This window comes from Mesorhizobium intechi (assembly GCF_002879535.1).
GTDB lineage: Bacteria > Pseudomonadota > Alphaproteobacteria > Rhizobiales > Rhizobiaceae > Mesorhizobium > Mesorhizobium intechi.
Genome location: NZ_PNOT02000060.1, coordinates 1 through 45,277, shown reverse-complemented (window position 1 = coordinate 45,277; position 45,277 = coordinate 1). Strand labels below are relative to the sequence as shown.

The 45,277-nt window shown below is 63.4% G+C and carries 49 protein-coding genes; 34 read left to right on the top strand and 15 right to left on the bottom strand.

The annotated features are described in order from the left end of the window. The 8 genes from C1D09_RS05620 to C1D09_RS05585 form a co-directional block, all read left to right on the top strand. Positions 1 to 686, top strand: a 686-nt coding sequence (locus C1D09_RS05620) for a DUF2778 domain-containing protein (RefSeq protein ID WP_143973371.1), incomplete at its 5' end; no start/stop codon positions are given. Positions 687 to 810: 124 nt separating this feature from the next. Beyond that, positions 811 to 3,975, top strand: coding sequence for an excinuclease ABC subunit UvrB (uvrB, locus tag C1D09_RS05615; RefSeq protein WP_143973370.1), 3,165 nt, complete (start codon positions 811 to 813; stop codon positions 3,973 to 3,975). 290 nt (positions 3,976 to 4,265) lie between these two features. Further along, positions 4,266 to 5,171, top strand: coding sequence for a DMT family transporter (locus C1D09_RS05610; protein WP_143973369.1), 906 nt, complete (start codon positions 4,266 to 4,268; stop codon positions 5,169 to 5,171). A gap of 241 nt (positions 5,172 to 5,412) precedes the next feature. After that, positions 5,413 to 6,939, top strand: coding sequence for an ABC-F family ATP-binding cassette domain-containing protein (locus C1D09_RS05605; RefSeq protein ID WP_143973368.1), 1,527 nt, complete (start codon positions 5,413 to 5,415; stop codon positions 6,937 to 6,939). Between the two features lie 135 nt (positions 6,940 to 7,074). Beyond that, positions 7,075 to 7,461, top strand: a complete 387-nt coding sequence (locus tag C1D09_RS05600) for a nuclear transport factor 2 family protein (protein ID WP_143973367.1) — start codon at positions 7,075 to 7,077, stop codon at positions 7,459 to 7,461. Between the two features lie 93 nt (positions 7,462 to 7,554). Next, positions 7,555 to 7,737 carry a hypothetical protein gene (locus C1D09_RS05595; protein ID WP_032920719.1) on the top strand — a complete coding sequence of 61 codons (183 nt, stop codon included), beginning with the start codon at positions 7,555 to 7,557 and terminating at the stop codon, positions 7,735 to 7,737. 162 nt (positions 7,738 to 7,899) lie between these two features. Beyond that, on the top strand, positions 7,900 to 8,322 hold the full coding sequence (locus C1D09_RS05590) for a VOC family protein (protein WP_143973366.1): 423 nt from the start codon (positions 7,900 to 7,902) through the stop codon (positions 8,320 to 8,322). A gap of 91 nt (positions 8,323 to 8,413) precedes the next feature. Further along, positions 8,414 to 8,767: a DUF1428 domain-containing protein gene (locus C1D09_RS05585; RefSeq protein WP_143973365.1), complete on the top strand. Its 354-nt coding sequence runs from the start codon at positions 8,414 to 8,416 to the stop codon at positions 8,765 to 8,767. A 159-nt stretch (positions 8,768 to 8,926) separates the two neighbouring features. Here C1D09_RS05585 and C1D09_RS05580 read toward each other — a convergent pair whose 3' ends face one another. Continuing rightward, a complete protein-coding gene (locus tag C1D09_RS05580; protein ID WP_143973364.1) occupies positions 8,927 to 10,561 on the bottom strand; it encodes a tetratricopeptide repeat-containing sulfotransferase family protein in 1,635 nt (544 codons plus the stop codon). 319 nt (positions 10,562 to 10,880) lie between these two features. Here C1D09_RS05580 and C1D09_RS05575 point away from each other — a divergent pair, with 319 nt between their 5' ends. Next, on the top strand, positions 10,881 to 11,498 hold the full coding sequence (locus C1D09_RS05575) for a flavodoxin family protein (RefSeq protein ID WP_143973363.1): 618 nt from the start codon (positions 10,881 to 10,883) through the stop codon (positions 11,496 to 11,498). A gap of 7 nt (positions 11,499 to 11,505) precedes the next feature. Here C1D09_RS05575 and C1D09_RS05570 read toward each other — a convergent pair whose 3' ends face one another. Continuing rightward, the gene (locus tag C1D09_RS05570; RefSeq protein WP_143973362.1) at positions 11,506 to 11,922 is read right to left on the bottom strand and encodes a Kazal-type serine protease inhibitor family protein; all 417 of its coding nucleotides are present in this window, start codon (positions 11,920 to 11,922) and stop codon (positions 11,506 to 11,508) included. 492 nt (positions 11,923 to 12,414) lie between these two features. Here C1D09_RS05570 and C1D09_RS05565 point away from each other — a divergent pair, with 492 nt between their 5' ends. The 3 genes from C1D09_RS05565 to C1D09_RS05555 all read left to right on the top strand — a co-directional run bounded on the left by C1D09_RS05565 (position 12,415) and on the right by C1D09_RS05555 (position 13,789). Further along, positions 12,415 to 12,627 (top strand): cold-shock protein, encoded by a 213-nt coding sequence (locus C1D09_RS05565; RefSeq protein WP_006202520.1) that lies wholly within the window; start codon positions 12,415 to 12,417, stop codon positions 12,625 to 12,627. A gap of 317 nt (positions 12,628 to 12,944) precedes the next feature. Continuing rightward, positions 12,945 to 13,157 (top strand): cold-shock protein, encoded by a 213-nt coding sequence (locus C1D09_RS05560; RefSeq protein ID WP_008877668.1) that lies wholly within the window; start codon positions 12,945 to 12,947, stop codon positions 13,155 to 13,157. Positions 13,158 to 13,345: 188 nt separating this feature from the next. Beyond that, positions 13,346 to 13,789, top strand: coding sequence for a BA14K family protein (locus C1D09_RS05555; protein WP_143973361.1), 444 nt, complete (start codon positions 13,346 to 13,348; stop codon positions 13,787 to 13,789). A gap of 89 nt (positions 13,790 to 13,878) precedes the next feature. On the opposite strand, the gene C1D09_RS05550 is transcribed toward C1D09_RS05555, so the two are convergent. The 3 genes from C1D09_RS05550 to C1D09_RS05540 all read right to left on the bottom strand — a co-directional run bounded on the left by C1D09_RS05550 (position 13,879) and on the right by C1D09_RS05540 (position 16,136). Next, positions 13,879 to 14,517, bottom strand: coding sequence for an MBL fold metallo-hydrolase (locus C1D09_RS05550; RefSeq protein WP_143973374.1), 639 nt, complete (start codon positions 14,515 to 14,517; stop codon positions 13,879 to 13,881). Between the two features lie 262 nt (positions 14,518 to 14,779). Then, positions 14,780 to 15,097 (bottom strand): hypothetical protein, encoded by a 318-nt coding sequence (locus tag C1D09_RS05545; RefSeq protein WP_143973360.1) that lies wholly within the window; start codon positions 15,095 to 15,097, stop codon positions 14,780 to 14,782. Between the two features lie 145 nt (positions 15,098 to 15,242). Further along, positions 15,243 to 16,136 carry a branched-chain amino acid aminotransferase gene (locus tag C1D09_RS05540; RefSeq protein ID WP_143973359.1) on the bottom strand — a complete coding sequence of 298 codons (894 nt, stop codon included), beginning with the start codon at positions 16,134 to 16,136 and terminating at the stop codon, positions 15,243 to 15,245. 261 nt (positions 16,137 to 16,397) lie between these two features. Here C1D09_RS05540 and C1D09_RS05535 point away from each other — a divergent pair, with 261 nt between their 5' ends. The 4 genes from C1D09_RS05535 (at position 16,398) to C1D09_RS05520 (ending at position 20,430) form a co-directional block, all read left to right on the top strand. After that, positions 16,398 to 16,931 (top strand): MarR family winged helix-turn-helix transcriptional regulator, encoded by a 534-nt coding sequence (locus C1D09_RS05535; protein ID WP_032933687.1) that lies wholly within the window; start codon positions 16,398 to 16,400, stop codon positions 16,929 to 16,931. Further along, positions 16,918 to 17,637 (top strand): response regulator, encoded by a 720-nt coding sequence (locus tag C1D09_RS05530; RefSeq protein WP_019860633.1) that lies wholly within the window; start codon positions 16,918 to 16,920, stop codon positions 17,635 to 17,637. Before C1D09_RS05535 ends, C1D09_RS05530 begins: the two co-directional genes overlap by 14 nt. Before the next feature lie 146 nt (positions 17,638 to 17,783). Next, positions 17,784 to 19,199: an ATP-binding protein gene (locus C1D09_RS05525; protein WP_143973358.1), complete on the top strand. Its 1,416-nt coding sequence runs from the start codon at positions 17,784 to 17,786 to the stop codon at positions 19,197 to 19,199. Positions 19,200 to 19,407: 208 nt separating this feature from the next. Beyond that, complete coding sequence (locus C1D09_RS05520) at positions 19,408 to 20,430, top strand: glycosyltransferase family 4 protein (RefSeq protein ID WP_143973357.1); 1,023 nt, start codon at positions 19,408 to 19,410, stop codon at positions 20,428 to 20,430. A gap of 147 nt (positions 20,431 to 20,577) precedes the next feature. Here the strand turns inward: C1D09_RS05520 and C1D09_RS05515 are convergent, their stop codons facing one another. The 3 genes from C1D09_RS05515 to C1D09_RS05505 all read right to left on the bottom strand — a co-directional run bounded on the left by C1D09_RS05515 (position 20,578) and on the right by C1D09_RS05505 (position 22,080). Beyond that, positions 20,578 to 20,937 (bottom strand): tRNA-binding protein, encoded by a 360-nt coding sequence (locus C1D09_RS05515; protein ID WP_143973356.1) that lies wholly within the window; start codon positions 20,935 to 20,937, stop codon positions 20,578 to 20,580. A 16-nt stretch (positions 20,938 to 20,953) separates the two neighbouring features. Further along, on the bottom strand, positions 20,954 to 21,454 hold the full coding sequence (locus tag C1D09_RS05510) for a type III secretion system chaperone family protein (RefSeq protein ID WP_135898323.1): 501 nt from the start codon (positions 21,452 to 21,454) through the stop codon (positions 20,954 to 20,956). Between the two features lie 323 nt (positions 21,455 to 21,777). Further along, positions 21,778 to 22,080: an accessory factor UbiK family protein gene (locus C1D09_RS05505; protein ID WP_143973355.1), complete on the bottom strand. Its 303-nt coding sequence runs from the start codon at positions 22,078 to 22,080 to the stop codon at positions 21,778 to 21,780. Positions 22,081 to 22,295: 215 nt separating this feature from the next. Between C1D09_RS05505 and C1D09_RS05500 the strand changes: the two genes are divergently transcribed. The 8 genes from C1D09_RS05500 (at position 22,296) to C1D09_RS05465 (ending at position 29,583) form a co-directional block, all read left to right on the top strand. Then, the gene (locus tag C1D09_RS05500; RefSeq protein WP_143973354.1) at positions 22,296 to 22,532 is read left to right on the top strand and encodes a BrnA antitoxin family protein; all 237 of its coding nucleotides are present in this window, start codon (positions 22,296 to 22,298) and stop codon (positions 22,530 to 22,532) included. Between the two features lie 135 nt (positions 22,533 to 22,667). Then, on the top strand, positions 22,668 to 23,528 hold the full coding sequence (gene lgt, locus C1D09_RS05495; RefSeq protein ID WP_143973353.1) for a prolipoprotein diacylglyceryl transferase: 861 nt from the start codon (positions 22,668 to 22,670) through the stop codon (positions 23,526 to 23,528). Further along, entirely contained in the window at positions 23,525 to 24,613 is a 1,089-nt protein-coding gene (locus C1D09_RS05490) for a class I SAM-dependent methyltransferase (RefSeq protein ID WP_143973352.1), read from the top strand. Before lgt ends, C1D09_RS05490 begins: the two co-directional genes overlap by 4 nt. 116 nt (positions 24,614 to 24,729) lie before the next feature. Further along, positions 24,730 to 25,524: a peptidoglycan editing factor PgeF gene (gene pgeF, locus C1D09_RS05485; RefSeq protein WP_143973351.1), complete on the top strand. Its 795-nt coding sequence runs from the start codon at positions 24,730 to 24,732 to the stop codon at positions 25,522 to 25,524. Continuing rightward, positions 25,524 to 26,675 (top strand): M24 family metallopeptidase, encoded by a 1,152-nt coding sequence (locus C1D09_RS05480; protein WP_143973350.1) that lies wholly within the window; start codon positions 25,524 to 25,526, stop codon positions 26,673 to 26,675. Before pgeF ends, C1D09_RS05480 begins: the two co-directional genes overlap by 1 nt. Positions 26,676 to 26,718: 43 nt before the next feature. Continuing rightward, the gene (locus tag C1D09_RS05475) at positions 26,719 to 27,357 is read left to right on the top strand and encodes a hypothetical protein (protein WP_143973349.1); all 639 of its coding nucleotides are present in this window, start codon (positions 26,719 to 26,721) and stop codon (positions 27,355 to 27,357) included. A 168-nt stretch (positions 27,358 to 27,525) separates the two neighbouring features. Further along, positions 27,526 to 28,461 carry a ribose-phosphate pyrophosphokinase gene (locus C1D09_RS05470; RefSeq protein WP_019860650.1) on the top strand — a complete coding sequence of 312 codons (936 nt, stop codon included), beginning with the start codon at positions 27,526 to 27,528 and terminating at the stop codon, positions 28,459 to 28,461. Positions 28,462 to 28,605: 144 nt separating this feature from the next. Then, positions 28,606 to 29,583, top strand: coding sequence for a Bug family tripartite tricarboxylate transporter substrate binding protein (locus C1D09_RS05465; protein ID WP_143973348.1), 978 nt, complete (start codon positions 28,606 to 28,608; stop codon positions 29,581 to 29,583). Between the two features lie 26 nt (positions 29,584 to 29,609). Here C1D09_RS05465 and C1D09_RS05460 read toward each other — a convergent pair whose 3' ends face one another. Then, a complete protein-coding gene (locus C1D09_RS05460; RefSeq protein ID WP_143973347.1) occupies positions 29,610 to 30,488 on the bottom strand; it encodes an AraC family transcriptional regulator in 879 nt (292 codons plus the stop codon). A gap of 151 nt (positions 30,489 to 30,639) precedes the next feature. Between C1D09_RS05460 and C1D09_RS05455 the strand changes: the two genes are divergently transcribed. Continuing rightward, positions 30,640 to 31,881, top strand: coding sequence for an MFS transporter (locus C1D09_RS05455; RefSeq protein WP_167514500.1), 1,242 nt, complete (start codon positions 30,640 to 30,642; stop codon positions 31,879 to 31,881). A gap of 71 nt (positions 31,882 to 31,952) precedes the next feature. Here the strand turns inward: C1D09_RS05455 and C1D09_RS05450 are convergent, their stop codons facing one another. After that, a complete protein-coding gene (locus tag C1D09_RS05450) occupies positions 31,953 to 32,810 on the bottom strand; it encodes an alpha/beta fold hydrolase (RefSeq protein ID WP_143973345.1) in 858 nt (285 codons plus the stop codon). Positions 32,811 to 32,955: 145 nt separating this feature from the next. On the opposite strand from C1D09_RS05450, the gene C1D09_RS05445 reads away from it, so the two are divergent. The 9 genes from C1D09_RS05445 (at position 32,956) to C1D09_RS05405 (ending at position 40,380) form a co-directional block, all read left to right on the top strand. Next, positions 32,956 to 33,402, top strand: a complete 447-nt coding sequence (locus tag C1D09_RS05445) for a MarR family winged helix-turn-helix transcriptional regulator (RefSeq protein ID WP_143973344.1) — start codon at positions 32,956 to 32,958, stop codon at positions 33,400 to 33,402. A gap of 179 nt (positions 33,403 to 33,581) precedes the next feature. Then, positions 33,582 to 34,547 carry a hypothetical protein gene (locus C1D09_RS05440; RefSeq protein ID WP_246135659.1) on the top strand — a complete coding sequence of 322 codons (966 nt, stop codon included), beginning with the start codon at positions 33,582 to 33,584 and terminating at the stop codon, positions 34,545 to 34,547. Between the two features lie 254 nt (positions 34,548 to 34,801). Further along, entirely contained in the window at positions 34,802 to 35,443 is a 642-nt protein-coding gene (locus tag C1D09_RS05435; RefSeq protein ID WP_143973343.1) for a 50S ribosomal protein L25/general stress protein Ctc, read from the top strand. Positions 35,444 to 35,466: 23 nt separating this feature from the next. Further along, positions 35,467 to 36,189: an aminoacyl-tRNA hydrolase gene (pth, locus tag C1D09_RS05430; RefSeq protein WP_143973342.1), complete on the top strand. Its 723-nt coding sequence runs from the start codon at positions 35,467 to 35,469 to the stop codon at positions 36,187 to 36,189. 96 nt (positions 36,190 to 36,285) lie between these two features. Further along, positions 36,286 to 37,389, top strand: a complete 1,104-nt coding sequence (gene ychF / locus C1D09_RS05425) for a redox-regulated ATPase YchF (protein ID WP_143973341.1) — start codon at positions 36,286 to 36,288, stop codon at positions 37,387 to 37,389. Between the two features lie 18 nt (positions 37,390 to 37,407). Then, positions 37,408 to 38,199, top strand: a complete 792-nt coding sequence (locus C1D09_RS05420; protein ID WP_143973340.1) for an APH(3')-II family aminoglycoside O-phosphotransferase — start codon at positions 37,408 to 37,410, stop codon at positions 38,197 to 38,199. A 151-nt stretch (positions 38,200 to 38,350) separates the two neighbouring features. After that, positions 38,351 to 39,325: a magnesium/cobalt transporter CorA gene (gene corA / locus C1D09_RS05415; protein WP_143973339.1), complete on the top strand. Its 975-nt coding sequence runs from the start codon at positions 38,351 to 38,353 to the stop codon at positions 39,323 to 39,325. 114 nt (positions 39,326 to 39,439) lie between these two features. After that, positions 39,440 to 39,910, top strand: a complete 471-nt coding sequence (locus C1D09_RS05410; RefSeq protein WP_143973338.1) for a MaoC family dehydratase — start codon at positions 39,440 to 39,442, stop codon at positions 39,908 to 39,910. Continuing rightward, on the top strand, positions 39,907 to 40,380 hold the full coding sequence (locus C1D09_RS05405) for a MaoC family dehydratase (protein WP_143973337.1): 474 nt from the start codon (positions 39,907 to 39,909) through the stop codon (positions 40,378 to 40,380). The genes C1D09_RS05410 and C1D09_RS05405 overlap by 4 nt, the downstream gene beginning before the upstream one ends. A 144-nt stretch (positions 40,381 to 40,524) precedes the next feature. Here C1D09_RS05405 and C1D09_RS05400 read toward each other — a convergent pair whose 3' ends face one another. The 5 genes from C1D09_RS05400 to petA all read right to left on the bottom strand — a co-directional run. After that, positions 40,525 to 41,070: an adenine phosphoribosyltransferase gene (locus tag C1D09_RS05400; protein ID WP_027047299.1), complete on the bottom strand. Its 546-nt coding sequence runs from the start codon at positions 41,068 to 41,070 to the stop codon at positions 40,525 to 40,527. A gap of 168 nt (positions 41,071 to 41,238) precedes the next feature. After that, complete coding sequence (locus C1D09_RS05395; protein ID WP_167514499.1) at positions 41,239 to 42,384, bottom strand: alpha-hydroxy acid oxidase; 1,146 nt, start codon at positions 42,382 to 42,384, stop codon at positions 41,239 to 41,241. A gap of 219 nt (positions 42,385 to 42,603) precedes the next feature. After that, the gene (locus tag C1D09_RS05390; RefSeq protein ID WP_143973336.1) at positions 42,604 to 43,461 is read right to left on the bottom strand and encodes a cytochrome c1; all 858 of its coding nucleotides are present in this window, start codon (positions 43,459 to 43,461) and stop codon (positions 42,604 to 42,606) included. Positions 43,462 to 43,488: 27 nt separating this feature from the next. Then, entirely contained in the window at positions 43,489 to 44,790 is a 1,302-nt protein-coding gene (locus C1D09_RS05385) for a cytochrome b (protein WP_143973335.1), read from the bottom strand. A 16-nt stretch (positions 44,791 to 44,806) separates the two neighbouring features. Next, on the bottom strand, positions 44,807 to 45,277 hold a 471-nt coding region (petA, locus tag C1D09_RS05380), incomplete at its 5' end, for a ubiquinol-cytochrome c reductase iron-sulfur subunit (protein WP_143973334.1).

Here is a 45,277-nt window from a genome sequence, read left to right as displayed (position 1 = left end):
GGCCGCAATATGACGTGCCGCGGCAGCCAAAGGCCGTGGTGGAACAGGATGAACCGGCGCCGCAACCCAGGATCGCGCAGCAGAAGCCGGCGCCGCAGGCAAAGCCGGTCCAACAGACCCAACCGGCAAGGCCTGCGCGGGCCGGGCGGTCTGGCGAGGGCGGCGATGTGCTGGCCTATGCAAAGCCGGACACGCCTTCGGGCGGCCTTGGCCAGGCGTTCAGGAACCTCTTCAACGGACCGAGCGGCGGGAGCGGAGCCGGCCACGGCGTCGCCGTCTATGACATCAGCGCCAAGACCGTCTACATGCCGGACGGCCAGCGGCTCGAGGCGCATTCCGGCCTCGGCGCCATGGTCGACCAGCCGCGCTATGTCCACGTGAAGGATCGTGGCCCGACGCCGCCCAACACTTACAACCTGTCGCTGCGTGAATCGCGCTTCCATGGGGTCGAGGCCATACGCCTGACGCCGACGAGCGGCGGCAACAAGTACAACCGCAACGGCCTGCTCGCCCACACCTACATGCTGCGCGGCGGCCGCGCAGAGTCCAATGGCTGCGTGGTCTTCAGGGACTATTCCCGCTTCCTCGCCGCCTTCAAGAAGGGCAAGGTCACACGCCTCGTCGTGGTGCCGCGCCTCAGCGGATCGCCGACCCAGGTCGCGACCGACAACGCCCGCGGCGCCTGACCGCGCCCGGGTGCCCCTCGGCACCTGCCGCTCCTGACAGCCTTCTGTCAGGAGTGGCATCGGGGCATGCGCCTCGCCGCATCGCGCTCTTTCCATTTTCGCCAAGACCTCCCATATTTGGGGCATGGCCAAATCCCCCGATAAAAGAACGCCGCCGACGGCGAATGACGATCGCGCCGCGCCGAAGCGGCGCAGCCCGCTGACCGATTTCCTCGACGCCTCCGAGCCGCTGCGCAAAGGCGGCTTCGCCGAGATGCCGCAGCCCGAACTGTCGGGCACGCCGCTGACCGGTTCGATCGCCGACTGGGCCGAGCAGATCGAGCAGGAGGCGGAGCGCGAAGGGCGCCAGACCGGCAAGGGGGACGGCGGCAAAGCGCCAAAACCATCCAGGAAGATTCCCGAGCGTTCGTCCGCGCCCGGGCGCACGGCGCGCGGCACCTCGATGGGCGGCGCGGCCACCGCCCGCGAACGCGCCGCGGTCGGCCTCAATCCGGTCGCCGGCCTCGACATCTCGCTGGAAGAAGCCGAGACGATGACGTCGAGCGGCGTGACCGCGACGGTCGCCGCGCTGTCGGCGCTGATCGAATCCGGCAATCCGCTGCACAAGGATGGCGTGTTGTGGACGCCGCACCGCCCTGCCCGGCCGGAAAAGTCGGAAGGTGGCATCGCCATCAAGATGGTGTCGGACTTCGAGCCGGCGGGCGACCAGCCCACCGCCATCAAGGACCTTGTCGAAGGCGTCGAGAACAATGACCGCACCCAGGTTCTGCTCGGCGTCACCGGCTCGGGAAAGACCTTTACGATGGCCAAGGTGATCGAGGAGACACAGCGCCCTGCCCTGATCCTGGCGCCGAACAAAACGCTGGCCGCGCAGCTCTATTCCGAGTTCAAGAAATTCTTCCCCGACAACGCTGTCGAGTATTTCGTCTCCTATTACGACTACTACCAGCCGGAAGCCTACGTTCCTCGCACAGACACCTTCATCGAGAAGGAATCCTCGATCAACGAACAGATCGACCGCATGCGCCACTCGGCCACGCGCTCGCTGCTCGAGCGCGACGACGTCATCATCGTCGCCTCGGTGTCCTGCATCTACGGTATCGGTTCGGTCGAGACTTATACGGCAATGACCTTCCAGATGCAGCTCGGCGACCGGCTCGACCAGCGCGCCCTGCTCGCCGACCTCGTCGCCCAGCAATACAAGCGGCAGGACATCAATTTCGTGCGCGGCTCGTTTCGCGTGCGCGGCGACACGATCGAAATCTTCCCGGCCCACCTTGAGGACCGCGCCTGGCGAATCTCGATGTTCGGCGACGAGATCGAGCAGATCACCGAATTCGATCCGCTGACCGGCCAGAAGACCGGTGAGCTGAAAAGCGTCAAGATCTACGCCAATTCCCACTATGTGACGCCGCGCCCGACGCTCAACCAGGCGATCAAGTCGATCAAGGAAGAGCTCAAGCAACGTCTGGTCGAACTGGAGCGTGCCGGCCGCCTGCTGGAGGCGCAGCGGCTGGAACAGCGCACCCGTTTCGACCTCGAAATGCTGGAAGCCACCGGCTCCTGCGCCGGCATCGAGAACTATTCGCGCTATCTCACCGGCCGCCAGCCGGGCGACCCGCCGCCGACCTTGTTCGAGTATATCCCGGACAATGCGCTGGTGTTCATCGATGAAAGCCACGTCACCGTGCCGCAGATCGGCGGTATGTATCGCGGCGACTTCCGGCGCAAGGCGACGCTGGCCGAGTATGGCTTCCGCCTGCCCTCCTGCATGGACAACCGGCCGCTGCGCTTCGAGGAATGGGACGCCATGCGTCCGCTCTCCGTCGCCGTTTCGGCGACGCCGGGCGGTTGGGAAATGGAACAGTCCGGCGGCGTCTTCGCCGAACAGGTCATCCGCCCGACCGGCCTGATCGACCCGCCGGTGGAGGTTCGCCCGGCGAAAAGCCAGGTCGACGACGTCGTCGGCGAGATCCGCGAGACCACGGCCGCCGGCTACCGCACGCTGGTCACGGTGCTGACCAAGCGCATGGCCGAGGATTTGACCGAATATCTGCACGAACAGGGCGTGCGTGTACGCTACATGCACTCCGATATCGATACGCTGGAGCGCATCGAGATCCTGCGCGATTTGCGCCTCGGCGCTTTCGACGTGCTGGTCGGCATCAACCTGCTGCGCGAAGGGCTGGATATTCCCGAATGCGGCTTCGTCGCCATTCTCGATGCCGACAAGGAAGGTTTCCTGCGCTCGGAAACCTCGCTCATCCAGACCATAGGCCGCGCCGCCCGTAACGTCGACGGCAAGGTCATCCTCTATGCCGACCAGGTTACCGGCTCGATGGAGCGGGCGATGGCCGAAACCAACCGTCGCCGCGAAAAGCAGATGGAGTGGAACGCCGCCAACGGCATCACGCCGGAATCGGTCAAGTCGCGGATCTCCGACATTCTGGACTCGGTCTACGAGAAGGATCACGTCCGCGCCGACATCTCGCAGTTCACTGACAGCGCCGGCGCCATGATGGGCAACAACCTCAAGGCGCATCTCGATGCGATGGAAAAACAGATGCGCGACGCCGCCGCCAATCTCGACTTCGAGAAGGCAGCCCGCATCCGCGACGAGATCAAGCGGCTGCGCGAAATGGAACTGTCGATCTCCGAAGACCCACTGGCCAAATACGCCGACATGGAAAGCCCGGTCTCGGGCCGCGAGAAAGGCAAGCACAACAAGGGCGTGGCCAAGCATCGCACGGCTGAGGAACAGGAGCGTTTCCGCAAGCTCGACGAAGCACGCGCCGCCGAAGAGGCCGCCAGGGCTGCCCGGCCCAACCTCTTCCGCAAGCCTAATCTCGACGAGATGGGCGCCGACGGTGCCGTGCCGGTGAAGAAGACGCTGTTCGCCAAGCCCTCGATCGACGACATGGGGCCTGGCACCGACATGCCGACGCCAGCGGGTGCGGTGTCACGCTCGCTGTTCAAGAAACAGTCGGCGTCCGAAGCGCATGGTTCCGACTTCGGTATTCCGGGCGAGCCGGTCAAGCCGCTGTTCAAGAAGAACTCGCTGGACGAGATGACCGTGCGGCGCACGGAAAAGCCGGTCGAAGGAAAAGTGCCGGCGAAGCCCCAGCCGATCTCCCCCCTCGTGGGGGAGACGTCCAGCAGGACGGGCGCCAAGGATCGCGACGACAAACCAATCATCCGCCAGCGCGCCGGCATCGGCTCCTACGAGGACCCAGGCGATGCGCGTCGGGAGAAGCGCCGGCCGGGTAAAACGGGACGGCCGGGGAAATAGCGGCCTCTTCCTTCTCCCCCTGTGGGAGAAGGTGGATCGGCGCGCCAGCGCCGAGACGGTTGAGGGGTGTTCCAGCAGAATGAGGCGTTGGTGTTCCCTGGATCACCCCTCATCCGACCTCGCTTCGCGAGGCCACCTTCTCCCACCGGGGGAGAAGGAAAAGCGCTCCATCGGCGCACCTTAAGTCGGAACGGCCTCTGGACGATGCGCTCGCGCTTGCCGCCAGGCGGTGGAGGCGGTACGCACGGCTGCAATCCTGCCTCTGCCAGCAAAGCTTCCCACCGCCCCCCATGAAACCCAAGGATATCGCCGCCTACGCCTTCCTGGCTGTCACCTGGGGCCTGTCGTTCCTCGTCCTGCTCAAGGTCGTACACGCCTTCGGCTGGGTCGGCGCGGTGACCTTGCGCTCGCTGATCGCCGGCATCACGCTCTTCCTGTTGGCCGTGGCGACGCGACGCCGGCTCGATTTCAGCGCCGGCTGGCGGCACTTCGCCGTGGTCGGCGCGACGACCGTCGCGGCGCAGCTGATCGGCCTGTCCTACGCCACCCCGCGGATCGGCACGGCCATGGCGGCCATGCTCGTCGCCGCGATCCCGCTGTTCTCGATGATCCTTGGCCAGTTATGGGGGCTCGAGCGCATCACCGTCCGCGGGCTGGCCGGCCTGCTGCTCGGTGCCGCGGGTATCGTGGTCCTGGTCGGCTTCCCTTCGGTGCCGATCACGCCGTCCTTCGCCTTGGGCTGCGCCGCCTCGCTGTTCAGTTCCTTCTCCGCCGCCTTCGGCAGCAACTACGCCAATCGCCATCTGCGCTCGGCCGGCTCGTTCGAACTCACCGGTGCCGCCTTCCTGTTCGGCGGACTGATGACACTGCCATTGCTCTTGGCCGTGCCGGTGCCGGCCATGCCGCGTCCCGTCGATTTCCTCTATCTCGTCCTTCTTGCCTGCGTCATGAGTGCGCTGACCTATGTCGTCTATTTCCGGCTGGTGGCCAGCATCGGCGCCACCAGGACGATCAGCGTCGAATTCGCCGTGACCACGATCGCGGTACTGGTTGGCACCGTCATGCTTGGCGAGTCGCTGACCGTCATCCAGGCTGTCGGCGCGGTGGCGATCATCGGCGGCTGCATACTGGTGCTGGATCCGTTCCCGCGCCGGGTAAAAGCGCCGGCCTTGCCATCCGCACCGCCTTTGGTGTAATCGCTTCGCACACTCGAACGTCTTGAAAGGGGGGCTGCGTGTTTATCGATCACCATCGTCAGCGTGGCCCGATTTCTGCCCTGCAAGCCAGCTTGCAGGGCTGACCAGGGACGGTCCGGGTTTTTCCCGCTTCGATTTTTTGGTCTGCCCTTCGTGGTGCCGCAACGCCGAGCCTGATGGCCGGCACGCGCACCGTCAAAGTGCATCCGGAGTTGTTTCCGGCAAGACCAGAGAAATCCAAATGGCCCTGATCAGCCTCAAATCCCTCGGCGTCACCATGAGTGCGCCGCTGTTTTCCAATCTCGACCTCACTGTCGGCGGCGGCGACCGGCTCGGCATCGTTGCCGCCAACGGTCGTGGCAAGTCGACCTTGCTCAAATGCCTTACCGGCGAGATGGAGCCGACATCCGGCGACATCACCCGCACGCGCGGCTTGCGCGTCGGCCATGTCGAGCAGTCGGTTCCCCCTGCCCTTCTCGGCCGCACCTTTCACCAAGTGGTGGCCGATGGCTTGCCGGCCGAGCAGGCCGACAGCGAGATGTGGCGCGTCGACGTTGTCCTCGACTCGCTCGATGTTCCTGAGGCGATGCGCGAGCGGGAAATGCAGGCGTTGAGCGGCGGCTGGCAAAGGCTGGCGCTGATCGCCCGCGTCTGGGTCACCGATCCCGATGTGCTTCTGCTCGATGAGCCGACCAACCATCTCGACCTTGCCCGCATCAGCCAACTGGAAAGCTGGCTGAACGCGCTGCCGCGCGAGATGCCGGTCGTCATCGCCAGCCATGACCGCGCCTTCCTCGACGCCACCACCAACCGCACGCTGTTCCTGCGCCCGGAACAATCGCCGGTGTTCGCGCTGCCCTACTCCCGCGCCAGACAGGCGCTCGACGAAGTCGACGCCTCGACGGCGCGCAAGTTCGAGCGCGACATGAAGGTCGCCCAGCAGTTGCGAAAGCAGGCCGCCAAGCTCAACAACATCGGTATCAATTCCGGCAGCGACCTTTTGACGGTGAAAACCAAGCAGCTCAGGGAACGGGCGGAGAAACTCGAAGAGGCGGCGGTATCGACGCACCGCGAAAAGTCGGCCGGAGCGATCCGGCTTGCCAATCGCGGCACCCACGCCAAGGTGCTGATCACGCTCGATGATGCCACGGTCGAAACGCCCGATGGTACGCTGCTGTTCAGGACCGGCAAGCGCCACATCTGCCAGGGCGACCGCATCGTACTGCTCGGCCGCAATGGCGTCGGCAAGTCGCGCTTCGTCAGCCTGATCCGCAACGCCATCGTCAAGCCCGACACAGTGCAGAACGTGAAGGTGACGCCGTCGACGGTGCTCGGCCATAGCGACCAGGCGCTGTCCGGCATCAGCGGCGACGACACGCCGCTGGCGATGGTCTCGCGCCGCTACGATGTCGGCGAACAACGCGCCCGCGCACTGCTTGCCGGCGCCGGCGTGGTCATCGAGATGCAGGAGAAAAGGATCGGCGTGCTGTCCGGCGGCCAGAAGGCACGGCTGATGATGCTGGCGCTGCGGCTCGCCAACCCCAATTTCTATCTGCTCGACGAGCCGACCAACCATCTCGACATCGATGGCCAGGAAGCGTTGGAGGAGGAATTGCTCAAGCACCAGGCAAGCTGCGTGCTCGCCTCGCACGACCGCTCCTTCATCCGCGCCACAGGCAACCGCTTCTGGCTGATCGAGAAGCGCAAGCTGACGGAAGTCGACGACCCGGAAGAGTTCTTCCGTACCGTGGCAGAAGGGTCGAATTGACGACAATACAGACACGCGGGCCGGCGCTTCCAAATAGTGCTGGCCCACAAGGAAATATTAGCCCGCAATAATACTTTTCCATCACCCGAAAAAGGTGCATCCTGACGGCTCGCGAACCGAGGGAGGAAAACGGTCATGCGCGGCGTGGACGTCGTCAAGAACCTTTATGATGCTTATTCAAAACGCGACATCGTAGGCGCGCTGGGCCACTGTTCCGACGATGTCGTCTTCCGCTGGGTCGCAGAGCCGCATGCACCTTTCATCGCGGCTGGCAACGGCAAACAGCAATTCCTTGACCGCCTCATCTCGCTGGACAAGGATTTCGAATACCGGAGCTTCGTCCCGATGGACTACACCGACGGTGGCGACAAGGTTGCGGTGCAGGTCGAAATCCATCTGACGCGCAGAACCACCGGCCAGGAGCTTGTTATGCATACCGCTGACTTCTGGACTATACGCGACGGCAAGATCATCGCTCTCGTGGAGTATTACGACACCGCGCTGGCCGCCTCGGTCCTCTGAAATAATTTCGGCGCTCTGTCGGATCGCCTGAACCTGCCGCGTCCTTGGGATGCCGACACGATGATGCCGGCTTCAACCCAGGGAGAGAACATCATGTCGGTCCTTTCATCGATCGGTCGCATCGCAACCCAATATGCGGCGGCACGTGCCCGCCATCGCAGTGAACGCATCCTGCTCTCGCTGCCAGCCGAATTGCGCAAGGACATCGGCTTCCCGGAACTTTTCGACGCGCAGAACAGCCGTCGTGCAACGACCTTCTCGGCCAAGGTCATATGACCGCGACCGGCCTGTTCATGCGATTGCCCCTCACACCCGCCGGCTGCCCGGTCTGTCCGGGCCCGGCTCGCAAAAAAATTCGCGCCGCCATGTAGGATTGCCGTCTCCTCGTGCGTCCTGTGGTTCGCAAGGCCAAGCCGAACGCAAAGAGGAGCATTAGACATGACTGACCAGACCCCCGTTCAGCCCAGGGCAGAAGTGCTCGGCGGATTGACCCCGTATCTGCAGGTGGACGGCGCCTTCAAGGCCGCTGATTTCTACAAGAAGGCCTTTGGCGCCAAGCAGGTCTTCGCCTATCCGGCGGATGAAAAAGGCCGCACGATGCACATCCACCTCCACATCAACGGCTCAACGCTGATGCTGGGCGACGCCTATCCCGAGCACGGCCATCCGCATAAGGACGCCCAGGGCTACACGCTGCAGCTCCATCTTGAGGACAGCGACATCGAGACCTGGTGGCAGCGCGCCGTCGATGCCGGCTGCGAAGTGGTCACGCCGCTGCAGGTGATGTTCTGGGGCGACCGCTGGGGCCAGTTGAACGATCCGTTCGGCGTCGCCTGGGCGATGAACGCGCCGGTGAAGTAGCGAGCAGGCGTCGCCCGTCAGGGCTGATTCGCTCCCGCGCCGGGTCGTATCCCCGCCGACCCGGCGCTCGGTTTTCAGCAAGGAGTTCACTATGTCCTATGTCGATGGTTTCGTGCTTGCCGTGCCAAAGGCCAAACTCGAGGAGTACAAGAAGCTGGCCAACCTCGCAGGCCCCATATGGATGGAACACGGCGCGCAGGCCTATGTCGAATGCATCGGCGACGACGTGCCCTATGGCGAACTGACCTCGTTTCCACGTGCGGTCCAGGCGACCGGCGACGAGATCGTCGTGTTCGCCTGGGCGGTCTATGAATCCAGGCAAAGCCGCGACACGGTGATGGCCAAGGTGATGGCCGACCCGCGTTTGACACCCGATTTGGGTCCCATGCCGTTCGATATGAAGCGCATGATCTTCGGCGGCTTCCAGCCCTTCATCGAACTTTGAGCAACTGGCGCAACGCGAGAGTTGCGGATCGTAGACGTTGGACATTGGCCGAGGCCTGTCCAACTTCGTCATCCCATGGCTGAGCAAGGAGCGAAGCTCCGTCGCGCAGACCCCTGGATGACGAAGCGGGGGGACGCCGGCTAATCTTTAGCCCGTTCGCTAATCCAGCCTATCCAATAGCGGCTTCAATCGATCCCCATAGCGTTTCCACAGGTCGACGGAGGCTTGATACATCGGCTGGCGAACCTGCGCGGCGGACGCCGTGCGCACCGGCCGGTCGGTCTCGTGGAACGACAGCACGGCATCGTCCCATGGCAGGCCGAGATACTCGATCAGCGCCCGGCTCTGGCCTTCCTGGTCGGCGACGAAATCCTCGTAGCGCACATCATGCACGACGCCGGGCAGCACCTTGTGCCAATGCGCCATGATGTCGGTATAGAGATTGTGGAAGTCGGCGAGTTCGCCGAGATCGTAGCCATAGCGGTGGCTGTCGCCGCGGAAATGCACCTTGTAGATCGACAGGCAGGTTGCAGCCGCATCGCGGGTGCAATGGATGATCTTGGCCTCCGGCATCATCATGTGGATGAAGCCGACAAGCAGGAAGTTGCCTGGCATCTTGTCGGTAACGTGGCTGATATGGGGATAGCGGGCATGCAGCATGTCGAGATAGGCCTGGCCCGCCTCCGCGAAATCCGCATCGTCCGCATCCGAGACGCCCCACGGAAAGCCACCCGGCATGGTCGCCGGGAACTGCTTGCCGACCGCGTTCTTCAGGATGCTGAGCTCGCCCGCGCCATAGACCTGCGGATGGCTGGCGATGATCTGCTCGACCAGCGTCGTGCCCGAACGCGGCATGCCGACGACGAAGATCGGCGCGTCATCGGTGATCGGGCTCGGTTTGTGCCTTGCGAAGAAGCCGGCATCGAACACCGTCTTCATCGCCGCGAATTCCTCGCGCGTCCTCACGGGGTCATAGCTGATCCCCTTGCGGCGAATGGCATTGCCTTCGGCAAAATAGTCGAAGGCCTTCTCATAGTCCTTCAAATCGTCATTGGCCTTGCCGAGGCCGAATGACAGCTGCATGCGCGCCAGGCTGTCCTGCGGCGCCTTGGCATGCTGCGCTTCCATGCCGGACAATTCGGCATCGCGCTCCTTCTGGCGCTTGACCTGCGACAACATCAGCCAGGCCTTGGCCATGCCCGGGTTGACCGCCAGCGCTTGCCGGAAAAGATCGGCCGCCTCGTCGAGCTTGCCCTTTTCCATCAGCCCGACTCCGAGCCCGTGCAGGAGGTCGGCATCCTTGGGACGGATGGTCAGCGACTCACGAAACACAGCCAGCGCCTCGTCCAGGCGAGCGGCTTCCTGCAGGGTTTCGGCAAGCCCGATGCGGGCGCGCACATGGAAAGGATTGCGCGCGACGGTGCCGCGGTAAATCTCTTCGGCCTCCTCGAACCGCCCGAGCTGCTTCAGCGACGAGCCGAGATTGTCGCGCGCGGCGAGCTGCTCCGGCCGCAGGTCCACCGCGCCACGAAAGAAGTCGATCGCCGCGGCGACGCGGCCGAGATCACGCATCACCGTCCCGAAATTGTTGAGGAAATCGGCATTCGTCGGCTGCAGGCTGACCGACTGCTCGATGAGGTCCAACCCTTCTTCGCTGCGCCCGGTCTGGTGCAGCAACAGCCCCAGGAAATGCGCCGCCGCCGCGTGTTTGGGCTGACGCGTCAAAACTTGCCGGTAGATCGATTCTGCCTCTTGCCGGCGCCCGGCCTGGTGCAGTTGCAGGGCCTGCTGCACATACTGGTCGAGGCCTAGCGGCGGCTGGCCGCCTGCGCCAGACCTGGTCCCCGCACTCGCCGCTCGTCTCTGATCTCTGTTAATGGGAAACCTACCGTGTTTGTCCGCCTGCCGCGATTTAGGCCATTGGCGCGGCAGGTTCAAGCCTTCGCTAGGTTCCGAGCGCTTTCGGGATGCCTTGAGCGATCAGATCACGGCAGCCTGCTCCATGCCGGACCGCCGATGGCGCTTATCCATCCTACGCAACCTGACTATCATTCCTGAGCAACCGCAAGCGCCCCCCGACGTTGAGCCTGCAGCCATATGCAGGAGCCGCCGAATGTCCCTCACCGCCTTTGCCATCAACTGCTCGCTGAAAGCATCCAGCGACAAGGAAAAATCTTCCACCGACAGGATCATCGCCGACCTGCTCTCGGCGCTCGAACCGCATGGCGTGAAGGGGGAGGTCGTGCGCGCCCTCGATCATGACATCAAGCCCGGAGTGATCTCCGACATGGGCAAAGGCGACGACTGGCCCAGTCTGCGTAAGAAGATTATCGCGGCCGACATCTTCATACTCGGTCTGCCGATCTGGATGGGACAACCCTCCAGCGTCGCCAAGCGCGTTATGGAACGCATGGATGCCTTTCTCGAGGAAACCGACGGCAAGGGCCGCATGCCGGCCGCCGGCAAGGTGGCGCTGGTGGCGATCGTCGGCAACGAAGATGGTGCCCACCATTGCCATGCCGAGTGCTTCCAGGCGCTCAACGATGTCGGCTTCACCATTCCGGCCAATGGCGGCGTCTATTGGGTGGGCGAGGCGATGGGCGACGTCAATTATGTCGATCTGCCGAAGACCCCCGAAAAGGTCGCCGGCATGATCGAGATGGCCGCGTCAAATGCTGTCCACCTGGCAGCCCTGCTGAAAGGCAAAGCCTATACTGGCGTCGACAGCTAGGACGTTCTCAGCACGGTCCATCGCCGACGATGCGGTAGTCCGCGGCGCGGGCTTCGCAGGCGTTGGGGAAGCTGCGCATCTCGCCGTGGCGGCGGGCGCAGACGGGCGCGTATTCGCGGGTGCAGAACGTCTGCTCCTCGCCACCACCACCCCCATCGCCGCCGTCGCCGCGGCAGGGGCCGTCGCGCACGATGCGGTAGCCGGCGCGGTCGGCAAGGCAGGCATTGGCGAAGGTCTGGCGGTCGCCGCCGCGCCGGGCGCAGACCGGCTCGTATTGCCTGGTGCAGAATTCCGGTTCGGGACGCGGCGGCCGCGGCCGTGGTCCTGGCCCATCGTCGACGACCACGGTGCACGCGGCCAGAAGCGCCGACAGGAACAGGACGGCAAACCCTTGCCGCGAAAACACCGACGCCACGAATTTCATGCTGATTTCTCCCTCGCTCCCATCCCCGATCGCGATCCTCGCCATTCCCCTGTCAAATGCAACCCTGTCGGATGCAACCGCGTTCGCCGGGGGGCGGAAACGGCGATTGCGGCCATGGCAACACTGGCCCATGCGCGACCCTCTCTGTGGGTCAATGACCGGCCCGGCAACGAGGCCTATTTGCGGCCTGTCGACGCTCAGATCGGTCGATTCTTGCGTCGGGATGCGCTCAGTATGGCGGCCCGCGGCGCTATCTTGCAACCTTCACGTTTCCGTGCGATAAATTCCGTGTTCGGGCATTTGCGACCCGGAGAGCGGAACGTTTTGGACGACCTTTCCCCGATACTGTGAATCTCTGACGGCCCCGTTTTTCGGCGGGGGGTTTGACCATGCGCCAATGCATGACTGCCGAAAGCAACCACCGGGAACTGCCCTCGACGCCAGGTGGCGGGCAGGACCAACAAAGACTGAACGGGTGAAGGAGTTTCCCCAATGGCCCAGACCGGCACCGTTAAATTCTTCAATGCGACCAAAGGCTTCGGTTTCATCACGCCCGACGGCGGCGCCAAGGACGTGTTCGTCCATATTTCCGCGATCGAGGCATCGGGCCTGCGCACGCTCGTCGACGGCCAGAAGGTCACCTTCGACGTCGAGCCGGACCGCATGGGCAAGGGCCCGAAGGCGGTCAACCTCCGCGCTGCCTGAAGCATCGCCGCCGCGCGTCCCTGACCGCGGGCGAACGAGGTTTCGAAGCTCGCCCAGCCTGTGGGCGAGCAGACAGATTTTTGAAAAGGCGCGGCGATTTTTCGCCGCGCCTTTTTCATGTCCGTGCGCAGCATAAATGCATGCAGCCCGGAAGTGGATCCGGCTCCGGGTGAACGACATGCATCACAACAAGTGCTTAAGGCGCCTTAAGTGCCCGCAAAACTTTCTCTTGCCGATGACGCTAAAATAAAGGACAAATTTCCTCTCGGGCATTTGCCGGCCCGAGACTGGAGTTTATGGGATCAAAGGAGCTTCCCATGCCGCAGACCGGCACCGTCAAATTCTTCAACCATGCCAAAGGCTTCGGCTTCATCACGCCGGACGATGGCGCGAAGGATGTCTTCGTCCATATTTCGGCCGTGCAGGCGTCGGGTCTTCCCGGTCTCGAAGATGGGCAGAAAGTAACATTCGACACCGAGCCGGACAAGCGCGGCAAGGGACCGAAGGCCGTCAACCTGTCGGTCGGCTGAGCCGGTTTCAGACCGTCGGCTCCAGCAGGGCTGCCCTGTTCGCTCAGAGCCTTGGTTTTTGACGCCCTCCTTAGCCGGCACGTCGAAATCCGTTCAGCCTCCGTTCAGCCACGGTCGCATATTAGTCTTGGGTAAAGCCGGACCGCATCCCCTGCAAAACTGCACGGTCCGGTACGAAGGAGACCAAGATGAACAGAATTTTCAAGACAGCCGTGCTGTCCGCCGCCATGGCGGCCACCATGCTCGTGGCCTTGCCCGCGGCCAATGCCGATGAATGGCGCCATCACCGCCACCACGGCAATGGCGACGCCATTGCCGCCGGTGTGCTTGGCCTCGCCGCTGGTGCGCTGATCGGTGGCGCGCTGGCCAATGACCGGCCGCCGCCTGACGCTAACCGCTACTACGATGACGGTTACTACAATGACGGATACTACGATCGTGACGTGCGGGTCCGCCCGGCACCGGTCCGCCGCTACTATGTCGAACCGCGGGTGGTCTATGCCGATCGCTATGCCGAGCCGTGGACGCGAGACTGGTACGAATACTGCTCGGACCGCTACCGCAGCTTCAACTCCCGCACCGGCACCTTCACCGGCAATGACGGCGAGCAGCATTTCTGCACTGCAAACTGAGGCTTCCCTGCCCCGGACAAAGAGAGCGCTGATCGCAAGGCCAGCGCTTTTTTGTTTGTCGCTGCGACGTCGTGTCGAGGGTGCTGGTCCTAAACAAGGAACGGATTGGTCCGCCGTTCCTCGCCAAAACGGCCGCCTGGGCCGTGGCCGCAGATGAAACCGACATCGTCGCCGAGCGGCAAAAGCTTGTTCTTGATCGAGGCGATCAGCGTCGCATGGTCGCCGCCAGGCAGATCGGTGCGGCCGACCGAGCCGCGGAACAGCACATCGCCGACATGGGCGAACTTGGCCGCGCGGTTGTAGTAGACGACATGGCCGGGCGCGTGGCCGGGGCAATGCAGCACCTCGAACTGGTGGCCGCCGAACGACACGGTCTCGCCTTCGGTGAGGAACCGGTCGGGCACGCAGTTGCGCGAGCCCGCTATGCCGTAGAGCCTGCCCTGTTTCTCCAGATTGTCGAGCAAAGGCCTGTCGGCCACATGGGGGCCGATGATGTCGAGGCCAAGCGCTTCCTTCAGCTCCATGGCGCCGCCGGCATGGTCGATATGGCCATGCGTGATCCAGATCGCCTCGGCCGTGATCGCATTGTCCTTCAACACCGCCATCACCTTTTCGATGTCGCCGCCCGGATCGACGACGACGCCGTGCTTGTCGTCCATGTCGAACAGGATGGTGCAGTTCTGCTGAAACGGTGTGACCGGCACGATGCCGGCATTGAGCTGACCCATGATCGTCCTTTCGATGTTCACGCCGTGATGTAGAGCAATTGCCGGAAAAGTGTGAGACGGTTTTCCCGGGAAAGCGCGTAGCGCTTTCCCTTGGGAGTGCGCCAAATAGCCAGACGGAGCGGTTCGGCGTTCGCGTGAAACGATGAACCTCTCAGGCGCGCGAATGAAGGGGGCGACCTTCGAAAGACGAGCAGTCAGTGGTTGCGGAAACAGAAATGGGCGGCCGAAGCCGCCCATTTGAACAAACCTGAGACCGCCAGGCTTACTTCTTCATGGCGCCCATGACCGCACCGATGATGCCGGTCAGGATCGCGCCGCCGCCGGCGCCGCCGACGATGTTGTCAAGGTTGAGCGCACTGCCAAGACCGCTCGTCGCTGCAGCGGCTGCTGCCGGATCGACGGCGCCGTGGCCAAGCAGGCTGCCGAGGATCGCCGCGCCGCCGACGCCGCCAATCGCGCCACCCAGGATTTTGGGAAGCTGGCCCATCGCCGCGTTCTTGAGTGCAACACCAACCGCCTGACCACCGATGATACCCGTAATCACCTGTACAATGATCGGAAGAAGCGTGTTCATGTCCATATGATTAGTCCCTCCATGGCTGTCAGCCTCCCGGGCCGACACCATCATGAGACGCCGAATTGACTGAAAGTCAAATGCAGAAACGCTGAAATAAAAGGGGTGGCCCGAAAACCGCCCCTGCTTGCGCGAAAAGCTGTGACTATCGTTATTCTGCGGCGATCGCGTGCTTCGGCTGAACGGCCGCAGAATAGTCATTCATAAGGTTCTTGGCGATTTCGCCAACCTCGAATCGGTAAGGGCCAATCTCCGAAACCGGTGTTACTTCCGCCGCCGTTCCAGTCAGGAAGCATTGTTCGAAGCCTTCCAGTTCTTCCGGCAGGATGGCGCGTTCGATTACCTCCAGGCCACGATCCCTGGCGAGCCCGATGACCGTGCGGCGGGTGATGCCGTCGAGGAAGCAGTCGGGTTTGGGCGTGTGGATCTTGCCGTCCTTGACGAAGAAGATGTTGGCGCCGGTTGCCTCGGCGACCTGGCCGCGCCAGTCGAGCATCATGGCATCGGCATAGCCTTTTGCTTCGGCCGCGTGCTTGGACATGGTGCAGATCATGTAGAGGCCGGCGGCCTTCGACTTCGACGGCGCCGTGCGCGGGTCGGGCCGGCGCCATTCCGCTACGTCAAGGCGGATGCCCTTCAGCTTCTGCGCCGGATCGAAATAGCTCGGCCACTGCCAGATGGCGATGGCGACGTTGATGCGGTTGTTCTGCGCCGAAACGCCCATCTGCTCGCTGCCGCGCCAGGCGATCGGCCTGACATAAGCGTCCTGGAACCCTTGCTTCTTCAACAGCGTGGTCGAGGCCTCGTTGAGCTCGGCGACCGAATAGGGAATCTTGAAGCCGAGCAGGCGGGCCGATTCATGCAGGCGCTCGGTGTGCTCGTTCAGCTTGAAGATCTCGCCGCCATAGGCGCGCTCGCCCTCGAAGACCGCGCTGGCATAGTGCAGACCGTGCGTCAGAACATGTATCTTGGCGTCGCCCCACGCAATGAATTCGCCATTCATCCAGATGAAGCCGTCCAGTTGATCGAAGGGAACGGATGCCATGGTAACCTCCCGCGGGTCGCGGCCCGCATATCCTTGGTGTCGTAGCGTGTTCTTTTAGGCCGCGCCATGTGATTGGAAACGCCGGCCGGTGTTGCGAAGCGTAGGCGGATAATCGCGCCCTGGCAAACTCAGGAAGTTCCGGAAAAACCGGCCTGCCTTGCCTTTTCGTTCGCAATCCGCCCAAAAGCTTGCCAAAAATTACCATTGCGGGGAAATTACGTCAATAGTACTGACATAATCTCCCGTTCCCATGGAGAAATGATGACGGATCGAAGCCCAGCCGCCGGAAAGCCGATCAGGACCGCGATGTCAGTCGAGGACGGCATAGACTTCGCCATCATCGAACTGTTCTTCTTTGCCTATCGCGACTTCACCTCCGATCCTGATCAGATCCTGGCCGACTATGGCTTCGGACGTGCCCACCATAGGGTGCTGCATTTCGTCAACCGCCGGCCGGGCCTGACCGTCGCCGAACTGCTCGACGTGTTGAAAATCACCAAACAGAGCCTGGCGCGCGTGCTGAAGCAGCTGATCGACACTGATCACGTCGTGCAATTGCAAGGGCCGCGCGACCGCCGCCAGCGCGAGCTCTATCCCACCGCCAAGGGCCGCGCGCTCGCGCTCGCCCTGGCGCGGCCACAGTCACGCCGCATCCGTGCTGCATTGGAAGATTCCGGCGCCACCGAACGGGCCTTGGTGGAACGCTTCCTCGAAGCGATGGTCAATCCAGAACTGAGAGCTCAGATCGACGTTGGGTCCGCAAAAATGTCAGGAAAAAGCCATGGAGAGCACTGAGAGGGTCGATCAGGCGGCCGCACCGGACGACGACGCGCCGCATCTGCTTGTGGTCGACGACGACACCCGCATCCGCAATCTTCTCAAGCAGTATCTGACCGAAAACGGCTTTCGCGTCACCGTCGCCGGCAATGCCGGCGAGGCCAGGCGAAAGCTCGCCGGCCTCGACTTCGACCTGCTTGTGCTCGATGTCATGATGCCCGGCGAAAGCGGCGTCGATCTCACCAAATCGCTGCGCGCCGAAAAGAACGTGCCGATCCTGATGCTGACCGCGCTTTCGGAAACCGACAGCCGCATCCTAGGGCTCGAGGCCGGCGCCGACGACTATCTGCCAAAACCCTTCGACCCGCGCGAGCTGATCCTGCGCATCAACAACATCCTGCGCCGCGGCGGGCCGGCGACCACGCCCAAGGTCGAGCAGCTGGTCTTCGGGCCTTACACGTTCCAGATCGCCAGGCGTGAGCTGAAGCGCGGCGGCGAGGCGCTGAAGCTGACCGATCGCGAGCAGGAGATCCTGGCGATCTTTGCCGCGCGAGCCGGCGAGACCATCCCGCGCCACGAACTGGTCGGCGACGATTCAGAGGTCGGCGAGCGCACCATCGACGTGCAGATCAACCGGCTGCGCCGCAAGATCGAGCGCGATCCCTCCAATCCTGTCTGGCTGCAGACCGTGCGCGGTATTGGGTATCGGCTCAGCGTGGAATAGAATAGCGGACGCGGCTCTTGAGCATGATCCCGAAAAGCAGGAACCGGTTTTCGGAAAAGATCGTGCTTTGACAAAGAGTTCGATCAGGATGGCGATTGAACCAAGCGTCCTTCTGATCTAGTGCCGCGGCCGAAATGAAAGAGGCAATGGCAACGACGGAACTGGAAGGGCCGGGACCTGGCGGCTTGAGCGGACGCGCCACGCGAACGCTCAAGGCGGTGCCGCGCATCTGGAACCGGTTCTGGCGCCTCGTTTCGCTTTACATGCCCAAGCGCCTTTACGCGCGCTCGCTGATCATCGTCATCGCGCCGATGATCCTTCTGCAATCCGTGGTCGCCTTCGTCTTCATGGAGCGCCATTGGGCAACGGTGACGCAGCGCCTGTCGCAGGCCACCGTGCGCGACATCGCCGCCATCATCGACCTGATCGAGACCTACCCGCACGACGCCGACTACGCCAACGTCATCCGCATCGCCCAGGACCGCATGCAGCTGAAGGTCGACCTGCTGCCGCCCGATCCCTTGCCGCCGCCCGGTCCCAAACCGTTCTTCTCGATCCTCGATGACGTCCTTTCGGCCGAGATCACCCGCCAGATCAACCGGCCGTTCTGGATCGACACGGTCGGCAATTCCAACATCGTCGAGGTGCGCGTCCAGCTCGAGAACAAGGTGCTGCGCGTCTTCGTGCGCCGCAGCCAGGCCTATGCCTCCAACACCCACATCTTCCTGATCTGGATGGTCGGCACCTCGCTTGTGCTCCTGATGATCGCCATCCCCTTCCTGCGCAACCAGATCCGGCCGATCCTGACGCTTGCCGAGGCCGCCGAAAGCTTCGGCAAGGGCCGGCCGATGCCGCGCGATTTTCGCCCGCGCGGCGCCGAGGAGGTGCGCCGCGCCGGCTTTGCCTTCATCCAGATGCGCGAACGCATCGAGCGCCAGATCGAACAGCGCACCGCCATGCTTACCGGCGTCAGCCATGATCTCAGGACCATCCTCACCCGCTTCAAGCTGCAGCTGGCGCTGGCCGGCGGCAAGACCGAGACCAAGGCGGCCCTCAACCAGGATATCGATGACATGCAGTCGATGCTGGAAGGCTATCTCGCCTTCGCCCGCGGCGAAGCCTTGGAGGATCCCGGACGTTTCGATCTCGAAGCCTATTTCCAGAAGCTCGGCGACGAAGCCGCCTTGCGCAAATGCAAGCTGTCGACGACGCTTTCCGGTGATCCGACCGTGCATGTCCGGCCGAACGCTTTCGCGCGGCTGTTGTCCAACGTCATCGGCAATGCCTTCCGCTATGCCAAGACGGTGGAGGTCAGCGCCGATCACGGCCGTGGCTCGCTGGTGGTTACCGTCGACGACAATGGTCCCGGCATTCCGGCCGACAGGCGCGAGGACGTTTTCAAACCCTTCGTGCGGCTCGACGAAGCTCGCAACCTCGATGCCAGCGGCACCGGGCTCGGGCTGTCGATCGCCCGCGACATCGCCCGCAGCCATGGCGGCGACATCACCCTCGACGACAGCCCGCTCGGCGGCCTGCGCGCGGTGATCAAGGTTCCAGCCTAGGCTGGCCAAACGTCAGGCTTCATCCGCCCGTCATGAAATCATGGTGAAGAGCGCGCATGAAACGCGCGACATCACTTGATTCGGCCTTGCCGCCCCATTTCGATCCCGTGCCCGCCCGGGTGCGCTGGAGCGAAGCGAGGGCAGCCGGCTGGTCGCCGTTCCGGCATCGTCTCAAGGCAACCGTCGACCTTTCCAGCAAAGGGCCGCCATGCGCATATTGATGGTCACCGACGCCTGGCGCCCGCAAGTGAATGGCGTCGTCCACACGCTGGAGCGCCTCACGGAAACGCTGAAATCCTTCGACGTCGCGGTGGATTTCCTGACACCCAACATCTTTCGCACGCTCCCCCTGCCGACGTACCCCGACATCAGGCTGGCGCTGACCACGCCAGGCCATGTCGCGCGCCTTATAGACGCCTGCAAGGCCGACCATATCCACATCGTCACCGAAGGGCCGCTGGGCATCATGGCGCGGCGCTATTGCCGCAATGCCGGCCGGCCGTTCACCACCAGCTATCACACGCGCTTTCCCGAATATCTCAGCGCGCGCCTGCCCGTGCCGGAAAGCTGGGCCTATCGCTGGCTGCGCGACTTCCACAATTCCGGCCAGGGCACGCTGGTCGCCACGCAGTCGCTCGCCGATGACCTTTCGGCGCGCGGCTTCAACAAGCTGAGGCCGTGGACACGCGGCGTCGACACCGAGCATTTCCACCCGGACAAGCGCAAGGTCCTAGGCTTCCCCGGCCCGGTCTTCCTCTGCGTCGGCCGCGTGGCCATCGAGAAGAACCTCTCCGCCTTCCTCGACCTCGACCTGCCCGGCAGCAAGGTGATCGTCGGTGAAGGCCCCGAGCTTGCCAAGCTGAAGGCACGATATCCGCAGGCGCATTTCCTCGGTCACCGCCCCAATGACGAACTGGCCGAGATCTACGCCTCGGCCGATGTCTTCGTCTTCCCCAGCCGTACCGACACCTTCGGCAACGTCATCATCGAGGCGCTGGCCAGCGGCACGCCGGTCGCCGCCTATCCCGTGACTGGGCCGATCGACATTGTCGGCGACGGTTTCGGCGGTGCGGTCTCGAACGATCTGCGCGATGCCGCGCTCGCCGCCCTCGAGATCGACCGTGCCCAGGCCAGAGAACGGGCCATGCGCTACAGCTGGAAAGCCTGTGCGGAAATGTTTCTCGACACAGTCGAGGAAGCGCTCGGCAGGACGCGCAAGCTGGCGGCCTGACCGCGGCAATTGTGTTGGCCTCGTCAACGCCGCCATTCGTGCATTTCCCTTGGGAGATCCCGAACTTCGGCAAAGTCAGGTCGCGTTTGATCAATATGCCGGCTGGGATGGGGCCCGATCTGGGTGGCGGTAGCCTGCTCGAAAATTCTAAAACAGCCGCCCGCCGTCCGGCACCTTGCGTTCGATGGCGCCCAGCACGACGGCGCCCTCCTCGTCGGGAAAACCGAGCGTCAGCACTTCCGACATGAACGGACCGATCTGGCGCGGTGGAAAATTGACCACGGCGAAGACCTGCCGGCCGACCAGCGTCCCGGGCGCATAATATTTGGTGATCTGCGCCGACGATTTCTTGACGCCGATGTCGGGTCCAAAATCGATCTTTAGCTTGAAGGCAGGCTTGCGGGCTTCCGGGAAAGGTTCGGCCTCGACGATCGTGCCGGCGCGGATGTCGACACGATCGAAATCGGCAAAACTGATCTCGGGCTTGCGCTCGCTGCTCGAACTCATTTCGATACTACAAGGTTCAGGCGTTTCCGAAGGTCTCGAACAGGACGCCGGCCAGTGCGTCCTTGGCCGAGGTTCCCGACCAGACGACGAACTGGAAGGCCTGGAAATAGCATTCGCAGGCTTCCAGCGCCGAGGACAAAAGCACCTCCACCTGCTGGCTCGACGGCTCGACCCCGCCCGCCAGAAGCAGCGACTGGCGGAACATGATCGCGCCTTCCTGCTCCCATAGGTCGAAATGGCCGAACAGCATCTGTTCGTTGATCAGCGAAAGCAGCCGCATCACTTCCAATGCCCGGGTCTCCGGCACCTTGATGTCGAAGGCGCAGGCCAGATGCAGCGCCTCGAAATCCTCCATCCAGGAGAAGGAGACGTGATAATCGGTCCAGCTGCCCGCGACCGAGATCGAAATTTCATCGTCGCCGGCCCGCTCGAAGGACCAGTCATTGTTGTGGGCCACCTGCTCGATAACATCCACCGGATGGATTTCGCGGGAGAATTCGAGTTCGAGAAGTTCCATGGAATGCTTCCTGTCGTTCTGAGGAGCGCCGCCACACGCTCCGCGGGAGGGCACACACAACGAACAATCTGATCTAGAACTCGGACGGCCAGGACTTCTCGACGCAAAGACCCCAGACCGGACCCCACCGCCCGGTCGCATGACCCTGCTCCGAATCATGCAACAAATTCAGTCTATTGATCGGGAGTCGCGTGAACAGCCCAATTTTTCGCACTGCGTCATTCGCATGTGGAAAGGCGCTGTCACAAAGATTCATGCAATGCCGTTAAGCGATTCACGGCAAAGCGATTTTCAGGATCGGACTATGTGGAAAAGTTTAACGATTATTTTTTTGCGCGGGGCTTCGCCGCCGCCGCTGGTGCGCCATCACCGGTGAGTTCGGCCAGCTTTGCCTCGAGCGCTTCGATGCGGGCGGCGAGCCTGGCATTCTCGTCCCGGGCCTTGGCGGCCATCTCGCGCGCGGCCTCGAATTCCTCGCGCTGCACCACGTCCATCGAATTGAGGATGCGCTCCGCCTGGCCCTTGAAGGCGGTCTCGACCTCGCGCCGAACGCCCTGCGCGGCACCCGCTGCATCGGTCATGAGCTTGGCGAATTCATCGAGAATGCGGTTCGGTCCGGTCGACATGGCAAATCCTCGCTTTGCTCGAAATGACGTAGTGGCGCGGAGCGCCGAATGCAAGAACGTTGAGGACTGGTGCGGCCTCTGCGTTGCTATGGCGCATGGCGATGCCATGCCTGCGCCAAGCTTTCAAATGGCCCCAAGCTGTACTTAAGGACGCCAAATCGCCTACTGTGTGGTCATCACATAGTGCTGCAGCACGCTCCAATCGGGATCACCCAATGGCAACGCCCCCGCGCCGACCGACAAATCCGTTCGCAGCCGCCGAAGCGGCCTTCAAGCCGGTCAAGAAGCCCGCAGCAGCGCTCATTCGCGAACCCTCGACCGCCCCGAACGTCCGTGAGCTTGTCTCGATCCGGATCGACCGGGCCGTACTCGATCATTTCCAGGAAGACGGTCCCGGCTGGCAGGACAGGATCAACGACGCATTGCGGCAGTGGGTGGCCGCCAAGCGTTGAGCGCACCGCGCACTACGAGATGACCCGCACGGGTGGTCTGATCGCGACAGTCGACGGCGGCCGGCTTGCCTTGACCCTGCCAAAACCCTGCCGCATGGTCCGCGCCCGAACGCGACCGCAACCGAGAGCTTCCCGTTGAACGAATATCTCCTCCTGCCGCTGGCCTCGTTGCCCTTCCCCAACATCAACCCGATCCTCATCCAGATCGGGCCGCTGGCAGTGCACTGGTACGGCGTCGGCTACATCGTCGGCATCCTGTTTGCCTGGTGGTATGCCAAGCGGCTTGCCGCCAACCCGAAGCTCTGGCCCGATGGTGTCCTGCCGATGAAGCCGGAGGATCTCGACGATTTCATCGTCTGGGCGGCCATCGGCGTCGTGCTCGGCGGTCGCACGGGCTATGTGCTGTTCTATGACCTGGCGCGCTACATCGCGCATCCGCTCGACATCTTCGCCGTCTGGCAAGGCGGCATGTCGTTCCATGGCGGCCTGCTCGGCGTCATCGTCGCCATGACGCTGTTTTCCATCAGGCGCGGCATCCGCACCTGGTCGCTGTTCGATGTCGTGGCCGCCGGCGTACCGGTTGGGCTTGGCCTGGTGCGCGTCGCCAACTTCATCAATTCCGAGCTCTGGGGCCGGCCGACGGACGTTCCCTGGGCAATCGAATTTCCCAATGGCGGGCCGTTCACCCGCCATCCGAGCCAGCTCTACGAGGCCCTACTCGAAGGCCTGGTGCTGTTCCTGGTGCTGCGCATCCTCACCCATTCGCGCCTCAAGCTGGGGACGCCGCGCTTCGTCGGCGGCGCCTTCATCTGCGGCTACGGCCTGTCGCGCATCTTCGTCGAACTCTTCCGCGAACCCGACCAGCAGCTCGGCTATCTTCTCGGCACCAACTGGCTGACCATGGGCATGATCCTGTCGACGCCGATGGTGCTGGCCGGCATCTGGGCGATGGCGACAGCCAAGCCGGTGAAGCAAGCGCAGCCGCAGGCGACATGACGCGACTGAAGACCCGCATCGTCGACCTGATCGAGGCGCTCGGCCCCCTTCCGCTCAACGAGTACATGGCGATGTGCCTGTTCGACCCCGCGGACGGCTACTACACGACGCGCGAGCCCTTCGGCGCCGCCGGCGACTTCGTCACCGCGCCGGAAATCAGCCAGATGTTCGGCGAACTCGTCGCCGTCTGGCTTTATCAGGCTTGGGCAGCGATTGGCAGGCCGATGCCGGTCACCATCGCCGAGATCGGTCCGGGCCGCGGCACGCTGATGAAGGACATGCTGCGCACCCTGTCGCGACTCGACCCTGATCTGGCCAATGGCGCTGCCTTCGCCATGATCGAGACCAGCCCGCGCCTGGCCGAGGTCCAAAGACAGACGCTGGGCGCGACGCCTTTCGCTGTCCGCTGGCACGAGACCATCGAGTCCCTGCCCGATCGGCCGCTGCTCATCGTCGGCAATGAATTGTTCGACGCCGTGCCGGTCCGCCAGTTCATCCGCACCGACACGGGCTGGCGCGAGCGCATGGTCGGCCTCGACGACGAGGACAGCCTCGGTTTCTTCGCCGGCGCCGGCTCGGTCGACCCGACGCTCCTGCCCATCGACGCCGCTGGAGCGCCGCAAGGCGCGATCGTCGAAGTGGCACCGGCTCGCACCGCCCTGATGGCCGCCATTGCCGGGCGCATTGCCCGAAACGGCGGCGCCGGGCTGTTTCTCGACTATGGCCACCTGCAGCCCGGGGTCGGCGACACGCTCCAGGCCCTGCGCAGGCACAATCACGAAGATGTCCTGGCCAACCCCGGCGAGGCCGATCTCACCGCGCATGTCGATTTCGCCGCCCTTGCCGCCACCGTAGGCGCATATGGTCTCGATGCCCATCTGTCGACGCAGGGCAATTTCCTGCTCGGCATGGGCATTCTCGAGCGCGCCGGCCGGCTTGGCGCGGATGGCGACCAGGCGGCCCGCGACAAGATCACCGGCGATGTCGAGCGTCTCGCTGGCCCGCAGGCGATGGGCGAACTGTTCAAGGTGCTTGCCGTCCTGCCGCGTGGTGTGCCGATCCGGCCCTTTGCGACGGCGGATTGACTTTTCACCGCCACCCCTCCCAATCTCGCATCCGGCAAAAGAGCGGTCGAACCGCCGGCCGGCCCGCTTCCGGACTTTTTCTTGACGAAACCGCCCACACGGACAACAACGCCCGCATGCTGAATCAGACCAAACCGGATCCCGTTCGGTCGCCGCTGCTGGACAAGGCGCAGGCACAAGGCATCCGCCACGGCTATTTCACCCGTACGGGCGGCGTCTCGACCGGCATCTACCAGGGCCTCAACATCGGCACCGGGTCGGATGACGACAAGGCGCTGGTGGCCGAGAATCGCGCCCGTGTCGCCGCGTGGATGGGCGTACCGGCAAGCCATCTGCTGACGGCCTGGCAGGTCCATTCGCCCGACGTCATTGTCGCCAGGGAACCCTTTGCCGGCGAACGGCCCAAAGCCGATGCCATCGTCACCGACCGCCCGGGCATCGCAATCGGCGCCTCGACCGCCGACTGTGGCCCGGTGCTGTTTGCCGATTCCGGCGCACGCATCATCGGCGCGGCGCATGCGGGCTGGAAAGGCGCCTTTACGGGCGTGCTGGAGAACACCGTGGCCGCCATGGAAAGCCTGGGCGCCCGGCGTGAAAACATCGTCGCCGTGCTCGGCCCCTCGATCGGCTCCGCCAATTATGAAGTCGGCCCGGAATTCGTCGCCCGCTTCGTCGAGGCCGACGCGGAGAACATCGGCTATTTCGCGCCCTCCGCCACATCAGGCCATGCCATGTTCGACCTCAACCGCTACACGGTCGACCGGCTCACCAGGACCGGCGTGACCGCCGAGGGCCTCGGCCGCTGCACCTATGCCGAGGAAGATCTGTTTTACTCCTACCGGCGCACCACGCACCGCAAGGAACCCGACTACGGCCGGCAGGTTTCGGCCATCGTTTTGGAGAGTGAATAATGGCGCTGCATTTTGAACGATCGGAATTTGACGCACGGCGCGACCGGCTGATGATCGAGCTGGCCGAGAAGAAGCTCGACGCCATCCTGCTGTTCGCGCAGGAAAGCATGTACTGGCTGACCGGCTACGACACGTTTGGCTTCTGCTTCTTCCAGTGCCTGGTGGTGAAGGCCGACGGCTCGATGGTGCTTTTGACCCGCTCGGCCGACCTGCGCCAGGCGCGCCACACCTCGATCATCGACAACATCGTGCTGTGGACCGACCGCAACGGCGCCAACCCGGCGGTCGACCTGCGCAATCTGCTCAATGACCTAGACCTGCTCGGCGCCCGCATTGGGGTCGAATACGACACCCATGGCCTGACCGCCTATAATGGCCGCCGGCTGGACGAGCAGTTGCAGACCTTCGGCCAGATCGCCGACGCGTCCGGCATTGTCGGGCGGCTGCGCCTGTTCAAGAGCCCGGCCGAGATCGCCAAGGCCGAGAAGGCCGCCAACCTCTCCGACGACGCACTGGACGCGGCACTGCCGCTGATCAAGCAGGGCGGCGACGAGGCGTTGATCCTGGCCGCCATGCAGGGCGCGGTCTTTGCCGGCGGCGGCGACTATCCGGCAAACGAGTTCATCATCGGCTCCGGCGTCGATGCGCTGCTCTGCCGCTACAAGGCCGGACGCCGCAAGCTCACCAAGAACGACCAGCTGACGCTCGAATGGGCCGGTGTCTTCCATCACTACCATGCGCCGATGATGCGCACCGTGCTGACCGGCAAGGTGTCGAAGCGCCATCAGGAGCTGTTCGACGCCGCGCGTGCCGCCCTTCTCGCGGTGGAGAAGGCGATGACGCCGGGCAACACGTTCGGCGACGTCTTCGACGCCCACGCCCGCACCATGGAGGCGCACGGCCTGACCAAGCACCGGCTGAACGCCTGCGGCTATTCCGTCGGCGCCCGCTTCACGCCGTCCTGGATGGACATGCCGATGTTCTACCAGGGCAATCCCGAGCCGATCGCGCCACACATGACGCTGTTCGCTCACATGATCATCATGGATTCCGAGACCGAGACAGCAATGACTCTTGGCCGCACCTACCTGACCACCGAATCCCAGCCGAAGCCGCTTTCCCGCCATGATCTCGACTTGATCGTACAGTGAATCCATAATGGGAGGCGTTCTTCGCCAAGGAGTTAGAAGGCAAATGAGACGATCGCATGTGACGACCGTGTCATTGCTTGTGGCATTGGCTCTCGCTGCCTGCACCAACGCAAAGGACGTTCTCGAACCATCCGCCATCACCCCGCCGGTCGCCTCGGCGCAGCCCGTGCCGGGAGCCCAGGGAGGCACAACGGGCACCGTCGCCGCGACGTCACCCACCGCGCCTGCCGCCACCACGAGCACTGCTGCAACCAGCACCACGCCGCTGACCCCGGCCCAAAGTGCTGCCATCCTGTCGAAGACGCGGCTGCAGATCGCACCGATCGTCGGCGCTTCGGTCGAGGCCGCGACCCCGCTGACGGCGGAACTGCAGACGCGCGCCAGGCAGCGTGGCATCACGCTTGCCGGCAGTACCGACCAGACCGCGACCCATGTGCTGAAGGGCTATTTCTCGGCGATTTCGGAGGGCAAGGACACCACCGTCATCTATGTCTGGGATGTCTACGACCCCTCGGGCAACCGCTTGCACCGCATCAACGGCCAGATGAAGGCGCCTTCGGCCAATTCCGGCGCCGGCGCGGGCGCCGACAGCTGGAAGGGGGTCTCGCCGGCCACCATGCAGGCGATCGCCGACCAGACCATCGATCAGTTCGCGGCGTTTCTGGGTGGCAAGGCCGGCTAGCAGGGCATGATTGAGTGTTGCCTCCGGGCGATGGCGCGAACCTTTCTTCAGCTTAGCCGGCGGATTCCCGATCTCGGCGCTTGCAATACCGGCGCGGGCCGCTAAAAGCCCGATTAAAAGGTCCGGGAGAGTCTGTCAGGCCCTCCCATCCTCCACCAGGAACGGTGCATGAAACTCTTCGCGGGCAATTCCAACAGGGTGCTGGCCGAAGCGGTCGCCCGCTATCTCAACATCCCGCTGGGCAAGGCCAGCGTCAGGCGCTTCGCCGACCAGGAAATCTTCGTCGAAATCCAGGAAAACGTGCGCGGCGAGGATGTCTTCATCCTGCAGTCGACCTCGTTCCCGACCAACGATCATCTGATGGAACTGCTCATCATGATCGACGCCTTCATGCGCTCCTCGGCCAAGCGCATCACGGCGGTGATTCCCTATTTCGGCTATGCCAGGCAGGACCGCCGGGCGTCGGGCCGCACGCCGATCTCGGCCAAGCTGGTCGCCAACATGATCACCCGCGCTGGCGTCGACCGCGTTCTGACGCTCGACCTGCATGCCGGCCAGATCCAGGGCTTCTTCGACATCCCGACCGACAACTTGTTTTCCGTCCCGGTGATGGCCCGCGACGTGAAGGCGAAATACAAGCAGCTCGGCAACGTCGTTGTGGTGTCGCCCGACATCGGCGGCGTGGTGCGGGCGCGTGCGCTGGCCAAGCGCTTCGACGCCCAGCTCGCCATCGTCGACAAGCGCCGTGAGCGCCCGGGCGAATCGGAAGTCATGAACATCATCGGCGCGGTCGCCGGCAAGGATTGCCTGCTCATCGACGACATCGTCGATTCCGGCGGCACGCTGTGCAATGCCGCCGATGCGCTCTTGGCCAACGGCGCCACCAGCGTCACCGCCTATATCACCCATGGCGTGCTGTCGGGCGGCGCTGTCGCCCGCATCAGCGGCTCGAAGCTGCAGGAGCTGGTGATCACCGATTCCATCCAGCCGACGCAAGGCGTGCTCGACGCCCCCAACATCCGCGTCATCTCGATCGCCGACCTGATGGGCGAGGCGATCTCGCGCACGGCGACCGAGGAATCGGTGTCGAGCCTGTTCGACTGACCCTCCCGCGGTCGACGAAACGTCGGCCGGGCGGGGCGCACGCCCCTACTGTCGGCTCCTTGTCCGCGCTGCCCCGCTAGCAGACATTTCTCCTGACGCGCCTGCCGTGGCATACTGCCCCCGTTGACAATGGAGGAGTAGCATATGCCAATCCGGCGAAGGACTTTGCTTGGGCTTGCCGTTTCCGTCGCGGCTCTCTTTTCGGCTCCGATGGCTTGGGCGGCCGATTTTCCGGACCGGACCATCACCATGGTCGTTCCCTTTTCCGCGGGCGGCTCCACGGACCTGGTCGCGCGCCTCGTCGCCAACAAGATGTCGGAAAACCTCGGGCAGCAGATTGTCGTTGAAAATGTCGGCGGCGCCGGCGGCAGCATCGGTGCCGCGCAGGTCGCCCGGGCGGATCCGGACGGCTACACGATCCTGATGGGCACGGTTGCGACACACGCACTCAACCCGCTCATCCTCAAAACCAAGCCCTATGATGCGGACAAGGATTTTGCTCCGATATCGCTGCTTGTGCTGGTGCCGAACGTCCTGGTCGTGAACCCTCAATTTCCCGCCAAGGACGTCAAGGAACTGATCGACTTGTTGAAGAAGGACCCGGACAAATACGCCTACGCTTCATCGGGCAACGGCACCCCGCTGCATCTCTCGGGCGAACTTTTCAAGACGATGGCCGGCGTGAGCATGCAGCACATACCCTATAAGGGCGCCGGGCCGGCCCTGAACGATGTCATCGCCAATCAGGTGCCGATGATGTTCGACAACCTGCCGTCTTCATCGGGGCATATCAAGGGCGGGACGCTGCGAGCCCTGGGCGTCACCACCAAGCAGCGCGTTCCCTCCTTCCCCGACGTCCCGGCGATTGCCGAAAACATTCCTGGCTACGAAACCTACAGCTGGAATGCCCTGTTCGCGCCCGCGGGCACCCCCGCGGACGTGGTCGAGGTTCTGCACAAGGCAGCAGCCAAGGCGCTGCAGGATCCCGATGTGATTGCGCGCATGGGCCAATTCAGCGCCTCGATCGTGGCCTCCACTCCGGAAGAGCTGGCAACGCATGTGAAGGCTGAACTCGCCAAATGGGAGCCGATCGTCAAGGCGAGCGGCGTTCAGATGGACTAGGCGCTAACGGGCTCCGGCATTGCTTGCTATGGCGCCGGGGCCTCAAGGCGAGGCGGGGCTCGCCGCATGCCTTCGCTATTGTCCCGCGCGCCGCGCATATAGCCGCGCGGCGACGAGCCCAGCATGCGCTTGAACATGGTGATGAAGGCCGGCACGCTGTCATAGCCGAGATCGAGCGCCACCCGGGTGATCGGCTCGCCATCGGCTAGCCGCGGCAGCGCCGCGAAGAGGCAGGCCTGCTGGCGCCATGTCGACAGCGACAGGCCGGTCTGGCGCTGGAAGGCGCGCGTGAAGGAGCGCCGGCTCATGCCGGCGGCCTCGGCCCACTCGTCGATCGTCGCATGCGGCGAGGGTGCGGCGACGAAGCGGCGGCACAGCGCCGCCAGCTTCGCATCGGACGGGAATGGCAGGCCGAGCGGCCGTTCCGGCAAGGCCGGAATCTCATGCAGCAACAGCTTCATGATCAACCCGCCGCGCCCTTCCAGCTCGCCGCCTTGCGGCAGCTTCTCCGATTCCACGATCAGGCTGTGCATCAGCGCGGTGACGCCAACGACGCGCAAGCCTTCCGGCAGCCCCGGGATCGCGCCCGGCATGACGTAGACCGAGCGCATCGAGACATCGCCCAGCATCTCGACGGAATGCTCGATGCCGGCCGGAATCCACATCGCATGGTCTGGCGGCACCATCCAGCGCCCATGCCGCGTCGTCACCAGCACGACGCCGACCAGCGCGTGCAGCAACTGGCTGCGCCTGTGGCGGTGTTGCGGCACGTGGTAACCGTCTGGATATTCGGTCGGCAACGCCACCGCCGGCCCGGCGACCTCCTCCAGCCATTGCCAGCGGCTCTGGTGCAATTGACCGAGATCGGCATTGCCGGCGCGGAAGATTTCCCTGCCATGCGGCATCTTGTATGGCCCACTTGCGAAACTATTGGACCAAACCACGAAAGAAGTCGCGCGGCAAGCGGCTTATAAGGCAACCGTCCCTGAAGCGGCCGCGGGAGCGTCCGCCACATTGCCTGCGGGTGTGCCCGCCAAAAAGACCACGGAGCCTGCCTTGACCGATACGACAGCCGCCAGCGTCGCGTCACCAGCGACCGCCAGTCACGCCTCAGCCCAGGCGACGGCCTTCACCGTCATCCTGGCAGTGAGCTTCTGCCATTGCATCAACGACATCATGCAGTCGCTGCTATCGGCCATTTATCCGCTTCTGAAACAGAATTACGGCCTCGATTTCTGGCAAATCGGCCTGCTGACCTTCACCTTCCAGGTGACGGCGTCCTTGCTGCAGCCGGTGATCGGCATGATCACCGACAAGCGGCCGATGCCCTATTCCCTGCCCTACGGCATGGCCTCATCGTTGATCGGCTTGGTCGTGCTGGCCTATGCCGGGCATTATTACCTGCTGCTCATCGGCGCCTCGTTGATCGGCATCGGCTCGGCGATCTTCCATCCCGAATCCTCACGCATCGCGCGTTTCGCCTCGGGGGGCCGGTTTGGCCTGGCGCAGTCGCTGTTCCAGGTCGGTGGCAATTTCGGCCAGTCGATGGGGCCGCTGCTGGCCGCTTTCATCGTCGTCCCATTCGGCCAGACCAGCATCGCCTGGTTCGCCGTCGGCTCGCTGATCGGCATCGTCGTTTTGTGGCAGGTCGGCGGCTGGTACAGCCGCTTGCGCGCCGCGCAAGGCACCCGCAAGGCGGCCAGCTTTGTCTCGCCCTTCCCGCGCCGCAAGGTTATGAGCGCGCTGGTCGTTCTGACGCTGCTGGTGCTGAGCAAGAACGCCTACATCGCCAGCCTTGCCAGCTACTACACCTTCTACTCCATCCATAAGTTCGGGGTATCGGTGCAGATGAGCCAGGTGATGCTGTTCCTTTTCCTCGGCGCCTCGGCGCTGGGCATCCTTCTCGGCGGCCCGTTCGGCGACCGCTACGGGCAGAAGGCGATGATCTGGTTCTCGATCGTCGGCGTGCTGCCCTTCACGCTGGCACTGCCCTACGCCAACCTGCAATGGACGATGGTGCTGACCGTGCTGATTGGCCTCATCCTGTCGTCGGCCTTCTCCAACATCGTCGTCTTCGCACAGGAACTGGTGCCCGGCCGCGTCGGCATGATCGCCGGCATCTTCTTCGGCTTCGCCTTCGGCATGGGCGGCATTGCGGCTGCCGTGCTCGGCGTCGTCGCCGACATGAAGGGCATCGATTTCGTCTTCCAGATCTGCTCGTATCTACCGTTCCTGGGGCTGCTGACGGTGTTTCTGCCCAACATGAAAGAAGCCCGCAAGGCGCAGGCAACAGCCTAGCTTCGGCTGACCACGAACGGATACGCAAAGGCACCCGCCATTTGGCGGGTGCCTCTTTGTCCTTAGGGCACTCAAGCCTTGAAGAAGGCCAGCAGGTCGGCGTTGATGACGTCGGCATGCGTTGTCGCCATGCCGTGCGGGAAACCCTTGTAGACCTTGAGCTCGCCCCTCTTGAGCAGCTTGATCGACAGCAGCGCCGAGTCGGCGATCGGGACGATCTGGTCGTCGTCGCCATGCATGACCAGCACCGGCACGTCGATCGCCTTCAGATCCTCGGTGAAGTCGGTTTCCGAGAAAGCCTTGATGCAATCATAATGCGCCTTGGTGCCGCCCATCATGCCCTGACGCCACCAATTGTCGACGACGCCCTGCGAAACCTCGGCGCCCGGACGGTTGAAGCCATAGAACGGACCGGCAGGAACGTCGCGGAAGAACTGGGCGCGGTTGGCCGCCTGGGCAGCGCGGAAACCGTCGAAGACCTCGATCGGCAGGCCGCCGGGATTGGCAGCCGTCTTGAGCATGATTGGCGGCACCGCGCCGATCAGCACCGCCTTGGCGACGCGGCCACCTGAGCCGTATTTCGCAACATAGCGCGCCACCTCGCCGCCGCCGGTCGAATGGCCGACATGGATGGCGTCCTTGAGGTCGAGATGCGCGGCGAGTTCAGCGACATCGGCGGCGTAGGTGTCCATCTCGTTGCCGACATCCGTCTGCGTCGACCGGCCATGGCCGCGCCGGTCATGGGCGATGACGCGGTAGCCTTGTGCGAGGAAGAACAGCATCTGTGCGTCCCAGTCGTCGCTGCTCAACGGCCAGCCGTGATGGAAGACGATGGGCTGGCCAGTTCCCCAGTCCTTGTAGAAGATCTGCGTGCCGTCCTTGGTGGTGACCGTGCCGCTGCCGGACCCGGATTTCGTCTGCGAAGCCATCTCAATCTCCTTTGATTTCCGCGATAAACAATATCGCGATACCTATATGGCTAGCGCAGCGCGGAAGCCATGTCCACAAAAATATATATCGCGATATCATATTTCGTGGTACATATTTCGTGATTAATCGGCAAAGGAATGCGTCGTGCCCCTCCCGTTGGACAATCAGCTTTGCTTCACGCTCTACGCCACCTCGATGGCGATCAACCGCACCTACAAGCCGATGCTGGACGAGATGGGGATCACCTATCCGCAATATCTCGTCCTCAACGCGCTGGGCGAGGCCGACGGCATGTCGGTAGGCGGCGTCGCCCATCGGCTCGCGTTGGAATCGAGCACCGTCACGCCGCTGGTGAAGCGCATGGAACAGGCCGGGTTGGTCACGCGGCAGCGCAGCCAGGCCGACGAACGCCAGGTCCAGGTCGACCTGACATCGGCGGGGCGCGCGCTGCTCGTCCGGTGCAACTGCCTCAACGAGACCTTGATCGAGCGTTCGGGCATGACACTGGCGGAGATCGGTGCGCTGAACCGGCAAATCCAGGCGCTGCGCAATGCGTTAACCGGCGATCGGCAGCCCCCGGCTGACGCTTGAGTACCTCGGCACGGCTTGACCGCGCTCGCACGGCATCGAAATGCTCCTTGGTTCGCCTCTCGTGCTCAGGCTGGGCCGAAAATTCGAGCTTGAGGAGCCGCGGGGAATTGACCCACCGGCTCTCGAGCCTGCTATAGGGCTCTCGATTCTGCTATAGGCAATGCCGCGGCGACGATGAGATGAATGGTGTCAGCAGCCCCAGGACAAGTGGCTTCGTCATGACCTGCAATGCCATGCACGCCCAGCCGCTTCGTGTTTTGACCCTTCTGGTGCGTCACGGGACCGAGAAGTATCCGACCGCATGGCAGGACTTGCGAGCTATGTTCGCCCGCCAGATGCCGGGCGTTGCGCATCGCATGCTGGTGATCGACAATTCGCTGCCAGTCGGTCATGGCTCTGATTTGGACCGCGGGGTCGAACTGATCGGCGCGTCGAACGAAGATTGGGAGTTCTCCGCGTGGGACCGCGGCATCAATCATATCGGCGCAAAACTTCATGACTATGATCTGATCCACTTGGCCACTTCGGCTTTCGCCGCACCCGGATCTGATTATCTCAAATTGATTGATGGTGGCACGTTGCGGTCGTTGCTTGGTTTGCAAGGAGCGCTGGGTTGCATTGATTCTCACCGCGAGGCCGTCTCGATCTTCGGAATCCGTTCGCAGGCCTGGCTCCGCAGCTCGTTCATCCTGATGAACCCGCGGCAGCTCAGCAGCCTGGGATCCCTGGTAAGCGTCAGCAGGGACGCGCCGATTTTCAGCGGCAACCCTCGACAGCCCTTCCGTGATGACGCACCGATCTCGCAAGGATATCAGCAGCTTTTGCTACGTTGGCTCACCGGCGACGAATCTGGCAAAGAGCCGGTCTGGCATTCAAGGTTCGATCTTACACCTGAAACGCTGCCTTTTTTCGAAAGCAAGGCCCGGGCTATCCTCAATGAGCTGATGCTCACCAGCCGGTTGCTAGCCAATGGCTGCGCGCTTGTCGACGTGGCATGGCTGGCGCAGAAGGCTCTGGCGGCGAGCACGGAATCCGAGATTGATATTCCGGACTGGCGCGTGCAGGTCAGCTCCCGTGCGCGAGTCAAACGCACCTTGATCCAAAAGCTTCGCCGCTGGTTGTCTAAACATAGGCCGCGGCAATGACGGCCGGGACACGTCCAAACCTGCATTTTGTCGCAAACGGGGTTCCCGGTATGTTCTCGATCCTCGAACTGCCTTCAATGCCTTCCAGCCCAACCGCTTGCACCTCCGGCCGCCTTCCGCTATAGAGCCGCCACCCGCGTAGACACCCTTGGAGGCAACGCGGCGGAAGGCCGCCTCACCCGGCGGCTTTCGACGTTTACGGTCCAGGCACACTGCCCGCCGCGAACGCTCCAGAACAACCGAAAGGAAATGCCATGAGCCACGACACTTACGAGCTCAAGGCCGAAGCACGCGAACAGGTCGGTAAGGGGTCCGCCCGTGCAGTTCGCCGCAACGGTAAAGTGCCTGCAGTAATCTACGGTGACAAGCAGCCTCCCCTGGCTATCGCTCTCACCTACAAGGACATCTACTACAAGATCCATGGCGGCGGGTTCCTGACCACGATCGCCACGATCGATGTCGACGGCAAGAAGATCCAGGTCCTGCCGAAGGATTTTCAGCTCGACCCGGTCAAGGATTTCCCTGTCCATGTCGACTTCCTGCGCATCGGCAAGGACACCGAGGTCAATGTCGACGTGCCTGTCCACTTCATCAATGAGGACAAGTCGCCCGGCATCAAGCGCGGCGGCGTGCTCAACATCGTGCGTCACGAAGTCGAGTTCCACTGCCCGGCCAATGCGATCCCGGAATTCATCACCATCGATCTCACCGGCACCAACATCGGCGACTCGATCCACATCTCGGCGGTCAAGCTGCCGGCCGGCGTCAAGCCGGTCATCTCCGACCGCGACTTCACCATCGCGACCATCGCCGGCTCGTCGGCGATGAAGCCGGAGGCGGAAGAGACGGTCGAAGTGGCTGCACCTGAAGCGGCACCTGTCGCCGAAGAGAAGTAACTCTTTCCCGTCTGGAGCAGACGATGCTTGTCTTTGCAGGCCTCGGCAATCCGGGCGCGAAATACGCTGATAACCGGCACAATGTCGGCTTCATGGCGGCGGACGCAATTGCCCGCCGCCATTCCTTTTCGCCCTGGTCGAAGAAATTCCAGGGCCTGATCGCCGAGGGCACGATTGCCGGCGAAAAGGTCATCCTGATCAAGCCGCAGACCTTCATGAACCTGTCCGGTCAGTCGGTCGGCGAGGCGCTGCGCTTCTACAAGCTCGAGCTTTCCGCGCTCACCGTCTTCTATGACGAGATCGACCTTGCCGAAGGCAAGCTGCGCGTCAAGACCGGCGGCGGCGCCGGCGGCCACAACGGCATCCGCTCGATCGACGGCAACGTCGGCAACGCCTATCGCCGTGTGCGCATCGGCGTCGGTCATCCCGGCGTCAAGGAAATGGTCCAGCACCATGTCCTCGGCGATTTCGCCAAGGCTGACCACGAATGGCTCGATCCGTTGCTCGACGCGATCGCCGACAACGCCGCCATGATCGTCAAGGGCGACGAATCCGGCTTCATGAACAAGGCCGCCCTTGCCGTCCAGGGCAAGACGGTTCTGGAACTCGATAAGGCCGCGTCGAAGCAGGCCCCCAAGCAACAGAGTCACATCCGCCAGGCACGCCCGCAGCAGGCGCCGGCCAAACTGCCGGAATCCGGCCCGATGGCCGCCATGCTGAAGAAACTCTTCGGCAACAAGGACTGAGCGGGCACGCATGCGGCCTTACAGGGCTTGACGTTGATCATCCCTATCGCCCATAGCCCTCATCAAATTTCGCTTTTCCCGATAGGACTGGACAAAATGGGTTTCAAATGCGGCATCGTTGGCTTGCCCAACGTCGGCAAGTCGACGCTCTTCAACGCGCTGACCAGGACGGCGGCGGCGCAGGCCGCCAACTATCCGTTCTGCACCATCGAACCGAACACCGGCGAGGTTGCGGTGCCCGACCCGCGCCTGCAGAAGATCGCTGCCATCGGCAAGTCCAAGGAGATCATCCCGACCCGCATCTCCTTCGTCGACATTGCCGGCCTGGTGCGCGGCGCCTCGAAGGGCGAAGGGCTGGGCAACCAGTTCCTCGCCAACATCCGCGAGGTCGACGCCATCGTGCATGTGCTGCGCTGCTTCGAGGATGACGACATCACCCATGTCGAGGGCCGCATCGACCCGGTCGCCGACGCCGAGACGGTCGAGACCGAGCTGATGCTCGCCGACCTCGACAGCCTCGAGCGCCGCATCGTCCAGATCCGCAAGCGCGCCGGCAGCAAGGACAAGGAAGCAACGACCGTGCTGCCGATGATGGAGGCGGCGCTCGAACTGCTGCAGGCCGGCAAGCCGACCCGTATCCTGCTCAACGGCATCTCGGCGGAAGATTTGCGCATCCTGCAGGGTCTGAACCTGCTGACCTCGCACCCCGTGCTCTATGTCTGCAATGTCGCGGAGGCCGATGCCGCGACCGGCAACGAGCACACCAGGGCCGTGGAAAAGATGGCCGCCGCGCAGGGCGCCGGCACGGTGGTGATCTCGGCCGCGATCGAGGCTGAAGTCGCCCAGCTCTCCGACGAGGAAGAGATGGAATTCCTGTCCTCGCTCGGCCTCGACGAGCCGGGCCTCAACAAGGTCATCCGCGCCGGTTATGAGCTTTTGCATCTCATCACCTATTTCACCGTCGGACCGAAGGAGACGCGCGCCTGGACCATCCACAAGGGCGACAAGGCCCCGCAGGCCGCCGGCGTCATCCACACTGACTTCGAACGCGGCTTCATCCGCGCGCAGACCATTGCCTATAACGACTTCGTCACGCTGGGCGGCGAAGTGGCGGCCAAGGAAGCCGGCAAGGCGCGCGACGAAGGCAAGGAATATGTCGTCCAGGACGGCGACATCATGCTGTTCAAGTTCAATACCTGACGCCCCAAACGGCAGACGATGCCCAACCGCCCTCTGGAAACCAGCCTGCCGGACGGGTTGCGCCAGCTGGTCTCCGGCTATCGATGGCACCGGCAGACCATCGGTCAGTCACGGGCCGGCGTGTTCCGGCTGGCGGCCGACGGCAAGCCGACCCTGTTCCTGAAATGCGAGTGCAACGGTCCCTTTGCCGAACGCGCCGATGAGGCGGCGCGGCTGCGCTGGCTTGCCGGACAAGGCGTTGCGTGCCCCGATGTGATCGCCCTGGAAAGCCATGCCGGTCACGACTGGCTGCTGATGTCGGCCGTTGCCGGCGAGGATCTGGCGTCGGCGGCGATCGATCCGGCCGATGCCATCGGCATCATGGCCGTCGCGCTTCGCGATCTGCATGCGCTCGACATCCGCTCCTGTCCCTTCGACCATCGCCTCTTCAGGCGGATCGCGGCGGCTCGGGCCCGCATGGAAGGCGGCGAAGTCGACGAAAGCGATTTCGACGAGGAACGGCAAGGGCGGACCGCCGCTGAGGTCTTCGCCGCGCTTCTGGCGCTCCGCCCGGCGACCGAGGACCTTGTCGTCAGCCATGGCGACGCCTGCCTGCCGAACGTCATGGCCGCCGAGGGCCGTTTCAGTGGTTTCATCGATTGCGGCCGGCTGGGCGTGGCGGATCGCCACCAGGATCTGGCGCTCGCCTGCCGGAGCATCGGCTACAATCTCGGCGAGGCCTGGATAGAGCCTTTTCTCGAACAGTACGGGCCGCCGGAAGCAGAGCCGGCGAAGCTTTCATGGTACCGGCTGCTCGACGAGTTCTTCTGAGCGGCCGTTCCCGGCGAGGCTCCTTGGGCTTGTCTTGATTTTGTCATGGCACAGGTCTAAGCGGCTGGCACACGGTCGCGCACGCGACGAAGAGCCGTGCAATCCGACACGACGCGCAATCCGAACGAGCCTTCGCAGGGGAGATCTGGCGATGATCAAGGCATTTGTCGTGGACAATGATCGCCTGCGCGTCGTCGACGACCTGCTGGCCGATGGCGACAGGGTCGTCTGGGCCGACTTGATCAGTCCGACCAAGGAAGAAGAAGCCGTCATCGAGAACTGGCTCGGCGTCGCCGTCCCTACCCGCGAGGAGATGGAGGAGATCGAGATTTCCAGCCGCCTCTACATCGAGGACGGCGCCTACTTCATGACCGCCACTTTGCCGGCCCAGACCGAGGCCGACGATCCCCTGATGTCGCCGGTCACCTTCGCGCTTGCCGGCAACAGGCTGATCACCATTCGCTATCATGAACCGAAGGCCTTCAAGACCTTCCCGCTGCGCGCCGAGAAGGTGGCGACCGGCTGCACCAGCGGCGACACCATCCTAATCGGCCTCCTGGAAGCGATCGTCGACCGTCTCGCCGACATCCTCGAGCGCGCCGGCCGCGACATCGAGGCGATTTCGCGCGACATTTTCCAAGCGCGCTCGACCAAGGTGTCGAAGCGCAACCGCGACTTCCAGGAACTGCTGAAAGCCATTGGCCGCAAGGAAGACATCGCCTCGTCCGTGCGCGACAGCCTGATCTCGCTGCAGCGCCTTGCCGGCTTCCTCGCCCATGTCGCGACCCAGACCAAGATGAGCAAGGATGTCCGCGCCCGCATCAAGACCCTGTCGCGCGACGTGCTGTCGCTCGCCGACCACGCCACCTTCCTGTCGCAGAAGATCTCCTTCCTGCTCGACGCCACGCTCGGCATGATCTCGATCGAGCAGAACGCCATCATCAAGATCTTCTCGGTCGCTGCCGTCATCTTCCTGCCGCCGACACTGGTCGCCTCGATCTACGGCATGAACTTCGACGTCATTCCCGAGCTGAAATGGGAACTTGGCTATCCCTTCGCCATCGGCTTGATGATCCTGTCGGCGATCTTGCCCTTCTGGTATTTCCGCCGCCGCGGCTGGCTCTGACCGCTACCGCCGACGCCGGCTGCCTCGGGCTGGCTCACCAGAAAGGACTTGACCAAAACGCTGCCGGCCTGCATCCGGGTTGCCCGATCCTTGGGATTCAACCGGATTGCCGACATGACCGCAAAGACATGGGCCTATGAGGATTTCGTCGAGGGCGCGTCGTTCAACCTCGGCACGAAACAGGTGAGCGCGGCCGAGATCATCGAGTTCGCCAGTGAATTCGATGCCCAGCCGATGCATCTCGACGAGGAAGCCGGCAAGGCCAGCATCCTCGGCGGCCTCTCGGCTTCGGGTTGGCACACCTGCGCCATGTTCATGCGCATGCTGTGCGATGCCTTCCTTTTGGACTCCACCTGCCAGGGCGCGCCCGGCGTCGACCAGGTCAAGTGGAAGAAACCGGTCCTGGCCGGCGATACGCTCAGAGGCAATTTGGTTGTCCTGGCCAAGCGCCTGTCGCGATCGAAGCCTCAACTCGGCTTCATCACAATGCGCAGCGAACTGGTCAACCAGCGCGGCGAAAGTGTCTTCGAACTTGAGAATTCCGTCATGTTCCTGACGCGCGATGCCGCGGGGTATCAGGCATGACCCTGGATGAATTTTTCCGCATCGGCACCACGGTGACGCTGGGCACGCATACATTCGAGCCCGAGGCGATCAAGGCCTTTGCCCGCAAATACGACCCGCAGATCTTCCATATCGACGAGGAGGCCGCCAGGAAGAGCGTGCTCGGCGGGCTTTGCGCCTCGGGCTGGCACACCGCCGCCACCTGGATGAAGCTCAACCTCGAAGCGAGCATGGATGCCGAGGGGGCCAGTTGGAACGGCCCCGGCCCGGTCCCGGAATTCGGCCCCTCGCCCGGCTTCAAGAACCTGAAGTGGCTAAAGCCGGTGCATGCCGGCGAGACCGTCACCTTCAGCCGCACAGCGCTGTCCCATCGAGCCATCGCCTCGCGTACCGGCTGGCGAATGCTGTCACTGCGCGCGGAAGCTGTCGATTCGACCGGCGACAAGGTGCTGGAGTTTGAAAGCGCCGTGCTGGTGAAGGTGGGTGAGTAGCCGGTTCGCGCAAGCGAATTCATCGTGCCAGTGGCACGATGAAAGGCCGACGAACGCCGGGACGCTGCGAAGCAGCGGGGACCCGGCAGGCCGCGGACATCAAGCTCGATACCGTGCTTGTCTCCCGTCCAGTATTTTGCGCCCTCAATGCCCCTCGAACCCGATCAGCGTCCTTACCGGCACGCCAAGCGCCTCGAGCTTGGCGCGCCCGCCGAGATCCGGCAGGTCGATGACGAAGCAGGCGGCAAGGATATCGGCGCCTATCTGGCGCAGCAGCTTCACCGCCGCTTCCGCCGTCCCGCCGGTGGCGATCAGGTCGTCGACCAGGATCACCTTTTCGCCTGGTGAAATACCGTCCTTGTGCATCTCCATTTCGTCCAGCCCGTATTCCAGGCTGTAGGCGACGCGCACCGTCTCGAAGGGCAGCTTGCCCTTCTTGCGGATTGGCACGAAGCCGGCTGAAAGCTGGTGAGCGACGGCACCGCCCAGGATGAAGCCGCGTGCCTCGATGCCGGCGATCTTGTCGACCTTCTGGCCGGCATAAGGATGCACCAGTTCGTCGATGGCGCGCCGGAAAGCGCGCGCATTGCCGAGCAGCGTGGTTATGTCGCGAAACAGGATGCCTGGCTTGGGATAGTCCGGGATGGTGCGGATCGCGGCCAGCAGCGTGTCTTCGAGCGAAGGTTTCATGAGGCGGCTCCGGATGATCCAGCTGACAGGTTTGAAACGGCGCGGGAGGCTGATCGTAGCCCGAGGCGACCGACAACGGCTAGCGCGATGTGGCGGCCGAGACAAGCGCATCCGGCAAAGGATTGGCCCGGCTCGACGCAGTGACCGTCCGCGCCGATGCTCTGCTGGTCACCGGAAGCGCAGGTTCCCGCGCGACAATTGTCCGATCGAACTGCAGCCCATCAGCTTCATGCCGCGTTCGATCTCGACCCGCAGCTGTTCAAGCGCCCTTTCGACGCCCGGCTGGCCGGCCGCCGCCAGCGGAAACAGGTAGTAACGGCCGATGCCAACCGCCTTGGCGCCGAGCGACAGCGCCTTCAGCACATGCGTGCCGCGCTGTACGCCGCCATCCATGATGACGTCGATCCGGTCGCCGACGGCATCGACGATCTCGGCCAACTGGTCGAATGCCGCCCGCGAGCCGTCCAGCTGCCGGCCACCATGATTGGAGAGCACAATGCCGCTGCAGCCGAGCTCGACGGCGCGTTTGGCGTCCTCGACCGACATGATGCCCTTGAGGCAGAACGGGCCAGACCACTGCCTGACCATCTCGGCGACATCGTCCCAGGTCATCGACGGGTCGAGCATTTCGGTGAAATAGCGGCTGATCGACATCGTGCCGCTGCCCATGTCGACATGTTCGTCGAGTTGCGGCAGCTTGAACCCTTCATGGGTGAAATAATTGATCGCCCAGGCCGGTTTGAGCGCGAACTGTACCATCCCCGCAAGGTTGAGCTTGAAGGGAATGGCAAAGCCGGTGCGCTTGTCGCGCTCGCGGTTTCCCCCGGTGATGCTGTCGACGGTCAGCATCATCACCTCGACGCCAACTTGCTTCGCCCGCTGCATCATCGCCCGGTTGAGACCGCGATCCCGGTGGAAATAGAACTGGTAGACCTGCGGACTGGCACTGATCCCCCGCGCTTCCTCGAGGCTGACCGTGCCAAGCGACGAGACACCGAACATAGTGCCGTATTTGGCGGCGGCCTTGGCCACCGCGCGTTCGCCCTGATGGTGGAACAAGCGCTGCAGGGCGGTCGGCGAGCAATAGAACGGCATCGCCAGCTTCTGCCCCATCACCGTCACCGACATGTCGACCTCGCTCACCCCGCGCAGCACGTTGGGAACGAGGTCGCAGGTCTCGAAGCTTTCGGTGTTGCGGCGATAGGTGACCTCGTCGTCGGCCGCGCCATCGATGTAGTCAAAGATCGGCCCCGGCAGCCTTCGTTGCGCCATGCGGCGGAAATCGGAGAAGTTATGACAGTCACGAAGCCTCATCATCGATTCCCAAGCCATGGCGGGCCAGCATTCGCCGCTCTTCGATGCGTCGAATATCAATCCGATGCCGCCATGCCAACGTGCTAATTGCGCAACTCCCGCCGAGCATGACCGTGAACGGAAAAGGGGCGCTTCAGCGCCCCTCGCTTCGAGCACAGCCAGCAGCCCGAAATGCAAAAAGGCGCCTTTCGGCGCCTTTCCTGGTTTGGCTACGCCGGCTTAGTGGGCCACGCCTTCCCACACCTTGCGCTTGGTCAGGTAGACCAGCGCGCCGAAGAGCAGCAGGAACACCAGCACGCGGAAGCCCATCTTCTTGCGGTCTTCCATATGCGGCTCGGCGGCCCAGGTCAGGAAGGCAGCCACGTCGCGCGAATACTGGTCGACGGTCTGCGGCGAACCGTCATCATAAGTCACCTGGCCGTCCGAGAGCGGCTTGGGCATCTTCAGCGACACGCCGGACATGAAGTACGGATTGTAGTGCGTGCCCTCGGGGATGACCATTCCGGCCGGCGGCGTCTGGTCGTAGCCGGTCAGCAGCGAATGGATGTAGTCGGGGCCGCCCGCGTCATACTGGGTGAAGATATCGAAGACGAACTGCGGAAAGCCGCGCTCGACGCCGCGCGCCTTGGCCAGCAGCGACATGTCGGGCGGGGCAGCGCCGCCATTGGAGGCAGCGGCGGCTTCCTCATTGGCGAACGGCGCCGGGAAATGGTCGGACGGCTTGCCGGGACGGTCGAACATGTCGCCGGCGTCGTTGGGGCCGTCATGGATGGTGTATTCGGCGGCAAGCGTCTTGACCTGGGCTTCGTTGTAGCCAAGGTCCGACAGCGTGCGGAACGCCACCAGGTTCATCGAATGGCAGGCCGAGCAGACTTCCTTGTAGACCTTCAGGCCGCGCTGCAGCTGAGCCTTGTCATAGGTGCCGAACGGGCCGGTAAAGCTCCAGCTCATTTCCTTCGGCTCGTTGATCGGGAAATGCGTGGGCGCCGCCGCATTGTGCGCCTCTTCGGCCGCGAAAGCCGCGGTCCCGGCAGCCACAAGGCCGACCAGCGCCAGCGAGGTGAGAATCTTTTTCATGCCAAATCCCCTTAGATTCTCTACCGCTCAGCCCTTGGTCTCTGGCGCGGCCGTGGCGCCCGCCGGATGCCCGCTGCCACCCTTGTTCTTTTCGAGCACCGCTTCGGTGATCGAGTTCGGCAGCCTGCGCGGCGTCTCGATCAGGCCAAGCACCGGCAGCGCGACCAGGAAGAAGGCGAAGTAGAACAGCGTCGCCATCTGCGCCATGAACACATAGCTGCCTTCCGCCGGCTGCGAGCCCAGCCAGCCCAGCAGGATGGCATCGGCCACGAACAGCCAGAAGAAGAGCTTGTACCAGGGCCGGTAGACCGCCGAGCGCACCTTGGAGGTGTCGAGCCAGGGCACCAGGAACAGCATGACGATGGCGCCGAACATGCACAGCACGCCGCCGAGCTTGGAATTGATCGGCCCGATGTTGAATGTGATGGCGCGCAGGATCGCGTAGAACGGCAGGAAGTACCATTCCGGAACGATATGGGCCGGGGTCTTCAGCGGGTTGGCGACCGTGTAATTGTCCGGATGGCCGAGATAGTTCGGCAGGTAGAAGACGAAATAGGCGAAGAAGAAGAGGAACACGATCATGCCGAAGGCGTCCTTGATGGTCGCGTAGGGCGTGAAGGCGACGGTATCGGTCTTCGACTTGACCTCGATGCCGGTCGGGTTCGACTGGCCCACGACATGCAGTGCCCAGACGTGCAGCACGACGACGCCGGCAATCATGAACGGCAAGAGGTAGTGCAGCGCGAAGAAACGGTTCAGCGTCGGGTTATCGACGGCAAAGCCGCCGAGCAGCAACTGCTGGATCCAGTCGCCGACCAGCGGAATAGCGCTGAAGAAGCCGGTGATGACGGTGGCGCCCCAGAAGCTCATCTGCCCCCATGGCAGCACATAGCCCATGAAGCCGGTAGCCATCATCAGGAGATAGATGATGCAGCCCAGGATCCAGAGCAACTCGCGCGGCGCCTTGTAGGAGCCGTAATAGAGGCCACGGAAGATATGGATGTAGACGGCGATGAAGAAGAACGAGGCGCCGTTGGCATGCATGTAGCGCAACAGCCAGCCGGAATTGACGTCACGCATGATCTTTTCGACGGAGCCGAAGGCCAGATTGGTGTCGGCCGTGTAGTGCATGGCCAGCACGATGCCGGTCAAGATCTGCGCCACCAGCATGATCGACAGGATGCCGCCGAAGGTCCAGGCATAGTTGAGGTTGCGCGGCACCGGATAGGCGACGAAGCTGTCGTAAACCATCCGCGGCAGCGGCATGCGGGCGTCGAACCAGCGTTCGATACCGGTCTTTGGCGTATAGGTCGAGTGTCCCTCGCTCATCGAAATATCCCCTGCCTCAACCGATAAGGATCTTGGTATCGGAAATGAATTTGAATACCGGCACAGCCATGTTTTCCGGTGCCGGGCCTTTGCGGATGCGGCCGGCCGTGTCGTATTGCGAACCGTGGCAAGGGCAGAACCAGCCGCCGAAATCGCCTTCCTGGCCGAGCGGGATGCAGCCCAGATGCGTGCAGACCTGAACCATCACCATCCAGGCTTCCTTGCCGGGCGTGGTGCGGTTGGCGTCGGTCGCCGGCGCATCGGCCGGGAGGTTGGCGTTGCGGGCGATCGGATCCTTGAGATCGGAGAGGTTGACGGCCTCGCCGTCCTTCATTTCCTTTTCGGTGCGGTTGCGCACCACGACCGGCTTGCCGCGCCACTTGACGATCAGAGACATGCCAGGCGTCAACGAGGCAACATCGACTTCCACCGAGGCGAGCGCCAGCGTCGAGGCATCGGGGCGCATCTGGTCGATGAAGGGCCAGGC

Bases quoted from the DNA above. Each gene is read 5' to 3' on its own strand.
- pgeF (WP_143973351.1), top strand. From the start codon at position 24,730: ATGCTGAATCAGACCAAACCGGATCCCGTTCGGTCGCCGCTGCTGGAC.
- C1D09_RS05460 (WP_143973347.1), bottom strand. From the start codon at position 30,488: ATGCCGCATGGCAGGGAAATCTTCCGCGCCGGCAATGCCGATCTCGGT.
- C1D09_RS05600 (WP_143973367.1), top strand. From the start codon at position 7,075: ATGCGCGGCGTGGACGTCGTCAAGAACCTTTATGATGCTTATTCAAAA.
- C1D09_RS05385 (WP_143973335.1), bottom strand. From the start codon at position 44,790: ATGAGCGAGGGACACTCGACCTATACGCCAAAGACCGGTATCGAACGC.
- C1D09_RS05555 (WP_143973361.1), top strand. From the start codon at position 13,346: ATGAACAGAATTTTCAAGACAGCCGTGCTGTCCGCCGCCATGGCGGCC.
- pth (WP_143973342.1), top strand. From the start codon at position 35,467: ATGCTTGTCTTTGCAGGCCTCGGCAATCCGGGCGCGAAATACGCTGAT.
- C1D09_RS05605 (WP_143973368.1), top strand. From the start codon at position 5,413: ATGGCCCTGATCAGCCTCAAATCCCTCGGCGTCACCATGAGTGCGCCG.
- C1D09_RS05420 (WP_143973340.1), top strand. From the start codon at position 37,408: ATGCCCAACCGCCCTCTGGAAACCAGCCTGCCGGACGGGTTGCGCCAG.
- C1D09_RS05435 (WP_143973343.1), top strand. From the start codon at position 34,802: ATGAGCCACGACACTTACGAGCTCAAGGCCGAAGCACGCGAACAGGTC.
- C1D09_RS05570 (WP_143973362.1), bottom strand. From the start codon at position 11,922: ATGAAATTCGTGGCGTCGGTGTTTTCGCGGCAAGGGTTTGCCGTCCTG.
- C1D09_RS05585 (WP_143973365.1), top strand. From the start codon at position 8,414: ATGTCCTATGTCGATGGTTTCGTGCTTGCCGTGCCAAAGGCCAAACTC.
- ychF (WP_143973341.1), top strand. From the start codon at position 36,286: ATGGGTTTCAAATGCGGCATCGTTGGCTTGCCCAACGTCGGCAAGTCG.
- C1D09_RS05475 (WP_143973349.1), top strand. From the start codon at position 26,719: ATGAGACGATCGCATGTGACGACCGTGTCATTGCTTGTGGCATTGGCT.
- C1D09_RS05550 (WP_143973374.1), bottom strand. From the start codon at position 14,517: ATGGGTCAGCTCAATGCCGGCATCGTGCCGGTCACACCGTTTCAGCAG.
- C1D09_RS05505 (WP_143973355.1), bottom strand. From the start codon at position 22,080: ATGTCGACCGGACCGAACCGCATTCTCGATGAATTCGCCAAGCTCATG.
- C1D09_RS05405 (WP_143973337.1), top strand. From the start codon at position 39,907: ATGACCCTGGATGAATTTTTCCGCATCGGCACCACGGTGACGCTGGGC.
- C1D09_RS05400 (WP_027047299.1), bottom strand. From the start codon at position 41,070: ATGAAACCTTCGCTCGAAGACACGCTGCTGGCCGCGATCCGCACCATC.
- C1D09_RS05465 (WP_143973348.1), top strand. From the start codon at position 28,606: ATGCCAATCCGGCGAAGGACTTTGCTTGGGCTTGCCGTTTCCGTCGCG.
- C1D09_RS05535 (WP_032933687.1), top strand. From the start codon at position 16,398: ATGACGGATCGAAGCCCAGCCGCCGGAAAGCCGATCAGGACCGCGATG.
- C1D09_RS05510 (WP_135898323.1), bottom strand. From the start codon at position 21,454: ATGGAACTTCTCGAACTCGAATTCTCCCGCGAAATCCATCCGGTGGAT.
- C1D09_RS05530 (WP_019860633.1), top strand. From the start codon at position 16,918: ATGGAGAGCACTGAGAGGGTCGATCAGGCGGCCGCACCGGACGACGAC.
- C1D09_RS05565 (WP_006202520.1), top strand. From the start codon at position 12,415: ATGGCCCAGACCGGCACCGTTAAATTCTTCAATGCGACCAAAGGCTTC.
- C1D09_RS05410 (WP_143973338.1), top strand. From the start codon at position 39,440: ATGACCGCAAAGACATGGGCCTATGAGGATTTCGTCGAGGGCGCGTCG.
- C1D09_RS05545 (WP_143973360.1), bottom strand. From the start codon at position 15,097: ATGGACATGAACACGCTTCTTCCGATCATTGTACAGGTGATTACGGGT.
- C1D09_RS05525 (WP_143973358.1), top strand. From the start codon at position 17,784: ATGGCAACGACGGAACTGGAAGGGCCGGGACCTGGCGGCTTGAGCGGA.
- C1D09_RS05440 (WP_246135659.1), top strand. From the start codon at position 33,582: ATGAATGGTGTCAGCAGCCCCAGGACAAGTGGCTTCGTCATGACCTGC.
- C1D09_RS05575 (WP_143973363.1), top strand. From the start codon at position 10,881: ATGTCCCTCACCGCCTTTGCCATCAACTGCTCGCTGAAAGCATCCAGC.
- C1D09_RS05540 (WP_143973359.1), bottom strand. From the start codon at position 16,136: ATGGCATCCGTTCCCTTCGATCAACTGGACGGCTTCATCTGGATGAAT.
- C1D09_RS05395 (WP_167514499.1), bottom strand. From the start codon at position 42,384: ATGAGGCTTCGTGACTGTCATAACTTCTCCGATTTCCGCCGCATGGCG.
- C1D09_RS05590 (WP_143973366.1), top strand. From the start codon at position 7,900: ATGACTGACCAGACCCCCGTTCAGCCCAGGGCAGAAGTGCTCGGCGGA.
- C1D09_RS05450 (WP_143973345.1), bottom strand. From the start codon at position 32,810: ATGGCTTCGCAGACGAAATCCGGGTCCGGCAGCGGCACGGTCACCACC.
- C1D09_RS05480 (WP_143973350.1), top strand. From the start codon at position 25,524: ATGGCGCTGCATTTTGAACGATCGGAATTTGACGCACGGCGCGACCGG.
- C1D09_RS05560 (WP_008877668.1), top strand. From the start codon at position 12,945: ATGCCGCAGACCGGCACCGTCAAATTCTTCAACCATGCCAAAGGCTTC.
- C1D09_RS05470 (WP_019860650.1), top strand. From the start codon at position 27,526: ATGAAACTCTTCGCGGGCAATTCCAACAGGGTGCTGGCCGAAGCGGTC.
- C1D09_RS05610 (WP_143973369.1), top strand. From the start codon at position 4,266: ATGAAACCCAAGGATATCGCCGCCTACGCCTTCCTGGCTGTCACCTGG.
- C1D09_RS05520 (WP_143973357.1), top strand. From the start codon at position 19,408: ATGCGCATATTGATGGTCACCGACGCCTGGCGCCCGCAAGTGAATGGC.
- C1D09_RS05515 (WP_143973356.1), bottom strand. From the start codon at position 20,937: ATGAGTTCGAGCAGCGAGCGCAAGCCCGAGATCAGTTTTGCCGATTTC.
- corA (WP_143973339.1), top strand. From the start codon at position 38,351: ATGATCAAGGCATTTGTCGTGGACAATGATCGCCTGCGCGTCGTCGAC.
- uvrB (WP_143973370.1), top strand. From the start codon at position 811: ATGGCCAAATCCCCCGATAAAAGAACGCCGCCGACGGCGAATGACGAT.
- C1D09_RS05390 (WP_143973336.1), bottom strand. From the start codon at position 43,461: ATGAAAAAGATTCTCACCTCGCTGGCGCTGGTCGGCCTTGTGGCTGCC.
- C1D09_RS05500 (WP_143973354.1), top strand. From the start codon at position 22,296: ATGGCAACGCCCCCGCGCCGACCGACAAATCCGTTCGCAGCCGCCGAA.
- C1D09_RS05595 (WP_032920719.1), top strand. From the start codon at position 7,555: ATGTCGGTCCTTTCATCGATCGGTCGCATCGCAACCCAATATGCGGCG.
- C1D09_RS05490 (WP_143973352.1), top strand. From the start codon at position 23,525: ATGACGCGACTGAAGACCCGCATCGTCGACCTGATCGAGGCGCTCGGC.